The sequence below is a fragment of the Brevibacillus sp. YAE8 genome, assembly GCF_057543335.1.
In genome coordinates this window covers 513,864-570,802 of record NZ_BAAIYG010000001.1, presented here as the reverse complement: position 1 = coordinate 570,802, position 56,939 = coordinate 513,864, and the positions used below count along the sequence as shown (strand labels likewise).

The 56,939-nt window shown below is 53.0% G+C and carries 58 protein-coding genes (2 of these 58 cut by a window edge); 42 read left to right on the top strand and 16 right to left on the bottom strand.

Going from position 1 to position 56,939, the window contains the following annotated elements:
* The 18 genes from yfmF to AC27IT_RS02115 form a co-directional block, all read left to right on the top strand.
* Positions 1-107: the final stretch of an EF-P 5-aminopentanol modification-associated protein YfmF gene (gene yfmF, locus AC27IT_RS02200; RefSeq protein WP_327944738.1), read on the top strand. 1,189 nt of this gene lie to the left of the window's left edge; only the last 107 of its 1,296 coding nucleotides appear in the window; its start codon lies off the left edge, out of view; its stop codon occupies positions 105-107.
* Between the two features lie 2 nt (positions 108-109).
* Positions 110-1,402 carry an EF-P 5-aminopentanol modification-associated protein YfmH gene (gene yfmH / locus AC27IT_RS02195; protein WP_007786878.1) on the top strand — a complete coding sequence of 431 codons (1,293 nt, stop codon included), beginning with the start codon at positions 110-112 and terminating at the stop codon, positions 1,400-1,402.
* Positions 1,403-1,411: 9 nt separating this feature from the next.
* A complete protein-coding gene (gene ymfI / locus AC27IT_RS02190; protein WP_005834109.1) occupies positions 1,412-2,146 on the top strand; it encodes an elongation factor P 5-aminopentanone reductase in 735 nt (244 codons plus the stop codon).
* A 111-nt stretch (positions 2,147-2,257) separates the two neighbouring features.
* Positions 2,258-2,527, top strand: a complete 270-nt coding sequence (locus tag AC27IT_RS02185; protein ID WP_005834108.1) for a DUF3243 domain-containing protein — start codon at positions 2,258-2,260, stop codon at positions 2,525-2,527.
* Between the two features lie 108 nt (positions 2,528-2,635).
* The gene (locus AC27IT_RS02180) at positions 2,636-3,415 is read left to right on the top strand and encodes a YmfK family protein (RefSeq protein WP_005834105.1); all 780 of its coding nucleotides are present in this window, start codon (positions 2,636-2,638) and stop codon (positions 3,413-3,415) included.
* A 12-nt stretch (positions 3,416-3,427) separates the two neighbouring features.
* Positions 3,428-4,336, top strand: a complete 909-nt coding sequence (locus AC27IT_RS02175; RefSeq protein ID WP_487091559.1) for a helix-turn-helix domain-containing protein — start codon at positions 3,428-3,430, stop codon at positions 4,334-4,336.
* Positions 4,337-4,448: 112 nt separating this feature from the next.
* A complete protein-coding gene (rimO, locus tag AC27IT_RS02170; RefSeq protein ID WP_487091558.1) occupies positions 4,449-5,795 on the top strand; it encodes a 30S ribosomal protein S12 methylthiotransferase RimO in 1,347 nt (448 codons plus the stop codon).
* On the top strand, positions 5,796-6,371 hold the full coding sequence (gene pgsA, locus AC27IT_RS02165; RefSeq protein ID WP_005834099.1) for a CDP-diacylglycerol--glycerol-3-phosphate 3-phosphatidyltransferase: 576 nt from the start codon (positions 5,796-5,798) through the stop codon (positions 6,369-6,371).
* A 108-nt stretch (positions 6,372-6,479) separates the two neighbouring features.
* Positions 6,480-7,724: a competence/damage-inducible protein A gene (locus tag AC27IT_RS02160; RefSeq protein WP_487091557.1), complete on the top strand. Its 1,245-nt coding sequence runs from the start codon at positions 6,480-6,482 to the stop codon at positions 7,722-7,724.
* 7 nt (positions 7,725-7,731) lie between these two features.
* Entirely contained in the window at positions 7,732-9,321 is a 1,590-nt protein-coding gene (locus AC27IT_RS02155; protein WP_007786887.1) for a DEAD/DEAH box helicase, read from the top strand.
* 169 nt (positions 9,322-9,490) lie between these two features.
* Entirely contained in the window at positions 9,491-10,549 is a 1,059-nt protein-coding gene (gene recA / locus AC27IT_RS02150; RefSeq protein WP_025846053.1) for a recombinase RecA, read from the top strand.
* A 75-nt stretch (positions 10,550-10,624) separates the two neighbouring features.
* Complete coding sequence (locus AC27IT_RS02145) at positions 10,625-11,272, top strand: RecX family transcriptional regulator (protein ID WP_283857877.1); 648 nt, start codon at positions 10,625-10,627, stop codon at positions 11,270-11,272.
* 280 nt (positions 11,273-11,552) lie between these two features.
* Entirely contained in the window at positions 11,553-13,094 is a 1,542-nt protein-coding gene (gene rny, locus AC27IT_RS02140; RefSeq protein WP_005834089.1) for a ribonuclease Y, read from the top strand.
* A 74-nt stretch (positions 13,095-13,168) separates the two neighbouring features.
* Positions 13,169-13,963 carry a TIGR00282 family metallophosphoesterase gene (locus AC27IT_RS02135; RefSeq protein WP_005834087.1) on the top strand — a complete coding sequence of 265 codons (795 nt, stop codon included), beginning with the start codon at positions 13,169-13,171 and terminating at the stop codon, positions 13,961-13,963.
* Between the two features lie 118 nt (positions 13,964-14,081).
* Positions 14,082-14,342, top strand: a complete 261-nt coding sequence (gene spoVS / locus AC27IT_RS02130) for a stage V sporulation protein SpoVS (RefSeq protein ID WP_003385776.1) — start codon at positions 14,082-14,084, stop codon at positions 14,340-14,342.
* A 107-nt stretch (positions 14,343-14,449) separates the two neighbouring features.
* Positions 14,450-15,118, top strand: a complete 669-nt coding sequence (locus tag AC27IT_RS02125; RefSeq protein ID WP_025846049.1) for a dipeptidase — start codon at positions 14,450-14,452, stop codon at positions 15,116-15,118.
* A 193-nt stretch (positions 15,119-15,311) separates the two neighbouring features.
* Positions 15,312-17,090, top strand: coding sequence for a 2-oxoacid:acceptor oxidoreductase subunit alpha (locus AC27IT_RS02120; protein ID WP_005835612.1), 1,779 nt, complete (start codon positions 15,312-15,314; stop codon positions 17,088-17,090).
* Complete coding sequence (locus tag AC27IT_RS02115) at positions 17,062-17,928, top strand: 2-oxoacid:ferredoxin oxidoreductase subunit beta (RefSeq protein WP_005835614.1); 867 nt, start codon at positions 17,062-17,064, stop codon at positions 17,926-17,928. The genes AC27IT_RS02120 and AC27IT_RS02115 overlap by 29 nt, the downstream gene beginning before the upstream one ends.
* 46 nt (positions 17,929-17,974) lie before the next feature.
* On the opposite strand, the gene AC27IT_RS02110 is transcribed toward AC27IT_RS02115, so the two are convergent.
* Complete coding sequence (locus AC27IT_RS02110; RefSeq protein ID WP_283857876.1) at positions 17,975-19,012, bottom strand: YkvI family membrane protein; 1,038 nt, start codon at positions 19,010-19,012, stop codon at positions 17,975-17,977.
* Positions 19,013-19,065: 53 nt separating this feature from the next.
* On the opposite strand from AC27IT_RS02110, the gene AC27IT_RS02105 reads away from it, so the two are divergent.
* From AC27IT_RS02105 to AC27IT_RS02095, 3 genes are all read left to right on the top strand, one after another.
* Entirely contained in the window at positions 19,066-19,815 is a 750-nt protein-coding gene (locus AC27IT_RS02105; protein WP_005835618.1) for an MBL fold metallo-hydrolase, read from the top strand.
* A gap of 31 nt (positions 19,816-19,846) precedes the next feature.
* Positions 19,847-20,407 carry a tRNA 5-(aminomethyl)-2-thiouridylate-methyltransferase MnmM gene (gene mnmM / locus AC27IT_RS02100; RefSeq protein WP_005835620.1) on the top strand — a complete coding sequence of 187 codons (561 nt, stop codon included), beginning with the start codon at positions 19,847-19,849 and terminating at the stop codon, positions 20,405-20,407.
* A 163-nt stretch (positions 20,408-20,570) separates the two neighbouring features.
* On the top strand, positions 20,571-21,671 hold the full coding sequence (locus tag AC27IT_RS02095; RefSeq protein ID WP_005835622.1) for a YheC/YheD family endospore coat-associated protein: 1,101 nt from the start codon (positions 20,571-20,573) through the stop codon (positions 21,669-21,671).
* A gap of 243 nt (positions 21,672-21,914) precedes the next feature.
* Here the strand turns inward: AC27IT_RS02095 and cbpB are convergent, their stop codons facing one another.
* The 4 genes from cbpB to AC27IT_RS02075 form a co-directional block, all read right to left on the bottom strand.
* Positions 21,915-22,391 (bottom strand): cyclic-di-AMP-binding protein CbpB, encoded by a 477-nt coding sequence (cbpB, locus tag AC27IT_RS02090; RefSeq protein ID WP_005835623.1) that lies wholly within the window; start codon positions 22,389-22,391, stop codon positions 21,915-21,917.
* Between the two features lie 212 nt (positions 22,392-22,603).
* Complete coding sequence (locus tag AC27IT_RS02085) at positions 22,604-23,743, bottom strand: acyltransferase (RefSeq protein WP_007786904.1); 1,140 nt, start codon at positions 23,741-23,743, stop codon at positions 22,604-22,606.
* 53 nt (positions 23,744-23,796) lie between these two features.
* On the bottom strand, positions 23,797-24,639 hold the full coding sequence (locus AC27IT_RS02080) for a lipoate--protein ligase family protein (protein WP_005835627.1): 843 nt from the start codon (positions 24,637-24,639) through the stop codon (positions 23,797-23,799).
* A gap of 164 nt (positions 24,640-24,803) precedes the next feature.
* On the bottom strand, positions 24,804-26,036 hold the full coding sequence (locus AC27IT_RS02075; protein WP_005835629.1) for an S-layer homology domain-containing protein: 1,233 nt from the start codon (positions 26,034-26,036) through the stop codon (positions 24,804-24,806).
* 463 nt (positions 26,037-26,499) lie between these two features.
* On the opposite strand from AC27IT_RS02075, the gene miaB reads away from it, so the two are divergent.
* From miaB to hfq, 9 genes are all read left to right on the top strand, one after another.
* Complete coding sequence (gene miaB / locus AC27IT_RS02070; protein WP_197186876.1) at positions 26,500-28,011, top strand: tRNA (N6-isopentenyl adenosine(37)-C2)-methylthiotransferase MiaB; 1,512 nt, start codon at positions 26,500-26,502, stop codon at positions 28,009-28,011.
* 3 nt (positions 28,012-28,014) lie between these two features.
* Positions 28,015-28,458 (top strand): YlbF/YmcA family competence regulator, encoded by a 444-nt coding sequence (locus AC27IT_RS02065; RefSeq protein WP_005835634.1) that lies wholly within the window; start codon positions 28,015-28,017, stop codon positions 28,456-28,458.
* A 137-nt stretch (positions 28,459-28,595) separates the two neighbouring features.
* A complete protein-coding gene (gene cotE, locus AC27IT_RS02060; RefSeq protein ID WP_005835636.1) occupies positions 28,596-29,156 on the top strand; it encodes an outer spore coat protein CotE in 561 nt (186 codons plus the stop codon).
* A gap of 127 nt (positions 29,157-29,283) precedes the next feature.
* On the top strand, positions 29,284-30,552 hold the full coding sequence (locus tag AC27IT_RS02055; protein WP_327944743.1) for a putative amidoligase domain-containing protein: 1,269 nt from the start codon (positions 29,284-29,286) through the stop codon (positions 30,550-30,552).
* Positions 30,553-30,637: 85 nt separating this feature from the next.
* Positions 30,638-33,211 carry a DNA mismatch repair protein MutS gene (gene mutS, locus AC27IT_RS02050; RefSeq protein WP_487091556.1) on the top strand — a complete coding sequence of 858 codons (2,574 nt, stop codon included), beginning with the start codon at positions 30,638-30,640 and terminating at the stop codon, positions 33,209-33,211.
* A gap of 25 nt (positions 33,212-33,236) precedes the next feature.
* A complete protein-coding gene (mutL, locus tag AC27IT_RS02045; protein WP_487091555.1) occupies positions 33,237-35,570 on the top strand; it encodes a DNA mismatch repair endonuclease MutL in 2,334 nt (777 codons plus the stop codon).
* Between the two features lie 369 nt (positions 35,571-35,939).
* Positions 35,940-36,725, top strand: a complete 786-nt coding sequence (locus tag AC27IT_RS02040; protein ID WP_025846033.1) for a class I SAM-dependent methyltransferase — start codon at positions 35,940-35,942, stop codon at positions 36,723-36,725.
* Entirely contained in the window at positions 36,722-37,681 is a 960-nt protein-coding gene (gene miaA, locus AC27IT_RS02035; protein WP_007786918.1) for a tRNA (adenosine(37)-N6)-dimethylallyltransferase MiaA, read from the top strand. The genes AC27IT_RS02040 and miaA overlap by 4 nt, the downstream gene beginning before the upstream one ends.
* A gap of 29 nt (positions 37,682-37,710) precedes the next feature.
* Positions 37,711-37,950, top strand: a complete 240-nt coding sequence (gene hfq, locus AC27IT_RS02030) for an RNA chaperone Hfq (protein ID WP_005835647.1) — start codon at positions 37,711-37,713, stop codon at positions 37,948-37,950.
* Positions 37,951-38,090: 140 nt separating this feature from the next.
* Here the strand turns inward: hfq and AC27IT_RS02025 are convergent, their stop codons facing one another.
* The 4 genes from AC27IT_RS02025 to AC27IT_RS02010 form a co-directional block, all read right to left on the bottom strand.
* Positions 38,091-39,125, bottom strand: a complete 1,035-nt coding sequence (locus AC27IT_RS02025; RefSeq protein ID WP_487091554.1) for a vWA domain-containing protein — start codon at positions 39,123-39,125, stop codon at positions 38,091-38,093.
* A 13-nt stretch (positions 39,126-39,138) separates the two neighbouring features.
* A complete protein-coding gene (locus tag AC27IT_RS02020) occupies positions 39,139-39,462 on the bottom strand; it encodes a hypothetical protein (RefSeq protein WP_025846027.1) in 324 nt (107 codons plus the stop codon).
* Positions 39,463-39,742: 280 nt separating this feature from the next.
* Positions 39,743-40,948, bottom strand: a complete 1,206-nt coding sequence (locus AC27IT_RS02015) for an MFS transporter (RefSeq protein WP_487091553.1) — start codon at positions 40,946-40,948, stop codon at positions 39,743-39,745.
* Positions 40,949-40,950: 2 nt separating this feature from the next.
* Positions 40,951-41,430, bottom strand: coding sequence for a DUF6530 family protein (locus tag AC27IT_RS02010; protein WP_290426165.1), 480 nt, complete (start codon positions 41,428-41,430; stop codon positions 40,951-40,953).
* A 270-nt stretch (positions 41,431-41,700) separates the two neighbouring features.
* Here AC27IT_RS02010 and AC27IT_RS02005 point away from each other — a divergent pair, with 270 nt between their 5' ends.
* The gene (locus AC27IT_RS02005; RefSeq protein ID WP_007786929.1) at positions 41,701-42,057 is read left to right on the top strand and encodes a GIY-YIG nuclease family protein; all 357 of its coding nucleotides are present in this window, start codon (positions 41,701-41,703) and stop codon (positions 42,055-42,057) included.
* Between the two features lie 134 nt (positions 42,058-42,191).
* Here AC27IT_RS02005 and AC27IT_RS02000 read toward each other — a convergent pair whose 3' ends face one another.
* From AC27IT_RS02000 to AC27IT_RS01990, 3 genes are all read right to left on the bottom strand, one after another.
* Entirely contained in the window at positions 42,192-42,617 is a 426-nt protein-coding gene (locus AC27IT_RS02000) for a VOC family protein (RefSeq protein ID WP_221843347.1), read from the bottom strand.
* 158 nt (positions 42,618-42,775) lie between these two features.
* A complete protein-coding gene (locus AC27IT_RS01995) occupies positions 42,776-44,005 on the bottom strand; it encodes a multidrug effflux MFS transporter (protein ID WP_487091578.1) in 1,230 nt (409 codons plus the stop codon).
* Positions 44,006-44,056: 51 nt separating this feature from the next.
* The gene (locus AC27IT_RS01990; protein ID WP_005835655.1) at positions 44,057-44,527 is read right to left on the bottom strand and encodes a MarR family winged helix-turn-helix transcriptional regulator; all 471 of its coding nucleotides are present in this window, start codon (positions 44,525-44,527) and stop codon (positions 44,057-44,059) included.
* 251 nt (positions 44,528-44,778) lie between these two features.
* On the opposite strand from AC27IT_RS01990, the gene infC reads away from it, so the two are divergent.
* From infC to glnA, 7 genes are all read left to right on the top strand, one after another.
* The gene (gene infC / locus AC27IT_RS01985) at positions 44,779-45,222 is read left to right on the top strand and encodes a translation initiation factor IF-3 (protein ID WP_487091552.1); all 444 of its coding nucleotides are present in this window, start codon (positions 44,779-44,781) and stop codon (positions 45,220-45,222) included.
* A gap of 147 nt (positions 45,223-45,369) precedes the next feature.
* The gene (locus AC27IT_RS01980) at positions 45,370-46,128 is read left to right on the top strand and encodes a DUF4184 family protein (protein ID WP_007786934.1); all 759 of its coding nucleotides are present in this window, start codon (positions 45,370-45,372) and stop codon (positions 46,126-46,128) included.
* 173 nt (positions 46,129-46,301) lie between these two features.
* Positions 46,302-47,261 (top strand): AAA family ATPase, encoded by a 960-nt coding sequence (locus AC27IT_RS01975; RefSeq protein WP_005835660.1) that lies wholly within the window; start codon positions 46,302-46,304, stop codon positions 47,259-47,261.
* Between the two features lie 230 nt (positions 47,262-47,491).
* Positions 47,492-48,784 carry a GTPase HflX gene (gene hflX / locus AC27IT_RS01970; RefSeq protein WP_025846016.1) on the top strand — a complete coding sequence of 431 codons (1,293 nt, stop codon included), beginning with the start codon at positions 47,492-47,494 and terminating at the stop codon, positions 48,782-48,784.
* Between the two features lie 8 nt (positions 48,785-48,792).
* Positions 48,793-50,070, top strand: coding sequence for a methionine gamma-lyase family protein (locus AC27IT_RS01965; protein ID WP_007786938.1), 1,278 nt, complete (start codon positions 48,793-48,795; stop codon positions 50,068-50,070).
* A gap of 302 nt (positions 50,071-50,372) precedes the next feature.
* Complete coding sequence (locus AC27IT_RS01960; protein WP_005835664.1) at positions 50,373-50,783, top strand: MerR family transcriptional regulator; 411 nt, start codon at positions 50,373-50,375, stop codon at positions 50,781-50,783.
* A 34-nt stretch (positions 50,784-50,817) separates the two neighbouring features.
* Positions 50,818-52,152, top strand: coding sequence for a type I glutamate--ammonia ligase (glnA, locus tag AC27IT_RS01955; RefSeq protein WP_005835665.1), 1,335 nt, complete (start codon positions 50,818-50,820; stop codon positions 52,150-52,152).
* Between the two features lie 279 nt (positions 52,153-52,431).
* On the opposite strand, the gene AC27IT_RS01950 is transcribed toward glnA, so the two are convergent.
* Entirely contained in the window at positions 52,432-52,770 is a 339-nt protein-coding gene (locus tag AC27IT_RS01950; protein ID WP_238504402.1) for a hypothetical protein, read from the bottom strand.
* A 202-nt stretch (positions 52,771-52,972) separates the two neighbouring features.
* Here AC27IT_RS01950 and AC27IT_RS01945 point away from each other — a divergent pair, with 202 nt between their 5' ends.
* On the top strand, positions 52,973-53,368 hold the full coding sequence (locus AC27IT_RS01945; protein ID WP_005835668.1) for a MerR family transcriptional regulator: 396 nt from the start codon (positions 52,973-52,975) through the stop codon (positions 53,366-53,368).
* An 18-nt stretch (positions 53,369-53,386) separates the two neighbouring features.
* Complete coding sequence (locus tag AC27IT_RS01940) at positions 53,387-54,376, top strand: arsenic resistance protein (protein ID WP_026557292.1); 990 nt, start codon at positions 53,387-53,389, stop codon at positions 54,374-54,376.
* Positions 54,377-54,631: 255 nt separating this feature from the next.
* Here AC27IT_RS01940 and AC27IT_RS01935 read toward each other — a convergent pair whose 3' ends face one another.
* Complete coding sequence (locus AC27IT_RS01935) at positions 54,632-54,823, bottom strand: hypothetical protein (protein ID WP_005835813.1); 192 nt, start codon at positions 54,821-54,823, stop codon at positions 54,632-54,634.
* 122 nt (positions 54,824-54,945) lie between these two features.
* Here AC27IT_RS01935 and AC27IT_RS01930 point away from each other — a divergent pair, with 122 nt between their 5' ends.
* Both AC27IT_RS01930 and AC27IT_RS01925 read left to right on the top strand, forming a co-directional pair.
* On the top strand, positions 54,946-55,419 hold the full coding sequence (locus tag AC27IT_RS01930) for a hypothetical protein (RefSeq protein WP_005835811.1): 474 nt from the start codon (positions 54,946-54,948) through the stop codon (positions 55,417-55,419).
* Positions 55,420-55,775: 356 nt separating this feature from the next.
* On the top strand, positions 55,776-56,021 hold the full coding sequence (locus AC27IT_RS01925) for a hypothetical protein (RefSeq protein WP_198508395.1): 246 nt from the start codon (positions 55,776-55,778) through the stop codon (positions 56,019-56,021).
* Positions 56,022-56,033: 12 nt separating this feature from the next.
* On the opposite strand, the gene AC27IT_RS01920 is transcribed toward AC27IT_RS01925, so the two are convergent.
* A complete protein-coding gene (locus AC27IT_RS01920; RefSeq protein WP_005835807.1) occupies positions 56,034-56,672 on the bottom strand; it encodes a FusB/FusC family EF-G-binding protein in 639 nt (212 codons plus the stop codon).
* 171 nt (positions 56,673-56,843) lie between these two features.
* A protein-coding gene (locus AC27IT_RS01915; RefSeq protein WP_005835805.1) for a CD3324 family protein crosses the window boundary here: on the bottom strand, positions 56,844-56,939 show its end. It continues 168 nt past the right edge of the window; 96 of the gene's 264 nt are visible here — the last part of the coding sequence; its start codon lies off the right edge, out of view; its stop codon occupies positions 56,844-56,846.

Here is a 56,939-nt window from a genome sequence, read left to right as displayed (position 1 = left end):
TGCTCGCGGGAATTGAGCAGGCGAGCAACGAAGACATCAAACGGGTGGCGAATAAGGTAGCAATCGATACGATCTACTTGCTGCGCGACAAGAAGGGAGAGGCGTAATTATGCAGACGACTGTTTTTGAGCAAGTAAACGAAACCGTCTACCACGAAACATTGGACAATGGGCTGCAAGTTTTCCTGGTTCCCAAGCAAGGCTTCAGCAAGACGTACGCCGTATTTACCACGCGCTACGGCTCGATTGACAGCCACTTCAAGACGCGCAGCGGCGAAGAGATTAATGTGCCGGACGGAATCGCGCATTTTCTTGAGCACAAAATGTTTGAGAAAAAAGATCGCGACGTCATGCACGAGTTCAGCAAAAACGGAGCCTCCTGCAACGCGTTCACCAGCTTCAACCGCACCGCTTACCTTTTTTCGTGCACAGACAAGCTGGATGACAACTTGAATTTGCTGCTCGATTACGTGCAAGAGCCGTACTTCACCGATGCCAGCGTGGAAAAGGAAAAAGGAATCATCGGTCAGGAAATTACGATGTACGACGACAATCCGGACTGGAAAGTGTACATGAATCTGCTCAAGGCGATGTACCAAAAATACCCGATCAACATCGAAATCGCGGGCACGATCGAAACGATCTCGCACATCACCAAAGAATACCTCTACCAATGCTATGAAACGTTTTACCATCCGGCGAACATGCTGCTTCTGGTCGTAGGCTCGTTTGAACCGGAGGCGATCATGAAGCTGATCCGCGAGAACCAGACGAAAAAGGAATTTCCGCCAGCTCCGCAAATTACCCGGGTATTTCCCGAGGAGCCTGCCGCACCGGCTCAGGAAAAGATCGAAGCGTTTCTCACCGTCGGTCTGCCCAAGTGCATGATCGGCATCAAGGAAAAGGAAACGGGACTGACCAAAGAAGCGTTGCTGCGCAGAGATTTGACGACGAAGCTCGTATTGGACATCGCGTTTGGCACCAGCTCGGCTATTTATGAGCGGCTGTACGAGAGCGAGCTGATTACGGACAGCTTTGATTTTGACTACAGCAGCGAACAGGACTACGCCTATACGATCATCGGCGGAGATACGCCCGACCCGGATCGGCTCGTGGCGACGATCAAGGCAGAAATCGCGCAGCTCAAGCAAAAAGGGATCAGCCAGGAGGAGTTCGAGCGGGCCAAGCGGAAAAAGATCGGCCATTTCCTGCGCTCGCTCAACTCCGTGGAGTTTATCGCCAATCAGTTTACGAGCTTCAAGTTCAACGGAAACGATCTGTTCTCCGTGGTGCCAACGTTGGAGTCAATTACACGCGAAGAAGCGGAGACGCGCCTGCAGGAGCATTTTCTCGAGGAGCAAATGGCGGTATCCATCGTGCGTTCCGCTTCGCCGCAGGAGTAGAAAATGAGCATGACGGAAAAAATGCCTTGGGCATTGGTGACGGGGGCTTCCGGAGAAATCGGCCAGGCGATCGGTACTTACCTGGCGGAAGCAGGGGTGCCCCTTTACCTGCATTACAACCGCTCAGAGCACAAGCTGGACCGGCTGGTGCATCTGTGCTCTGAGCGCGCTGTCCCTTGCGTCAAGCTGCAGGCTGACTTGCGCGATCCTGGGCAGATCGCGGCGATGTTCGGGCAGATGTCAGCGCCGCCGCTTCTCGTTGTCAACAACGCCTCGGCCGATCACGTCGGGTTGTTTACCGACGTGTCTGTCGAGACGTTTGACGAGCTGGTGGCGATGAACGTTCGCTCCGCCTTTTTGGTTTGCCAGGCTGCCTTGCCTGCGATGCTGCGCGAGCGCTACGGACGAATCGTCAATGTCTCGTCGATCTGGGGACTGACTGGCGGCTCCTGCGAGGTGCTTTACTCTTTGACCAAAGGCGCGATCAACACGTTTACCAAAGCGCTCGCCAAGGAAATGGCCCCGAATGGCATCACGGTCAACGCGGTTGCTCCCGGAGCGATCCAGGGCGGGATGATGGAGCGCTTTTCCCCGGATGAAGTGGAGATGATCGCGGACGAAATCCCTGCGAACCGCCTGGGCGATCCCCGCGAGGTGGCGGCTGTCGTGCGGTTTTTGCTGTCCGCAGACGCGAGCTACGTCACAGGCCAGATCATCAGTCCAAACGGCGGCTGGTACACGTAAGTCCTGTTCCCGCTCTCGTGAATAATTTCCGAGAAATGGTGGAAGTCTACCTCTTGTGTGGGCGGTCGGTAGAAGACCGTTGCCGCAACGAAAAAAGGAGGGAATTTCCTAATGTCGATTTTGGACAACTTTCGCGACTGGAAAGAGTTTCTCGGAGAGCGAGTAGAGCAGGCGAAACAGGCTGGCATGGAAAGCCAGACACTGGAAAACGTAGCGTACCAGATTGGAGGCTATCTGGCAGAGCAGGTCGACCCGAAAAACGAACAAGAGCGTCTGTTGAAGCAGCTCTGGGATGCGGGCGATCAGCAGCAACAGCAAGCACTCGCTTCCCTCATGGTGAAGCTCGTTCAAAATTCCGATAATGTCAATCGTGGCAACTAGACGTTTAAATCCCCTATTCATGGGGATTTTTCTTTTCGCGTTTGTCGAATGATACGAACGTGATATACTACAGAAGAAGATCATTTTGGGTGGCGGAGAGGATTGTATATGGAAGCGAAAAAAGAATGGTACATGGAGTACGAAATTGCCCGCAACCGTCCGGGTCTGTTAGGGGACGTGTCTTCTATTCTGGGGATGTTGAACATTAATATCGTGACGATCAACGGCGTGGATACGATGCGACGCGGCATGCTGCTCTTGACGGACGACGATGAAAAAATGGAGGTTTTGCGCAACGTTGTGCAAAAAATGGACAACATAACCATAACGAGGTTGCGTCCCCCGACCATGCTCGACCGTCTTGCCGTTCGGCATGGCCGGTACATCGAGCGTGACAGCGAGGACAAAAAAACGTTCCGTTTTGTGCGCGACGAGCTGGGGCTTTTGGTAGACTTCATGGCCGAGATTTTGAAAAAAGAGGGCCATCAGCTAATCGGCATCCGGGGAATGCCTCGCGTGGGGAAGACGGAGTCGATGATTGCAGCAAGTGTCTCGGCGAACAAGCGCTGGACGTTCATTTCCTCAACTTTGCTGCGACAAACGGTGCGAAGCTCCTTAGCCATTGATGAAATGTCTACCGATCATGTATATTTGATAGATGGGATTGTTTCAACGCTGCGATCGACAGAGAAGCACTACACCCTGCTTCGGGAGATTATGAACTTTCCTGCCGCGAAAATCATTGAGCATCCGGATATTTTTGTGCGGGAGTCTGAGTACGAAATGTCTGATTTCCACTACATTATCGAACTTCGCCACTATCCAGATGAGGAGATTACATACGAGCTGATTAACAATCGCGGCTTTGATAATTTTGACATGAATTAAGGAGGGGCAACTGTGTCTGAGCTAGGTCAAGTCTTGCAAAGGGCCCGCGAGGAAAAAGGAATCACGCTCGACGACATCCAACGAATCACCAAGATACAGCGGCGATATTTGGAAGCCATTGAAAGAGGTCATTTTCATGTACTTCCTGGCCACTTTTATGCGCGTGCGTTCATAAAGAGCTATGCGGAAGCCGTCGGTTTGGACCCGAATCACATCCTGACGCATTTTCAGGCCGATTTGCCAGCCCAGCCGCCAACGGAGCAAGTGGAGAGATTGCGTCGCCGGAGAGTTGCTTCCGCGAATAATCCGCTGCAGGCGGGGCGTTGGGTCACCAAAACTTTGCTGGTGTTGTTCATTGCCTTGATTATCGGCGTTATTTACATCGCAGCAGTAAATAACAACGGCAATATCAGCACGCAGCCTGTACCGAGCGGAACAGTCACTCCTGGAGCGGAAATCGTCACTCCGGGCAACGGTGGTGGGGGGGCTTCCACCTCGCCGATCGCGCAGCAGCCGCAACCGCCATCTACTGTCACGCCTGCTCCTGAGCCGGGAACGACGACACCCGAGCCGGGAGAGGTCACTTCTCAGGCGACGATCACGTTCGATTCGCAGCAAGGTTCCATGTACAACTACTCCCTGCAGGGTGGAGAAAAAATCACCGTCCACCTGAAAGTGAAGGAAGACAGAAGTTGGTTCGGGGTATCGGAAGGAAAAGGCAAAAAGTACGTCGAGGAAGGCGAACTGAAAAAGGGAGCCAAGGAAGAAATCACGATTGAACTGGGGAAATCGGCGTATGTGCGTCTCGGAAAGCCGACCGTTGTCGAATTGACGGTGAACGGAGCGGTAGTCGATACGTCCAAAATGAAGTTCATGCCGTCGAACATCACCATCAAAATGAAAGAAGCAGCAGCACAGTAGGCAAGCGTAATGCTTGCCTTTCGTACTTTCGTCTCTTTTGACACTTCCTTTAGGCTTATATTATACTGGATAGGTGTAATATGGGCTGGTGTGACCAATTGGAGGAAAAAAGATGGCAGAGAAGGTAGGTACGCGAGAAAAAGTAGCGATTGTTACGCTGGGCTGTGAAAAGAATCTCGTCGATTCGGACATGATGGCCCATCTGATAGATGAAAAAGGCTATGAACTGGTTGACAATCCGGAAGAAGCAACCGTGGTCATCGTCAATACCTGTGGTTTCATCGATGCAGCCAAGGAAGAATCTGTGAACAAGATTCTGGAAATGGGTGAATTGAAGGAAACCGGCAAGCTGAAATCGCTTGTGGTGGCAGGCTGTCTCACACAACGCTACAAAGAGGATATCTTGAACGAGATTCCCGAGGTGGACGGCATTGTCGGAACAGGCGATTTTATGTCGATTACAGGGATCATTGAAGAATCGCTGGCGGGCAAACGCCCGATTTTTGTGGGCAACCCGATCTTTACGTACGAAGATGTAGTAAAGCGGAAGGTGAAGGAAGGCACGTACTCTGCATACATTAAAATTGCCGAGGGCTGCGACAACGCCTGTACCTTCTGTAGTATTCCCCTGATGCGGGGTGGCTTCCGCAGCCGGACGATTGAATCCATCGTCGAAGAGGCGCGCCACCTGGCTGCGCAGGGGATTGTGGAAGTGAGCCTGATCGCTCAAGATTCCACGAACTACGGTACAGACATTTACGATGGAAAGCTGATGTTGCCAGAGCTGTTGAACCGTTTGGCGGAAGTGGATGGAATCGAGTGGATTCGTCTGCACTACGCCTATCCGGGCTTTTTTACAGACGAGCTGATCCACACGTTTGCGACCAATCCAAAAGTGTGCAAATACGTGGACATGCCGCTGCAACACTCGGAAGACCATATCCTGAAAAGAATGCGTCGTCCGGGGCGACAAACGGATATTCGCGAGCTTGTGGCGAAAATCCGCGCGCAGGTGCCGGATGTAGCGCTGCGCACCTCGTTGATCGTAGGCTTCCCTGGAGAGACAGAAGAGGACTTCGAGCACCTTTGCGAGTTTGTGAAGGACATCCGCTTCGATCGACTGGGCGTGTTTACGTATTCGAATGAGGATGACACTCCTGCTTCCCGCTTGCCCGACCATGTCGACGAAGAGGTCAAGGAAAAGCGCGCGAACATGCTGATGGAAATTCAGCGTGAGGTTGCAGGCGATCGCAACGGTCGCTTCGTCGACCAGGAGCTGGACGTTCTCATCGAACGCTACGAGGGACGCAACGATATTTATGTAGGCCGGACGCAATACGACGCCCCGGAAATTGACGGGGAAGTATTCGTCTCAGGGTTCAAAGGCAAATTAGGCTCTATCGTAAAAGTGAAGATCACACACTCCTATGAATACGATTTGGCCGGGGAGGTAGTCTAGGTGAATCTCGCCAACCGCATCACCCTCGCCAGGATTTTCCTGGTGCCGGTAGTCATGTTTTTTCTGCTGGTGCGTTACAACATCGGGACATTTTCCATTGGCAGCCTGACGATGACGTATAACGAGCTGATTGCGGCTTTGGTGTTTATCCTAGCAGCCAGTACGGACGGACTCGACGGTTACATCGCTCGCAAACGCAAGATCGTGACGAATCTGGGAAAATTTTTGGACCCGCTTGCAGACAAATTGCTGATCTCCGCAGCGCTGATTTCCCTCGTGGAGATGCAGCGTCTGGAAGCGTGGATCGCGATTGTCATCATCAGCAGGGAATTTGCTGTAACAGGTTTGCGCCTGGTCGCTGCGGCAGAAGGTCAGGTAATTGCTGCCAGCGCATTGGGTAAACTGAAGACATGGGTTCAGATTGTGGCGATTACCGCTGTCATGATCCGCAACTTCCCCTTTGAATTTTTCGGGATTCCGTTTGACGAAGTCGCCACGTGGGCTATGGTCGTTATCACGCTTTATTCCGGGTACGACTACTTTGCGAAAAATCGCAACGTCATCCAATACTCGTAGCTACGGGTATTGGTCTCTTTTTTCACAAGACTCTTCTCTATAGCCGCTATCGGTGATAAACTGTTTGGTTAGAGGCTTTTCTACTCTCAAAGAGAATGGATGAGGAAAATGAGAGCGGAGATTATCGCAGTAGGTACCGAGCTTTTGCTAGGCCAAATTGCCAACACAAATGCCCAGCTTCTGTCGCAGAAACTGGCGGAAATTGGCGTGGGAGTCTATTTCCATACGGTTGTGGGAGATAACTCAGAGCGATTGCGGCAGGTCATTGCGCTCGCATCCGGCCGATCCGATCTCGTCATTTTGACAGGGGGGCTTGGACCGACCCAGGATGACCTGACAAAAGAAACGGTGGCAGCACACGTGGGCGTCGGGCTGGAAACGAACCAGGAAGCCATGGAAAGAATTGAACAATTCTTTTTGCAACGTGGGATTGTCATGACGGAGAACAATCGGAAGCAGGCGCTGGTGCTCTCAGGCAGCCATGTCTTTTCCAACGACTTCGGGATGGCGCCTGGGATGGCGATCCGTCATGACAGTTGTACGTTCGTGCTGCTCCCTGGACCGCCGAGCGAGCTGTACCCGATGGTGGATCGCTACGTGATGCCGTACTTGACAGACCTGTTGCCAGAGAAGCAAGTATTCCATTCCCATGTGCTGCGCTTCTACGGAATCGGGGAATCCGCTCTGGAGGAGCGGCTGCTGGATTTGATTGAAAAGCAGGACAACCCGACGATCGCGCCGTATGCCAAGGAGTTTGAAGTGACGCTCAGGCTCACGGCGAGAGCGGCTACGGCAGAAGAAGGGGAAGCGCTGATTTTGCCGGTGGAAGAAGAAATTCGCAAGCGTGTTGGCGAGTATGTGTACGGGATGGGAGAAGATTCGTCCCTGCATGCCGTCTTGGTGAGCGAGCTGAAAAAGCGAAACGAAACGATCGCATGTGCGGAAAGCTGTACAGGCGGCACGGTCGCTTCGCTGATTACGTCCGTTCCCGGCAGCTCGTCTGTTTTTCAAGGCGGCGTAGTCTGTTATACAAACGATGTGAAAAACCGGCTGCTTGACGTGCCCGAAGAGGTTTTGAATACGGACGGTGCGGTCAGTCGGCAAACGGCGCAGTTGCTTGCAGAAAATGTGCGAGCCAAGCTGGGAGCCACATACGGCGTGTCCGTGACGGGTGTGGCTGGACCCGACCCTTCGGAGGGCAAGCCTGTTGGCCTTGTCTACGTCGGAATTGCGGGTGAAGGGATGCCCACAGTAGTAAAAGAACTGCGCCTGGCTGGCAGAAGACAGGCGATTGTTGGGCGTGCCGCCAAATTTGCGCTATTTTATGCGCTGCAAATGCAAAAAGAAAGGTGACGTTTTCATGACGATGTTTTCTGATTTTCCTTTACATAAATCCATTTTGCAGGCGATCCACGATATGGGCTTCGAAGAGCCATCGCCGATCCAGGCCGCTTGCATTCCGAAAGTGCTGGCTGGGGGAGACCTGATCGGTCAAGCACAGACGGGAACGGGTAAGACCGCAGCTTTCGGGATTCCGCTCGTGGAGAAAATTACGCCAGCCAACCGCGTACAGGCTATCGTGCTGACTCCGACGCGCGAGCTTGCCATCCAGGTTGCCGGAGAGCTGCTGCGCATCTCCAAATACAACAAAGTACGCACGCTGCCGATCTACGGCGGACAGTCGATCGGCCACCAGATTCGCGCCCTGCGCCAAGGCGTGCAGATCGTAGTCGGGACGCCCGGCCGCGTCATGGACCACCTGCGCCGCAAAACATTGAAGCTCGATCATGTACATACGCTCGTTCTGGATGAAGCGGACGAAATGCTGGACATGGGCTTCATCGAAGATATCGAAACGATCATCACACATATGCCGGAAGAGCGTCAGACTCTGCTTTTCTCCGCAACGATGCCGCCTGAAATCAAGCGCCTGGCGACCCGCTACATGAAGCAGCCGCAAACGATCGCGGTCAGCCGCGAAGAAGTGACAGCGCCATTGATCGAACAAGTGTATTACAAAGTGTTTGACCGGAACAAAGTAGAGAGCCTGTGTCGCATTCTCGACAGCGAGGACGTGGAGCTTGGCATCATCTTCTGCCGCACCAAGCGCGGGGTGGATGAGCTGTCCGAAGTGCTGCAATCTCGCGGGTATTTGGCGGACGGCTTGCACGGCGATCTTTCCCAGGCGCAGCGCGACAAGGTGATGAATGCCTTCCGCGAAGGCTCCATCGAGTTTTTGATCGCCACCGACGTAGCGGCGCGCGGGATCGACGTAGGAAACGTATCCCACGTCATCAACTACGACATTCCGCAAGACTCCGAGAGCTACGTGCACCGGATCGGGCGTACAGGCCGCGCCGGACGCAAAGGAATCGCCATGACTTTGGTGACTCCGCGTGAAGTTAGACAGATGATGTTCATCCAGAAGCAGACAAAAGCACAAGTGCTGTCCCGCAACGTTCCGTCGCTGGAGGAAGTGGCTGAACGCAAGCAGGAGCAGCTCCGCGAGCAGTTGACCAGCCTGCTGGAAAGCGATGCGATTGCGGATATGTACCAAAAAGTAGCGGAAACGCTCGTGGGCCAATACCCGGCTGAGAAGGTTGCGGCTGCGGCACTGCACCTGGCTTTCCATACCGAAGCAGGGCAAATTCAGGAGACCGAAGCGTACAACTTCGGAGAGACGGGTGCGGCAAAAGGCATGGTGCGTTTCTTCCTGAACGTAGGCCGCAACGCGAACATGAAGCCGCAAGATTTGGTTCGCGAAATTTCCGAGTCGGTCGGCATCCCGGGCAAAGCGGTGGGCCGCATCGACATTTTCGAAAACTTCACGTTTGTGGAAGTGCCGGAAGAAGTGGCGGCGTTCGTCTACGAATCGCTCCGCCAAACCCGGATCAACGGCAAGCGCATCAACCTGGAGCCGGCGAAGCCGCGCGGTGCGAAGCGCTCCTAACTTCGCTACAGGTGAAAAACAGACAGCCATTTCGCTGGAAACTTCCAGGAAATGGCTGTTTTTTGCGATGCGAATATTTGTTCGTAAAAAACACTTGGCAAACGGTTCTGTCTCGATGTATGATGAAGACAAGCAAAAGAGATGCGAATAGTGAAAGGGTGTGTACCATTTGTCAGATCGTCGCGCAGCTTTGGAGAGTGCATTGCGTCAAATAGAAAAGCAATTTGGAAAAGGTTCCATCATGAAGTTGGGAGAAGTGTCCAACGTTCAGATTTCTACCGTTTCCAGTGGAGCGTTAGCTTTGGATATCGCATTGGGTGTGGGTGGATTCCCGCGCGGCCGGATCGTCGAGATTTACGGTCCAGAGTCTTCCGGTAAAACAACCGTAGCACTGCATGCCATCGCAGAAGTGCAAAGACAAGGCGGACAAGCAGCTTTCATCGATGCCGAGCACGCGCTGGACCCTGTCTATGCAGCGAAGCTGGGCGTGAACATTGACGAGCTGCTGCTCTCCCAGCCGGATACCGGGGAGCAAGCATTGGAAATTGCCGAGGCGCTCGTACGCTCCGGTGCAGTCGATATCATTGTCGTGGACTCGGTAGCGGCGCTCGTTCCGAAGGCAGAGATTGAAGGCGAAATGGGAGACTCCCACGTAGGTCTGCAAGCCCGCCTCATGTCGCAAGCCCTGCGCAAGCTGTCCGGTGCGATCAACAAGTCCAAGACGATTGCGATCTTCATCAACCAGTTGCGTGAAAAAGTAGGCGTGATGTTCGGGAACCCGGAAACAACTCCTGGTGGACGCGCCCTGAAGTTCTACGCGAGCGTGCGCCTCGATGTCCGCAAAGCCGAAGCGATCAAAGTCGGCAACGACATCATGGGTAGCAAGACCAAGATCAAAGTCGTGAAAAACAAAGTAGCGCCACCGTTCAAGGTCGCTGAAGTGGACATCATGTACGGGGAAGGGATCTCCAAAGAGGGCAGCATCCTCGATATCGGTTCCGAAATCGACGTCGTGCAAAAAAGCGGTGCGTGGTACTCCTTCAACGAGGAGCGCCTCGGCCAAGGACGGGAAAACTCGAAAGTCTTCCTCAAGGAAAACCCGCATATTGCAGCGCAGATCGAGGCAAAAGTTCGCGAGTACTTCAGCCTCAACCCTGGTTCCGTTCCAGAGGCAGAGCCGGTGATCGATCCGGAGCAAGAGGAAGAGCCAGCATTTGACCTCGATTAATGAGCGAAAAGTCAACAGCCTGTCGATGAGACAGGCTGTTTTGTGTGAAAAACGACTGGAGAGGAGCGAGAGCGCATGAATAGCGGCCAAATTACTGCCGTTCACCGCGATAACAAGCAGAGGCAGCGCTACCATATAGATTTGGACGGGGAGTATGCGTTTACGGTACATGAAGACATACTGGTAAAGTACAACCTGTTTAAAGGCACGGAGGTAGACGAGGCATTTTACAGCGAGGTGCTGGTCGCAGAAGAAAAGCACAAGGCGTATTTGGGTGCGTTGAAGTATTTGGGGATGCGTCCGCGCACGCGCAGTCAACTGCATGCGTACTTGCTGGAAAAGGGCTTCGAGATCCGCGTCGCCGACGAGATTTGCCAGCGCTGCGAGGAGCAAGGGTACATAGACGACGAAGCGTTTGCCAAGCAATGGGTGGAGGAGAGGCTGCGCCTGAAGCCGCGAAGCTCCTATATGCTGCGGATGGAGCTGGCACAGCGCGGAGTGGACAAGTCGATTGCAGAAGATGCCGTGCAGGGCGTTTCCAGAGAGGCTGAACTGGAAGCGGCGCGCGCTTTGGTAGAGAAGAAAGCGCGGCGCATCGAAGGAGCGCCAAATCCTGACGAGGAGAGAAAGCTGTTAGCCATGCTGATGCGCAAAGGATTCTCGCATTCCATCATCCAACAGATTCGGGGAGAATTGCGCCAGAGAAGGGTTGGAGAGGATTGACTCTATTTGCATGTTCTTGACAATTCTTGTTCACAAATAATAAAATAGGTTTGTATTTACTTGGTGTATCATAACTTTTTGCGCTTTGCTCACTCGTTGCCTGTGGAACAACTGAACAACCGTGCGACAGCAGTACGGATTCAGCGGACCGAGTAAAATCGGTCCTGTTTTTTAGCGAATGTTCAAATGTGAGAGCAAAACGAAAGCGGCACTCCATGAAAAACGAATGCTTGGAAAGCGGGGAGATGTCTTACAATAAGGAGGTGAAACGAAAAAGCCTATGGATCCTATACTAACAGTTGTCATCGTGCTCGTCGCCCTGCTCATCGGCTTGGGTGCTGGCTACTTCATTCGTAAATCGATTGCGGAAGCAAAAATCTCCAGTGCGGAGGAAGCTGCACGCCAGATCGTCGAGGAAGCGAAACGGGACGCCGAAGCCGTAAAAAAGGAAAAGGTGCTGGAAGCCAAGGATGAAGTGTTCAAGCTTCGTTCCGAAGCAGAAACCGAGTTGCGTGAGAGACGCAACGAGATCCAGCGTCAGGAACGGCGTATTCTTCAAAAAGAGGAGACGCTGGACCGCAAGATGGAACAGTTGGAGCGCAAGGAAGAAGAGTTGTCTGAGCGCGACCGTACCATCGCAGAACTGCAAAGCAAGGTAGAGCACTTATATAAAGAACAAGTTTCCGAGCTGGAACGCATTTCCGGACTGACGCAGGATGAAGCGAAAAATATCATTCTGACCGATGTGGAAAATACCGTTCGCCACGAAATGGCTGTGATGATTAAAGAAATAGAGACACAAGCCAAAGAAGAGGCGGACAAACGCGCTCGTGAAATTATTACCACCTCCATTCAACGCTGTGCAGCCGATCACGTCGCAGAAACCACCGTTTCTGTCGTGACGTTGCCAAACGATGAGATGAAGGGCCGGATTATCGGACGGGAAGGCCGAAACATTCGCGCGCTTGAGACGTTAACCGGTATCGATCTGATTATCGACGACACGCCAGAAGCCGTCATCCTGTCTGGCTTTGATCCGGTCCGCCGGGAAATCGCCAAAACAGCGCTTGATAAGCTCGTAGCGGATGGCCGTATCCACCCTGCCCGTATTGAGGAAATGGTGGAAAAAGCACGCCGTGAAGTAGACGAGCGCATCCGCGAATACGGGGAACAAGCAACATTTGAAACCGGAGTACACGGCCTGCATCCAGACCTGATTAAGATTTTGGGACGCCTGCGTTACCGTACCAGCTATGGTCAGAACGTGCTCAAACACTCCATGGAAGTGGCTCATCTCGCTGGCTTGATGGCTGCCGAGCTGAAAGAAGACGTGAAGCTGGCCAAACGTGCAGGTTTGCTGCATGACATCGGAAAAGCGATCGACCACGAAGTGGAAGGTTCCCACGTCGAGATCGGTGTGGAACTGGCCAAGAAATACAACGAGCATCAAGTGGTTGTCAACAGTATTGCTTCTCATCACGGTGATACCGAACCAACTTCCGTCATTGCTATGCTCGTGGGAGCTGCAGATGCTCTGTCTGCTGCACGCCCAGGCGCACGCCGTGAGACATTGGAAACTTATATCAGACGTTTGGAGAAACTCGAAGAAATCTCTGAGTCGTTCGATGGCGTCGAAAAGTCTTATGCGATTCAAGCAGGACGCGAAATTCGCGTGATGGTTCAACCTGACAAGATTGATGATGCGGAAGCTACCCGTCTGGCACGGGAGATTACGAAACGAATTGAAAATGAACTGGACTACCCTGGTCACATCAAAGTGACAGTCATTCGTGAAACAAGGGCGGTCGAGTATGCAAAGTAAAGTGGCTGACGGCCACTTTACTTTTTTTCTAATCACGCAATAGTTGTGTATACTAGCAATGAGGTGAATGGTAGATGAAGCTTTTGTTTATCGGAGACATTATGGGATCGCCCGGCAGAGACATCGTCAAGACGTACCTGCCGCTTTTGAAAAGAAAATACAAGCCTACGTTCATTGTCGCTAACGGCGAAAATGCGGCGCATGGCCGAGGCATTACCGAGAAGATCGCCAAAGAGCTGTTCGAGATCGGTGTTCAGGCGATTACGCTCGGAAACCATACGTGGGACCAGCGCGAGATTTTCGATTTTATTGACGAGGAGCCGCGGATGATCCGCCCGGCGAACTTTCCTGCGGGCGCGCCCGGAAAAGGCATTACGTACATCAAGCAGTCGGAAGGAGAGCTTGCAGTCATTAACCTGATGGGCAGGACGTTTCTCCCGCCGCTCGACTGCCCTTTCCAGATGGCAGACAAACTGGTCGAGCAGGCACGCAAGCGCACGAAGCTGATTTTTGTCGACTTCCACGCCGAAGCTACTTCGGAGAAACAGGCGATGGCCTGGTATCTCGACGGACGCGTCACGGCTGTAGTCGGTACGCACACGCACGTGCAGACCGCGGATGAACGCGTTTTGCCGCAAGGGACAGGATTTTTGTGCGATGTAGGGATGTGCGGTCCGAGCAATGGCATCCTCGGGATGGAGCGCGAGGCGGTCATCCGCAAATTTTTGACCCAACTGCCTGTCCGCTTCGAAGTGGCGCCAGATCCTGCGCAGTTGAACGCCGTCCTGATTACGCTCGACAAGGCAACCGGGCAAGCGAAGAAATTGGAGCGAATCAGAATTGACGTAGACCATCCCTTTATGGAATAATGAACGTAAGATTAGAATTTTTTGAATCTTTCTAGCGAGTTAGCAGGAATTTTTAGGGGTTATGCGAATATCATTCTAATGATGACAGGATTCCTATCAGACGGGAGGTTCAAAAAGGATGGAAGTATTAAAAGTTTCAGCAAAGTCTAACCCCAATTCCGTTGCTGGTGCCCTTGCCGGCGTTCTCCGTGAACGCGGTGCAGCCGAAATCCAAGCCATTGGCGCTGGGGCGCTTAATCAAGCTGTGAAGGCCGTAGCAATCGCACGAGGGTTTGTAGCGCCGAGTGGAGTTGACCTCATTTGTATTCCAGCCTTTACGGACATCGTGATTGATGGAGAAGAGCGTACTGCAATCAAACTAATCGTAGAACCCAGATAATAAAACTGCAAACGTATCGCCTGCCTGTTTGTTCGAAGAATGAACAGGTTTTTTCGTGTCCAAAAAAGCGGCTACAGACAAGTAGGAAGAAAAAGGGGAGAGCATGCATGAAAATATTCGACGCGCATTGCGATGTGTTGGGCAAGCTGTGGAAAGAACCGGAGCGTGACTTCTATAAAGAAGACGATTTTTTGCAAGCGGGTTTTCCTGCCCTCGCAAAAGGGAATGTGGATATACAGGTGCTTGCCTGTTTTGTGCCTGTTCACGTGCCGTATGGCCGCCGTTTTCATACGATACTAGAAATGATCGATATCTTTTATGAAAAGGTGGCGAGTGAACAATTCCGCCCGATTTACACAATGGCTGATTTGGACGAGCGCGTATTAAAGGGGGAGAAAGGGGCTATTCTGTTTGTAGAAGGGGCACATGCTCTGGAGGAAAGCCTCGTACAGCTTCGCACGTGGTATCGTCTCGGCGTCCGCGGCATGACGTTGACCTGGAATCATGGCAACTGCGTGGCGGATGGCAGCGGCGAACCGAATCCGGGCGGACTTACTGCTTTTGGTCGACAAGTAATAGAAGAGATGAATCGGCTGGGGATGGTCATCGACGTTTCCCATTTGGCGGACCCGGGGTTTTGGGACGTGATGGACCTGTCATCAGCAGCGGCGTATTCCCAGTTACTAGAAGCGCTGCTCAGACATTACAAAGAGGCGGAAGTATTGAAATTTGTGCAAGGAAATTGGTTGCGTGTTTTCGGAAACGTGCTACAATAATACATGAGGATATTAATGTACCAAGTTCAACATTAAAATTCAGGTCAAAAGTAAGTTGAGTAAAAGCACTTGCAATTTGACAGGGACAGGACTACAATTGTTACTGTCTATGCACAGAATTGTCACATCTTATCAATCTTTTTTCAGGTAAGATGGGCAGCTTGCTCACAGTCACTGAAAGGGTGGAATCTGAATGATTAGTCAACTTTCCTGGAAAGTTGGAGGACAGCAAGGGGAGGGCATCGAGAGTACTGGTGAGATTTTCTCGATGGCGATGAACCGGATGGGTTACCATCTGTACAGCTACCGCCACTTCTCTTCCCGTATCAAGGGTGGACACACGAACAACAAAATTCGCGTGAGTACAACGCCAATGCGTGCGATCTCCGACGATCTGGACATTCTCGTAGCGTTTGACCAGGAGACAATCGATTTTAACGCGCATGAGCTTCGCGAAGGTGGCATCATCATTGCTGATGCTAAATTCAATCCAAAGTTGCCGGACGGGTTGAAGCCAGTTCGCTTCTTCACTGTACCACTAACTGAGATCGCTGATGAACTGGGAACTTCCCTGATGAAAAACATGGTGTCGATTGGTGCGTCCAGTGCAATCCTCGGCATTCCAGTGGAAAGTTACCGAGCAATCGTTGAAGATATGTTCCTCCGCAAAGGCGAAAAAGTAGTAGAAAAGAACATGGAAGCGATTCGTCGCGGATTTGATTTTGTAAATGAACTGACTGGCGGCCAACTGCCTGAGTTCCAAATGGAAAAGGCTGACCCGCAAAAACAACTGTTCCTGATCGGTAACGATGCGATCGCTCTGGGTGCTGTAGCAGCAGGTTGCCGCTTCATGCCGGCATACCCGATCACACCGGCTTCCGAAGTAATGGAATACTTGATTAAAAAACTGCCAAAACTCGGCGGAACCGTTATCCAAACAGAAGACGAAATCGCCGCTATTACAATGGCAATCGGCGCTAACTTCGCAGGTGCTCGTTCCTTGACTGCTTCTGCAGGTCCTGGTCTGTCCCTGATGATGGAAGCAATCGGTCTGGCTGGTATTACAGAAACACCAGTTGTGATCGTAAACACCCAGCGTGGTGGCCCATCCACAGGTATGCCGACCAAAATCGAGCAATCCGACGTGAATGCGATGATCTACGGTACACACGGTGACATTCCAAAAGTCGTAATCACGCCAAGCACAGTAGAAGAGTGCTTCTACGATGCTGTTGAAGCGTTTAACATTGCGGAAGAATACCAACTGCCAGTTATTCTCATGACGGACCTGACTCTGTCTTTGGGCAAACAAACCGTTACTCCATTTGACTACAGCAAAGTAGAAATCCGCCGCGGGAAGCTGCTCGCTGGACAAGAATTGCCAGAAAAAGAGCAAAACGACCTGTTCAAACGTTATGAAGTAACCGAAGACGGCGTTTCTCCACGCGTCATTCCTGGTCAAAAATACGGTTTGCACCACGTAACAGGGGTAGAGCACGATCAAACCGGTCGTCCTTCCGAGAATGCTGCTAACCGTATCCAACAAATGGATAAACGTATGCGTAAGCTGGATGGCGTTTTGAAAACGTTCAAAAACCCTGTAACAGTCGATGCTCCTCATGCTGACGCGGATGTTCTGGTAGTGGGGATCAACTCCACCATCGGTACGATTCAAGAAGCAAAAGGCCGTCTGGAAAAAGAGGGAATCAAGGTCAACCATGCACAAATCCGTTTGCTGCATCCATTCCCGACCGAACAAATCAAAGCACTTGTGGACAAAGCGAAAAAAGTGATTGTTGTTGAGCATAACATCCAAGCACAAGTTACAAACCTCATCAAACAACACGTGGGAAGCGCTGAAAAAATCCAATCTGTGCTGAAATATGACGGTAACCCATTCCTGCCGAAGGAAATCTATGCTGAAGTGAAGGAGCTGGTAAAACATGGCGACTATGAAAGAGTTTCGAAATAACGTAAAGCCTAACTGGTGCCCAGGCTGTGGAGACTTCTCCATCCAGGCGGCGATTCAACGCGCCGCAGCGAACGTAGGTCTGGAACCTGAAAATCTGGCGGTTATTTCTGGTATCGGGTGTTCCGGACGTATTTCCGGCTACATCAACTGCTATGGTTTCCACGGTATTCACGGACGTGCCCTGCCAATCGCACAAGGTGTGAAAATGGCAAACCGCGAGCTGACTGTTATCGCGGCTGGCGGCGACGGGGATGGATTTGCGATCGGTATGGGTCACACCGTTCACGCAATCCGTCGCAACATGAACATCACCTACATCGTGATGGATAACCAAATTTACGGTCTGACAAAAGGTCAAACCTCTCCGCGTTCCGCGACTGGTTTCGTGACCAAGTCTACGCCGCAAGGCTCCATCGAGTCCTCCATCACTCCAGTGGAACTGGCGCTGTCTGTTGGTGCAACCTTCGTTGCCCAATCGTTCTCCAGCGACCTGAAAGGCTTGACTGAGCTGATCGAAAAAGGAATCAAACACGAAGGCTTCTCCCTGATTAACGTGTTCAGCCCTTGTGTAACCTACAACAAAGTAAACACTTACGACTGGTTCAAAGAGAACATCGTGCCAGTAGACACGATTGAAGGCTACGATCCTCATGACCGCATCAAAGCGATGTCTACTTCGATGCAGTACAAAGGTTTGATTACCGGTCTGATCTATCAAAATACCGAGCAAAAACCTTACGAGGCGCTCGTAAAAGGCTTCAAAGAAGAAGGCTTGGCGAACCAAGACATCCGTCTGTCCCAAGAAGACTTCGACAAACTGGTTGCAGAATTTGCATAAGGTTTCGATGAAAAAACCTCTCCATCTGCGGAGAGGTTTTTTTGTACTACCAGGCGCGGTCACGCCACTGTCTGTAGACGAGCATCACCAGGAACAACACGACGAGCTGGCCAAACAGCGGGTACAAAAAGCGCAGCAGCGAGCTGAAGCCGATAAAGCTGACCAGGTAGCAGATGACGAGGATGCCGAGAATGATCGTGGCTCCGCGCAGTCGCGTCACCTGGCGAATTTGCTGCGCCAAGCCGAACACATTGGCTACGAGCGTCGAGAAAATTTCCGCGTACACCAGCAAGGAGAACAAAAACGGGATTCCCCTTCCCAGCCCTTGCAGCAGGGCGATCATCGGCATTTCCGCCTCCTGAATACCCGGCATTTTTACCGTCAACGAAGAAAAAGCCAGCAGCAAGAGCAGCCCGATTCCCAGCCCGCCGATGATTCCCCCGACGATCAGCGGCTTTTCGCTTGTGCTGTGCCGGCCGATCGGCACAAGAACCGCTTGTGTCAGCGTCACATTTAAGGCAACATAGTAAAGAGGGGAGCTGAGCCAGGCCCACGGCCGCAACGCTTCTATCGTGACGCCTGTATCCAGCCATGGTTTCGAGTACAGAAACACGAGCAGGGTAAAGGCAATGAGCAGGGGCACAAAAATGCTGTTCACTTGATGAATGGCAAACAGCCCTTTGCGCGTGACGAAAAAAATGAGAAACATGCTCAGCCAAATGCCGATTTGCGGGGACAAATGAAAAGACTCCCAGAAAATAGCGCCGGTAGCCGCTAGCATCACGGACGTCGTTCCTAGCATAACGGTTAGCAGCAGCGTATTAAAAACGGTGCCAAAAGGGTGCCCGAACAAATACGTGCTGACCTCTTGATAGGAATTGGCCTGGATCCGGTAGGAGATGAGCATTACCCGAATACCAGCCCACATGAATAAACTTGTCGCAATCACAATGCCAATCAAGCCATGTGTCCCGTATTGCACAAAGAACTCGACGATTTCTCTGCCTGATGCAAAGCCGGCTCCTACGACTGTTCCGATATACGTAAAAGCGATTTGCCATGAGGCTCTCCATGTTCCTTGCATCTCAGACCTCCTGTCCCACCTTATTCCATCCTATGAGCGGGAGTGAACCGAATATGCGCGTAACCGTGCTTGGCTATCAATCTCCATATCCAGGCCCTGGAGGAGCGACACCGGGGTACTTGATCGAGACGAACGAAGTGAAGCTGCTCGTAGATTGCGGCAGCGGCGTGCTTTCCCAGCTCGGTGTCTATTTGCCTATTTACGAGCTGGATGCCCTGCTTTTGTCTCATTATCATCACGACCATGTGGCAGATGTGGGGGTGCTCCAGTATGGACTGATGGTGCATCAGTTGTTCGGGCAACGGCCTGCTGACCAGCCGCTTCCCATCTACGCGCCAGCGTTGCAAAAGCAGCAGACGAAAACGTTGACCTACCGGAATGCGACCCGCTTTTTCCCGGTCGAGGAGCAAAGCCAGCTCGCCATCGGGGATGTGCACGTTTCCTTCCTGCGCACGGATCACGGTGACGGGGACCCTTGCTACGCCATGCGCCTTGTGGCAAACGGGAAAACGATTGTCTACGGCGCCGACAGTGGGCCAGGGACAAACTGGCGAGGCTTTGCCGATCGGGCAGACTTGTTTATATGTGAAGGGACTTATTTGGACCATAATCGCCCAGCGAAGCCGAACGGGCATTTGTCCGTCCGCCAGGCAGCAGAGCTGGCGCAGGCGCACGATTGCCGGTCGCTTCTGGTCACCCATCTGTTCCACGGGTACGAAGAGAGCGAGGTACTAGGTCAGGCGGAGGCGTTTGTGGCAGGTCCGGTGTATGCGGCCCGCATCGGTTTGCAAATCGAGCTGTAGCAGCATGGATAGAAAGAGAGGAGAGAACGCTATGTTTCCAAATGTATTGGAAGTAGCACGAAAACTGATTCGTGAGCGCGTACAACAAGGCGAGACGGTGATCGACGCCACGATGGGCAACGGCAATGACACGCTGTTTCTCGCCCAGCTCGTTCAGGAGACGGGAAAGGTCATCGCCTTCGACATTCAGCCGCAGGCGATCGCCAAAACGAAAGATCGGCTGGAGCGAGAAGGCTTGGCAGACCGCGTAGAGCTGAAGCTGGCGAGCCACGAGGAAATTGAGAGCCTGAACGTGCAAGCCGCCGCGATCATGTTCAACCTGGGCTATTTGCCCGGAGGCGACAAAGAGATTACGACCCAGGCCAGCAGCACAATCCGCGCCATCGAGTCCGGCCTGCGCGTACTGCGGCCAGGAGGGATCATGACGGTAATGATCTACTGGGGCCATGCCGCAGGCGAAGTAGAAAAGGAGGCCGTGGAGGCTTTTTGCCACGAGCTTAGCCAGTTGGAGTTTCTCGTGTTGAAATACCAGTACATCAACCAGCAAAACCAGGCGCCGTTTCTTTTGGCGATCGAGCGCCGGGCCCAGTAGCGCATGTCCCCCTTTCCCGGGCAAGCGCATATTCCGACAGGCTGCGTAAGCCTATGCAAAATTTTGTCAGCAGGCACAATAGGCTTGGCGGCTGCAAAATAGGCACGCCCTTGCCGTTTTTGGCACATACCCTATGTTGAGGAATGGAGCAAGGGGGATCTTTGTGGACAGAATCGGCATTATGTTAGATTGGGCCATTATGCAGAAAGGGATCAAAGGAGACAAGTCGTACGAGCGCCTGCCGTATTATGTGGAAATCGGCAAAGAGCTGGGGCTGGAGCCTGTCTTTTTTCATCCAAGGCATGTCCTTGCAGGCGAGGAACGGGTGCAAGGCTATTTTTGGAATGGCAGCAGGCTCGTTTCCCGACTGGTCCCGATCCCGCGGGTCATCCACAACCGCGTCCTGACCGGGGACCAAAAAGCCCGCGCTGTCATTTCCCGGCTCAGCAAAAAGAAGACAGTCTTCAACGGTTTGGTCGTGCGCGACAAGCGAAAGGTGCACCAGATGCTGTGGAAGAACGAGCACATTCGCAAATACTTGCCCCACACCGTTCCCTATTCAGGTGAACAGCTTCGCCAGTTTCTCGATAAATACCAGGTGGTCTATGTCAAGCCGTCGATCGGTTCTGTGGGCATCGGTGTGGCAAGAATCGAACGCCACGGGAGCGACTACCACTTTATCGCCTCGAAAAAGCGCAAAGTGATGTCGCGTCCGGCGCTGCTGGCCGCCGTCCGGCGATGGGTCGGCAACAAACGCTTTCTCATCCAACGAGGCATCCCGCTGGCCCGCTACGGCGGAAAAACGTTTGACATTCGCGTGTCCGTGCAAAAAAATCGGGAGCGGGACTGGACGGTCAGCGGAATGGTCGCCAAAGTCGCCAACAGCAAAAACAAACTGAGCAACCTTTCGCGCGGCGGCAGGGCAGTGCCTTTCACAGAAGCGGTGGCAACGTTGTTCACGCCTGAGCAGCAAGCGGAGACGATCCAGCGCATCAGCGAAGCGGCTGTCGCCATTGCAAAGCAGTACGGCCGCCATTTTTCCTCGCTGGCGGATCTCGGGATGGACATGGGCATCGACGAGAAAGGCAACCCGTACTTAATCGAGGTCAATGTGCGGGACCAGCGGTATTCTTTTTTCAAGGCAGGGGAAAAGGCGATGTTCAAACAGACGTATCGCCATCCGTTGGAATACGCCTTGACCTTGCTGGAGGAGCAAAAGCTGCGCAAAAAACACGCGGCCCAATTTTTGCGGCTGCACGGATAACGACTGAAAAGCAGACGGTTGCCAAAGCGACGTCTGCTTTTTGCATTCTGAAGCAGGAGCTGTGGATTGACGAATAGAGATCGAAGTGATACAGCACGGCTATGTGCTCACTGACGAAGGAAAACAGCGGGGATGGCAGGAAAGCGACCTGAAGCACGATCATCGCAACGAGTAAGCTTGAGAGCGGAGAGTCGAAAAGAAAAGGACGGTGGCGCGGGCCTCCGTCTTTTTTTGCATGCGGTATTACGCTTTTTCTTGTTGGGGCTGTTGGTTCTCGGCCAATGGATAGGGCAGGTTGCGAAAATGGCGATAAGCCAAGGCCAAAATGGATTTGCGCGTCAAAATTCCTTGGAAGTAATGGTCGGCATCTGCAATACAGACAAACGGGTGGTTAATGGACACTTCCAACGCCTTCAAAAATTCATCCGTATCGTGCAGGCGCGGCACTTTTGTGTCCATGACATCGTCGACGACGTACTCGGAGATTTTTTCCAGTTCAAAGCGTTCAAGTCCTAGCGATTTGTTGATAATCATGTTCGTGCTAATCAACCCGTGCAAACGGTATTGGTGGTCCAGCACCGGGACGGCCGAGTAACCGGATTTGATGAGAACGAGCAGGGCGTGCTCAAGCGAATTTCCTAATTGCACATGAGCAACTTTTGTGGACGCGATTATGAGCTCTTTGATCGGAGTATGTAACAATGGGATATCCTGATTCATCAGATCGACCACCTTTTCTGTCGTCTACGGCAGCTACACGCCGCCAGTGATCCTCTTCTATGATACCGTAAGAAAGAGGCCAGCGGTAGATGTGAACGAAAAAAGCCCGGCAGTTTGCCGGGCAAAGAATCGAGGTGTGGAACAATTGTCCCTAGTTCTAGTATGCAAGAACGGCTTCTTTTTTACATTAGGAGTTTGGAGGAAAGCAGGCGCTACGCCTTGTAAACCTCCGTTTTGTAGACCGGCTTGGACTTCGGTTTGCCTTTGCCTCCCGTCCAGTACGAGAACAGCGTGTGTTCGTACAAGAAAATACAGAGCGGCGGCGTAATCACGAACATGGCGAGCATGATGAGCGGCGTGGACCAATCCAGCCGGAAAATGACGTAGCTCTCCAGCAAAAACAGGATCAGCGGGTGGACGATGTAGATCGCCATGTTTTGCCGGGCCATGCGCGATAGCCATTGGCCGAGCTTGGGCAGCTTCCCGAGGTAGCGGGAAAGCGAGTAGAAGCTCACCAGGAAGCTCGCCGTGTAGAGCAAGTAGAGCGGTTTGAAAATGTTCAGGCTGTCGTAATACGAGACGGTGCCGTTCAAGTACTCGTAGGCAATCCAGGCAGCGGTCGCCAGCGTCACGATACAGGCTGGCACTTGCAAACGCCAGGTCCACGCGCGCCATTTTTCCAGGTTCAAGCCGGCATACGCCCCGAGAGCAAACGTAAAGATGTACATGTGCACGTAGTTTTGCCCGGCTACATAGGTGTGTTCGACGAAGGCAAAAACAGGAGACGCCGTCCAGTCGATTTCCCAAAGCGGGTTGATAAACAAGTACTTGTACAGGACGTACAGGCTGATCTGTCCGACGAACAGCACCACCAGGACGCGAAAGCTTAACAATCGCTCAAACCACGGTTTGAACAGGCAAAACAACAAATTCAACTGCAGGTAGAGCGGAATGTAGTACAGATGGTAAAACGCGCTGCCCGTAAACAGGCTTTCGAAAAACGGCGCCGCCAAAACGACAGGATCGACGGTTTGCAGCTTGAATCCGGTAAAGATCGCGGTCCAGATGACGTAGGGCAAAACGATGGTGCGCCAGCGCTTTTTCCAGAAGGCAGCCCAGTCCAACTCCCGCTTTTGGTACCAGTAAAACAGCAGCAGCCCCGTGGCAAAAATAAACAGGGAGCGCCCAAAGCGCAGCAAGATGAGCAGGACGGCCTCCACTTCGCCGTTCCACGGGTAGTCCTGTTGATTTTCAATGAAAAAACCGAGAATGTGAATCGCAAGTACGGTCAGTGCTCCAAAAACAAAAAGGGCATTCAGATCCTGAAACGTCCCCTTTCGATCGCTATTCATAAATCCTCCCAAAGTCTCACCGGCTGCACCACCTGTCAAACAGATGGAACCATTTACTTGGGCAAACGCCATTGCGGTGTAGCCAGTTCTTTTGCGGTAAAGGAGAAAAGCTGCAAACGGTTAGCCAGATGGTGCTCTGACTCCGCCAGCAACTCATCCTGTACAGAAAAAGGAACGGGGAGTGCGGGCCACTGGGAGCGAATCGCAGCGAACAGCCGCGCCTTTACGTCGTCGACCGTCGTAGGCTGTCCCGTCAGCCCAGCAATGCTTCCGACTGTCGAGCCAACGATGGTCGGGATCGGCTTGTGGGCTTCCATCTCGTCAAGCCCGGCGATCGCGTAAAAGCGCTCCATCCACTCCCCGCGCGGCCTTTCCTCTATATTAATGCAAATCTGCAAAATGGACCCGTAGCGGGTACGACGCTGCGCCATGCCGCCGATTTTTTTGCCGTGCAGCGAAAAATCGTACTCTCCGGCACAGTAGGAGCCGACAACTTCTCCAAACTCCAGCACGCCATAATCGCGAAGTCCGACCCGCAGCATTTCGGCCACAAAGGAAAAAAACGAATCAATCGAAATCGTCGTGTCTGGCAAAAGCCAGGCGACATTGAGAACACCGGCATCCAGCGGGACACAGGCGCCGCCGGACGAACGCAGCACACATCCGAAGCCATCCTGGCCAAACTGGCGCAAAGCCTCTTCCAAATGGGGCAGCCTCGCGTCTCTGCGGCCCAAATACAGGGCCTGATCGTACACCCACAGGTGGATGACCGGCACGGCCGATTCGGCCTGCATACCGGCTGCCAATGCTTCGTCGCGAGCCAAAGGTTCGAGCGGTTGGCCCCGATAGACGCCCGAATCCATCCAGTGGAAAGGCTGATTGACAGAAAATGACATAAAAAAGGCTCCTTCACAGGACAAGAGTAGCTACCATTATACAACTGAACTGCGTACATTTCTAGGTTTTTGCCTGCCTTTTTTCTGGATGGGAAAAGCTTGCAGGCGAGTGCGGAGAAAAAAACACCCGACATGCAAGCTCGTGCGCGCCGGGTGTAGGAACATTATTTGACTTCTTTCAGGCTGAAATTGTCCAGATAGGTCATTTTGCGAGGCGCTTCTTTGGTTGCGTCCTCCTGGATGTACAGGCCGAGCTTCGTTCCTTCCTGCTTGACCTGTTGCTGGCCGAACAAATATTGATCGTTGACGTAGATCGAAACGGTGTTGCCTTTGACAGCTACCTTCAGTTTGTTGCTCGCTTTCAGCTTGTAGGAGCCGGATGCGATGATTTCGATGTCGTCTTTTTCAACATCGGTAACTTTGCCGAGAACGACGCGGTCTTTTTGCACGAAGACGACATTGGCTTTGCCGTCTTTGCCGTTGAAGTACAGACCTGCGAGGCCGTCTGTACCGGAGACGTTGACATCGACGCTCAACTCGTAATTTTCCGGTTTGGCCGACTCGTTCCAGATGAGCGGCAGGAAGTAATGATCGACATCATCGTCAATGGAGACAGCCGTTACTTGCTTGTTAAGGACGCCCCAGCTACCTGTAGCCTTTTTCGTATCCCAGTTTTTCAGGTCAGCGGCGGAAAAAGCGTCGCTGATGCTGATTGGCTCAGGCTTTGGCGGTTCCGGATTCGGGAAGACGACTTTTGTCTCGTCATCTTTGCGCTCCAGAATGGCGCGGTACAGCAAGGAAGCAGCTTCCGCACGGGTGATCGGGTCCTGCGGACGGAAATAGTTGTTGTAGCCTTTCATCAGGTCCGTTTGCAGCGCGATGGCGATGTACGGACGCAGAGCTGGCGAAATTTCGCCTTGGTCGCGGAACTTTTTGAGCTGATCGAGATCGGCTTTGTGTTTTTTGTCGTAGCCAAGCAGGCGAACGAGTGCGACCGCAATATCTTCGCGGACTGCAGGCTGATCCGGTTTGTACGTGTAGGTCGAGCCGGATTTGTAGCCAGTCAGGTACGGCTTGGCGTATTCGACGTAATAAAATGCCCAGTGGGAGCGCGGAACATCTTTGAACGTCTGGGTGACAGAGCTTTTCTGGATGTCCACATCGGCTGCCGCAATCATGATTTTGGCAAACTCTGCGCGGGTCACCTGGTTGTTCGGACGGAATGTGCGGTTGTCGTATCCTTTGATGATCCCTTTTTCAGCCATTTCTGTAATTTCCTTGTAGGCCCAATGGCTACGCGGAACGTCTGAGAACGACGGAGTCGAAGCGGCACTGACAAAAGGGATGGCAGTCAGGAACATCAACACCGATAAAAATAAGGCGAATGCTCGTTTCATGCTGACCTCCTCAATATGGCTCGTGGTTTTGGTAGCTGCTTCTTACGACGACGTCTGGGTTTGGAATGTTGCACAGGACAAGGCGAAAAGGGCAAAATAGGAAAAAAGACGGAGGTTGTCTGCAAAAACGTTAGGGAGCCAGTCGCGCGTAAATGGGGAAAAAGGCGGGGAGAGCGCAGGCAAAAGGGACGAGGGCATGCTGACAGCCGCGACGATTTTTCGCGGTCCGACAGGCAGCCGTTTCGCTATCCCGCTATCCCGGCTTCGGCACGGCGGTCAGCTTTTCGTGCAGGGCATGGCGAAAGCCGATCCGTCCCGGTCTGGCAGCCGCGAGAAAATCGTGCAGTCATGGCCGTTTCGTACATTTTTTGCCTCATTATGCATTAGCTTTTGTATCCTCCAAAATGCTATAATTGTTTATTGGTGACTCATTAAACGAAATTACTAGCTGAGGTGATACATGATGACGGAATCGAAAGTGGCGACTCCGGACTTAAAATCCGCCAAGTCTCCGAAAACAACGGCGGACTATGCGAAATACTTTCAGCCGCCATCCTTGAAGGATGCGAAAAAGCGGGGAAAAGAAGAAGTGCAGGTGCACTACGATTTCGCGATTCCGGAAGACATGCGCGAGATCGGAAAAGGTAAGCGTTATCACGTCCGCACGTACGGCTGCCAGATGAATGAGCACGACTCCGAGACGATCGCCGGCATTTTGCAGCAGATGGGCTACACCTCGACAGACGAGGTAGAAGCGGCCGATGTCATTTTGTTCAACACTTGTGCGATCCGTGAAAATGCGGAGGACAAAGTGTTTGGCGAACTCGGCCACATGAAGCGGCTGAAAAACAACAACCCGAACCTGATTCTTGGCGTCTGCGGCTGTATGTCGCAGGAGGAGAAGGTCGTCAACAAAATTTTGAAAAGCTACCAGCAGGTGGACCTGATTTTTGGTACGCACAACATTCACCGCCTGCCGCAGTTGATGCGCGATGCGATGTTCAGCAAGGAAATGGTGATCGAGGTCTGGTCCAAGGAAGGCGACATCGTCGAGAACATGCCGAAGCTGCGCGAAGGCAACACCAAGGCATGGGTCAACATCATGTACGGCTGCGACAAGTTCTGTACGTATTGCATCGTGCCCTATACGCGCGGCAAAGAGCGGAGCCGCCGTCCGGAAGACGTCATCGCCGAGGTGCGCGATCTCGCCCGCCAAGGCTTCAAGGAAATCATGCTGCTCGGTCAAAACGTCAACGCGTACGGAAAAGACTTTGACGACATCGAGTACGGCTTTGGCGATCTGTTGGACGAGATCCGCAAAATCGACATTCCGCGCATTCGCTTTACGACGAGCCATCCGCGCGACTTCGACGATCATCTGATTGAGGTGCTGGCAAAAGGCGGCAACCTGGTGGAGCAAATCCATTTGCCCGTTCAGTCCGGCTCCACGGAAATTTTGAAGCGCATGGCCCGCAAATACACGCGGGAGCACTATCTGGAGCTGGTGCGCAAGATCAAGGCCGCGATTCCGAATGTCTCTCTTTCTACAGATATTATTGTAGGCTTCCCGGGCGAAACCGACGAGCAGTTTGAAGAGACGATTTCCCTGGTCGAAGAGGTCCGGTACGACTCGGCGTATACTTTCATTTATTCCCCACGGGAAGGGACGCCGGCCGCCGTCATGGAAGACAACGTGCCGATGGAAGTGAAAAAAGCGCGCCTCTACCGCTTGAATGAAGTGCTGGCCCGCATCGGTCTGGAGCAAAACAAAAAGCTGCAAGATCAGGTGCTGGAAGTGCTGGTCGAGGGCGAATCGAAAAACAACCCGGATGTACTCGCAGGACGCACGCGGACGAACAAGCTCGTTCACTTTACCGCAGATAAGTCGTTGATCGGCGAGTATGTCCACGTCAAAATTACAGATGCCAAAACGTGGACGCTTCACGGCGAACTCGTTACCAAAGTCGAGGTGTAGAATATGGAACAAACAAACTTGTACACACAAAAAGAGATTCTGGACAAAGCGCGCGAGCTGGCTGCGATGATTTCGCGCACCAATGAAGTCGATTTTTTCAAACGCGCGGAACTGCAAATCAAGCACAATGAGCGCGTCCAAGACTTGATTGATAAATTGAAGCAAAAGCAAAAGCAGATGGTCATGTTTGAATCCATCAATAAGCCGGAACTGGTGAAAAAAGTCGAAGAAGAGTACAACAAGCTGCACGAGGAGCTGGACTCGATTCCGATCGTAACGGAGTTCAAGCAATCCCAGGTGGATGTGAACGATCTTTTGCAAATGGTGACGAATGTCATCACGAACACCGTATCCGAGCGTATTATTTTGGATACAGGCGGAAATCCGCTGACAGGCGAAACCGGCGGCGGGCCGGAAAAGAAACATAGCGGCGGCTGCTGCTCGTAAGGCAGGCGGCAGACGCGAAAGACGCTGACGCGATGGAGTTTTCCAAACAAGATACCCAATTTCAGGTGGGTGTTTGCACCCTAGCCGAATGCCCTGCATACAAATGTACAGAAACGTTGTATGGAGGAGGTAACGAAATGTCGGGTACAGACAAAGATCTACAGTGCCGGGAACTCATCGCGAAAGCTGTCTGCGGTAAAGGCCATAAATTCTCTACTACCACCCACACCATCATACCGTCGCAAACTCCTTCGACGATCCTCGGATGCTGGATTATAAACACGAACTTCCAGGCAGAGAAAGTCGGAGACGCGGTTGAAGTATCTGGTACGTATGACGTCAACCTGTGGTTCTCGTTTGCAAATAACACGCAAACCGAAGTCAAGCGGGAAACTGTCAAGTTCTCCGTACTCGTTCCGCTTACGTTCTTCGACAAAAACTGCAGAGGCGATCTGGAAATTGTCGCTCGCGCCGTGGAACAGCCGAAGTGCGTAAAAGCCGAGTTGAGTGCTGGAGGCACCATCACAGTCAGGGTTGAAAGCGAATTTGCCGTAGAAATCATCGGAGAAACCAAAGTCTGCGTAGTCGTCTGCAACAACTGCGATGACAAAGACTTCCACATGATTGGTGACTATGAAGAAAACAGCGACGAATTTGACGACTTTGATTCAGCCACCATGCTCGACGAGCTTGACTAAAGAGGAGAGACTCATCTCCTCTTTTTTCTTTTTTTCGCGGCGAAAAACCGGCAAGCGTCTACGCTCTCACTCTTCCCTGGGCGCAAACATAAGATATCGAAGAATACAGCATGGGAGTGTGGAGAGCATGATACGAGAAGGGTTGCAGGAGAGCGCCGCATCGCAGCCAATGACAGCCAACGCCAAAGAAGCGGTCGCTTTTTTGCACCGCCCCGAGGTCGGACGCTGGTTGCTGAAGCTGAGCGGGCTGCCTGTGGCTACGGGACGAACAGCGCCTCCCGGATGGCGAACCTACAAGCTTTGTCTCTATCAGGACCTGGTGCTGGACGTGGTGCGGAGCATGGAGCATCCGCAATGGCTGTTGCATCGTCTGGAGGAGCCTGACTACGAGCCGATTCCGTTTCCGTCCACCGATCCGGAGGTGCAGATGGTCAAAGCGCTGGCTGTCCGCAGCTTGTATGCTGTCGGAGCGGAAGCGGGGCAAGTCACGATCATAGCGGCATCTGCTCACCGGGCGAAGGTGGTTTCCGTGGCGCCGGATTGGCCGGCAGAGAAGGCGGATCGCTACATGCAGTGCGCGCGCGACTGGTGGCAGGAGCGCATGCGCAAGCAGCCGCAGGAGCTGAACAAACTGGGCGCCGACCCGGAGTTTTCGCTGCGCAGGGCAACGGGGGAAATGGCGCTCGCCTCTGATTTTTTGAAAATTAACGGGACGGTCGGCTGCGATACGACACGCTACCGGGAAGACCTGGCGCTGCATCAGCATCCGGTAGCCGAGCTTCGCCCTGCCCCGTCGGAAGACCCCGATGAGCTGTTTCTTCATATTTATGAAGCATTGATTTTCGCCATGAAAAAAATCGCCAACAAAGAGATCGAGTGGCTGGCGGGCGGGATGCCGTTTCCTGGCTATCCGATTGGCGGGCACATTCACTTTAGCGGAGTGTCGCCTACTTTTTCCTTGAGGCGGAAGCTGGACGCCTATCTCGCGTTGCCGCTCGTGCTGATCGAGGACGTCGGCTGCGTGTTGCGACGGCAACGCTACGGCTTTTTGGGCGACGTGCGGGAAAAGGCGTACGGTTTCGAGTATCGGACATTACCCAGTTGGCTCGTGCATCCGGTCGTGGCGCGGGGAATATTGCATTTAGCCAGACTGGTCATCACGAGCCACGCCCAACTGAAAGCGACACCGCATTTGCAGTTGCCGCTGGTCAAAGCGTACTACCGCGGGGACAAGGAAACGCTGGAACCGTACGTCAGACAGGTGCGCAACGAGTTGCGGGAACTGCCGGGCTATTCGCTTTCGCGGGTTCATCTGGAAGCGTATTTTTCCTGCCTGTTGCGCGGGGACGTGTGGCTCTCTGACTTGGATCTGAAGAGCGCGTGGAACTTGCATTGAATTTTTCAACTGGAATCGAACATCAACATCGTGGCGCGATCATGGTATAATAGCGTCGAGATTGGAAGGCTAGGAGAAGAAAAAAATGGCGCAATATACCCCGATGATTCAGCAGTATCTGGCTATCAAAAAAGAGTACCCGGATACTTTCTTATTTTTCCGCTTAGGCGACTTTTACGAACTGTTTTTTGACGATGCTATCCTCGCGTCCCGCGAGCTGGAGATTACGCTCACAGGGCGCGACGGTGGCGGGGATGAACGCATCCCGATGTGCGGCGTCCCGCACCATTCGGCAGATGGCTACATCGCCGAGCTGTTGAAAAAAGGACACAAAGTAGCGGTGTGCGAGCAGGTGGAGGACCCGAAAGAAGCAAAAGGGGTCGTTCGCCGCGAAGTGACCCGCGTCATTACGCCCGGCACGATGATGGAGGGCAAATGGCTCACGGACAAGGAAAACAACTACATGGCGGCCTTGGCAGCCCTCGACGGCCGCATAGGGATCGCAGCCTGCGACATGAGTACAGGGGAAATGTACGTCACCTCCCTGCTCGGACAGACGGAGGCCGCGCTCGATGAGGCATTGCAATACCGTCCGAAAGAACTGGTGTTCTTCGGCTTTGATTCCTTGCCGAAAACGTCTTTGCCGTCAACGGTCGTGGAAAGCCAGCAACTGGATGCGTTTGCGGTGGACAGCCAGTACCCGGAAGCGGGAAAAGAGCTGGACGTCGCTATGCGCGCAGCCGTCAATGCGCTGCTCTACTACATCGGGACGACGCAAAAGCGCAGTCTCGCGCATATGCGGCTGTTGAAACGTTACGACAGCAAGCAATATTTGCAAATGGACGGCTTTTCCAGACGAAACCTGGAACTGACGGAGACGATCCGCGACAAGACGAAAAAAGGCTCCTTGCTGTGGCTGTTGGATCGGACGCAAACCGCCATGGGCGGACGGCTGTTGCGCAGATGGATCGAGCGGCCGCTGCTCGGACGTGCAGAGCTGGATGCCCGCCTGGATGCCGTCGAAGCGCTCAAGAGCGATTTGCTGCTGCGCTCCGATCTGCGGACTTGCCTGGACAACGTGTACGACCTGGAGCGGCTGGCTGGCCGCATCTCGTACGGAAACGCCAATGCCCGCGACCTGATCCAGTTGCGTTTGTCGCTGGAAGCAGTGCCGGAGCTGAAACGGCACTTGAGCCAGACGAATGCCCCGGTGTTGCAGGAGTTGGCCCAGGGCATGGATGAATGCGCGGACCTGGTCAGCTTTTTGCAGGCGGCGCTCGTCGACGATCCGCCGATCTCCGTGCGCGAAGGCGGGATGATTCGCACCGGCTACGATGAGTATTTGGACAAGCTGCATTCCGCAAGCCGCGACGGGAAGACGTGGATTGCCCAGCTCGAGCAGAGCGAGCGGGAAGCGACAGGCATCCGTTCGCTGAAAGTCGGTTTCAACAAAGTGTTTGGCTACTATATCGAAGTGTCGAAATCGAACATCGCCAACGTGCCTGCGGGACGCTACGAGCGCAAGCAGACGCTCGCCAATGCCGAGCGCTACATCACGCCTGAACTGAAGGAACGCGAGGCGCTCATCCTCGAAGCGGAAGAAAAGATGATCGAGCTCGAGTACCAGTTGTTCACGGCTGTGCGCAGCGAGATCGCCGGACATATTCCGCGATTGCAAAGCCTTGCCGAGCGAATCGCTTCTGTAGACGTGCTCCAGGCGTTTGCTACGGTCAGTGACGAGCGCGGCTTCGTGCGTCCACAGCTCGCAGACGACGGCGAATACGTCATCGTCGACGGACGCCACCCTGTCGTGGAAGCCGTGCTGGAGCGGGAGAAGTACGTAGCCAATGACGTGCGGATGAACCAGGACAGTCGCCAGGTTCTGCTCATCACTGGACCGAACATGGCGGGGAAAAGCACCTACATGCGCCAGATCGCACTGATTACCGTCATGGCGCAAATCGGCTGCTTCGTGCCTGCAAAAGAAGCGAAGCTGTCGATTGTGGACCAGATTTTTACGCGAATTGGCGCTGCCGACGACCTCGTTGGCGGACACAGTACGTTCATGGTGGAAATGCTGGAAACAAGGCACGCGCTGCAAAAGGCGACTGCCAAAAGTTTGATCTTGCTCGACGAGATCGGGCGCGGGACGTCCACGTACGACGGGATGGCACTGGCGCAGGCGGTCATCGAGTACATTTGCCAGCGAATCAAAGCCAAGACGCTGTTTTCCACGCACTATCACGAGCTGACGGGGCTGGCTGACACGATGAAGGGCGTCGTCAATGTGAACGCCCGCTGCGAGGAGCGGGACGGCAAGCTCTTGTTCCTGCACAAGATTGAGGAAGGCCGGGCAGATAAAAGCTACGGCATCCACGTGGCGGAATTGGCGGAAATGCCTGTCTGGGTCATTGAGCGCGCCCGCAGCATTTTGGCGGGCTTGGAGGCGGGCAGCCAAGCGACAGCCGACATGCAAATGTCGCTGGAAACGCTATGGTCGGCCCCGGTTGCCACCGTGCGCGAGGAGCCCGTATCGCTGTTGTCGCCGGAGGAAGAGGAGATTTTGCGCGATTTGCGCGAGCTGGATTTGAACGCGACGACCCCGATGGATGCAATGATGAAGCTGTATGCATGGAAGCAGCAACTGAAAAAACGATAGGACGATAGGCAGAGGGGAGGAGCTCATGGGAAACATTCGAGTGCTCGATGAGCAGCTCGCCAATATGATTGCGGCAGGCGAAGTGGTGGAGCGTCCGGCTTCTGTCGTGAAGGAGCTGGTGGAAAACGCGATTGACGCTAGCGCCACCTCGATTGAGATTCATGTGGAGGAAGGCGGCCTGGAGCTGATCCGCATCGTCGACAACGGACACGGGATGGATCGGGACGATTGCCTGCTCGCTTTGGAACGGCATGCGACGAGCAAAATCAGCACCCCGCGGGACTTGTTCCGGATTCGCACGCTCGGCTTTCGCGGCGAGGCACTGCCGAGTATCGCGGCTGTCTCGCGGATGGAGCTGACCAGCAACCGTTCGAGCCGCGAGATCGGCACCCGGCTGCTGGTGGAAGGCGGCGAGGTCAGAGAGGTGGCGGATGCGGCGGCGGTGCAGGGGACGGAGATTTGCGTCCGCAGCCTGTTTTTCAATACACCTGCCCGGTTGAAGTACATGAAGTCGATCGCCACAGAGGTCGGCCACATTTCCGACTACGTCAACCGACTGGCGCTGACGCATCCCGGCATTTCTTTTACGTTGACCCACAACGGCAAGACGCTTTTGCAAACGACGGGCGACGGCAAGCTGCTGCACGTCATGGCGGCCATCTACGGCGTGCAGGTAGCCAAACTGCTCCTGCCGATTTCGGGAGAGACGCTCGATTTTCGCTGGGACGGCTTTTTGTCCAAGACAGAGGTGACGCGGGCGAACCGTTCCTATTTATCGACGCTGGTGAACGGCCGCTACGTTCGCAGCTACTCGCTCAATAACGCGATCATGCGCGGCTACCACACGCTGCTGCCGATTGGACGCTTTCCGATCGTCGCGCTGCAAATTGAAATGGACCCGACGCTGGTGGACGTCAACGTGCATCCCGCCAAGCTGGAGGCGCGCTTCAGCAAGGAAGACGAACTGTGCAGCGCGATCGAGCAGTCGGTGAAAACGACGTTGCGCCAAGGCTTGGGGATCGTACGGCCGATGGCGACCCAGCCAAAAGCGAAAATCTCCACGCAAGTCGTGCAGCCGCAGTTTGACCTGACATTTACGAAGCCAGCCATTGAGAAAAGCTCGCTGTTGGAGGCTAGTCCGAGGTTGCAGGAATGGATGGCGAAGCAGGAGAGCAACAAGGCGCAGGCGGGGCAGCCAGCGGGCATGGCAAACGCGGCAAGTCCTGCAAACCCTCTCTCTCCTGCCGGCCTGTCTTTCCAGGAGACGGAAAAGAAAACGGTACACGAGGCCGCTTCGCCCTATCCGCGTCCAGAGCAAGCTTTGCAAACTGGTGTTGGGGGCGGGGAGGCAGCAGGGCATACGGGGACACAAGCTGCGGCAGCGACGGGGAGCGCGTCTGCGGGTGTCGGCGAAGGGAACGAACATGGTCAATATCGCGAGCAAGACTATGCCCAAGCCCTAGACCAAGCCCAGGCTCAAGCTGGGACTGGGACGAATGCCCAGACTCTAGCTGCAGCCGAAACCCACGCACAGCCCGAAGCGGTTCAGCAACAGCCGCAGCTCCAGTCTCAGCGCTTCCAGCCGCTCAACCGAGCCGAGGAAACGGAGCCAGTCGCGCAGCCGATAAACGCACAGGCAGGGACAGCGGAACCGCAGACGGGCGCAGCATGGGCCCAAGCTGACGTCACCCGGCTTGACGAGCCAAGCGAACAGCAAGGCCAGGCGGCAACTCCAGCAGCACCAGCCAACGAAGAAACTACTACGTCGGCTGTTCCCGTCATGTACCCGGTCGGACAGGTGCACGGAACGTACATTGTGGCGCAAAACGATACGGGGATGTATTTGGTCGATCAGCACGCGGCGCAGGAGCGGATTTTTTATGAATACTTCATGGCCAAGCTGACCGAGGAAGGCGTCGCGAGCCAAATGATGCTGTTCCCGCATACCGTCGAGGTGACGGCAGCAGAGGCAGCGCGGCTGGAAAAACGGTTGCCGCTGTTGCAGTCGTTTGGCCTGGAGGTCGAAGCTTTCGGCGGGCGAACGTTTATCGTGCGCGCGCACCCGCACTGGTTCCCGGAAGGAGCCGAGCTGGAAGTTATCGAGGAGCTGATCCAGTTTGTGCTGGAAGCAGGCGAGCACGGACAGGCTAGTGTCGTCCAGATGCGGGAAAAAGCCGCGATCATGATGTCGTGCAAAGCTTCGATCAAAGCCAACCGCTATTTGACGCACGCAGAGATGGAAAGCCTGCTGAACCAACTGCGCGAGACGAGCAGTCCTTTTACATGCCCGCACGGCAGACCGATCGTCATTCACTTCAGCGGCTACGATCTGGAGAAAATGTTCAAGCGCGTCATGTAGGCAAGCGCACAGACGCGAAGCAAACACCCCCCTTAGATGCTCTAGGGGGTCTTTCTGACTGAATCGGAAAGCATAAACGGCAAGAACAAACAACCCGATTCAGCAAGAATAACCTTCCGCTAAAACGCGTTCGCTCATCCTTGAGATGGCCGCGATAAAGGTTTTGTTATGGCTTGTCGGCAGACCGCTTTGTTTTCTCCTTGTAAAAAAATTCACAAGCCCGTAACTGGCGGAAGAAAACGTGATATGATAGCAGGTGATCGGACATAAGTTTGGCACAGATTCTATTTGACCGCCAAATTAATCCTGCTTACAATAAAAGAGTTTCCGTCCAACAGGACGCAGACACACGGAAAGGAAAGCGGATACGTGATCGTAACGACGGGACTTGAGCCTGCTGAGGACACCTTGCGCCATGCGCTGGCATTGGCCGATGCGTTTGGCGTACCTGTAGTGAGACGCGGTGACTTTTCCCTCAGCCAGCTACGAAAACGGCATGGCGACGACGAAGTATTGGTCGTCTCTGCGCAAGGAGCGCGCCTGGAGGTGCCGGGGAAAAAGCCGTTCTTTTTTCACCCGAACACTGCGGCTTTTCGTATAAAGCGGCTGATGCGCGGCGATACTGATACTATGCTTGTTGCTTGCCAAATTCAACCAGGGGATGAAGTGTTGGATGCCACGCTCGGACTAGGGGCGGATGCGATTGTGTTTTCCCATGCGACAGGAGCAGAGGGGAAAGTGGTCGGCATCGAATCTGAACGAGTGCTTGCTATCATGGTCGAAGATGGACTCAAGCACTGGGCGTCTGACTCGGAACAACTGGAGAGAGCCATGCGTCGTATTGAAGTGCGGTGCGAAAACCATCTGGAAGTCTTGCAGGGATTGCCGAGCCGCTCTTTCGACGTCGTTTACTTCGATCCCATGTTTGAAATGACGGTTCACAGCTCGCAAGGAATCGCAGGAGTGCGCGAGTTTGCCAACCCGCAACCACTGACGGAGCAGGCCATTTCAGAAGCGCTCCGCGTAGCGAGAAGACGCGTGGTTATGAAGGAAGGAAAAACAGGCAAAATCTACGAGCGTTTTGGCTTCGTTCCATTTCGCTCCCGCGGCCAACAGGTCGTGTACAGCTACAAAGAGACAGGTGGAGGGGAGTGACCTTGCAGCAGAAAGAAAAGCTAGTCGTCATCATCGGCCCGACAGCAGTCGGCAAGACCCAACTGAGTCTGGATTTGGCCCAGCAGTTCAACGGCGAGATCATTTCCGGGGATTCCATGCAAGTCTACCGCGGCATGGACATCGGGACGGCCAAGGCAGAGCCTGCCGAGCTGGCGCTGGTGCCGCATCATCTCATTGATATCAAAAATCCGGACGAAGAATATTCTGTCGCCTTGTTCCAGGAAAGCGCCACCCGGCTGATTACGGAGATCAACCAACGGGAACGCCTTCCTTTTATCGTAGGCGGTACGGGTCTCTACATAGAATCGGTTACCCATCGGTTTCAATTTTCGCAAGCCGCCCAAGATCCGGAGCTGCGCGAACGGCTGCAGCGTCTGGCAGATGCGGAAGGCGTGGAAGCGCTGCACGCAAGGCTCGCTGACGTTGACCCGATTACAGCACAGCGCTTGCACCCGAACGATGTAAAACGGGTAATTCGCGCCTTGGAAATATACGAAAGCACGGGCTACAAAATGTCGGACTTTCAACTGCGGGCGCAGCACTCTCCGTACGATCTCGTCATGATCGGACTCACGATGGAGCGTGCCGTGCTGTACGAACGGATCAATCGCCGCGTCGAACTGATGATCGAAGCGGGGCTGGTCGAGGAAGTGCGCGGGCTTTTGGACAAAGGCTACGACGCTTCCATGGTGTCGATGCAAGGGCTGGGGTACAAGGAGTTGATCCCTTACCTGTACGGCGAAATTACGCTGGAAAAGGCGATCAACGACATCCAGCAGCGGACGCGGCATTTTGCCAAACGGCAGTTGTCCTGGTTCCGCCGCATCCCGGAAGTGCAGTGGTTTGACATGACCGATCCGGCTGGTCAAGCGAAGTCCGTGGAAACTATCAAGCAGATATTGGCAGGAAAGTTTCAACAATTGCCGAATATATAACATACAAGTCCTTTTAGGGGGTAGTGTACATGAAACAGACGATCAACATTCAAGATACGTTCTTGAATCATTTGCGGAAAGAAAACATCGCGGTTACCATTTACCTTGTGAACGGATTTCAATTGCGCGGGTATATTAAAGCGTTCGATAATTTCACGATTGTGATTGATAGCGAAGGCAAGCAACAATTAGTATACAAGCATGCGATCTCCACTTTCACTCCGCAACGCCCTGTATCGCTCATGTCTTCGGAAAACAACCAGCAATAAATCGCAAAACGCTCTGCCCACCAGCCAGGACTCTTGAAGAAGTCCTGGTTTTTTCTTTTAGAAACCAAAAGGAAAAGGCGCCACAAAAGGCTTTCAGCGTCTGCACGGAAAGCCTTTGCGGCAAACCTGTTTATGAAAAGCTACAGATAGCGGGCGATCATCCGCACAAGCTTGGCAGGGAACTCGTGAAGGTTGGTCATATCCAAAAAACGTTCCTTGCCGTAGATGCCGCTAATCACCTCCTTGTCCTGGCCGATTGCGGCGGCAAGAAAGGCAACTCCTTTTCGTTCGTATTCCTGGATCGTTTGCTTCATGTCGGCAACGGCATAGCTTCCGGTATAGTCGTCCATCGCTTTCGGCTGCCCGTCGCTGATGCTGATGAGCAGCTTGGTCTGCTGTGGGCAAGCGGCCAGCCGTTCCGCCATAATTCGCAGAGCCATTCCATCGCGATTATTGCTTCTGGCGCGAATTTGCATCAGTCGGAAACGGTCGCTCGCGTCCGGTTTGTCCAGGTCTACATAGGCGAAGATGGACATTTGCTCCAAGCGGGAAACATCCGCGGTATCGCCAAAGATCAAAACAGGAATCTGGCAGAGCTGGCAAAATTCATACACCGCGATGACGGCCCGCTTGGCTGCTTCCAATCGCCCGAAGGCAGACATGGAGGCGGATTCGTCTACCCGTAGGCCCACTACCAGCGAAGGGGATTCAGAAGGCGGGCGCTTTTTGGCAAAATATTTGTAATCCCTGTAAGCGACGCTGTCTGCCTGAAACTTGCTGCCATAGTAACGATTCCGCGAAAAGTCGGAAGCCAGCTCATGCTCCAGGTAGGGCAATGTTTTTCTGGCAAGCTGTTGCACGATCGGCATCAGTTCTTTGCTCAGACGGACGTATTCCTGTTGGTCCTCCTGATCGTAGTCCGGACGGTGCACAATCAGCTTTACTTTTTTATGGATGGAATCAGCAACGACTTCTCTTGCCGCTTGATTCAGCTTTTTACGGAAGTCGCGTTCCTTTTGTTTTTCATCCTCCTGCAAAGGCGCTGGATTGGCCTGATGATAGCGGGGAGCTCCCGAAGTGGAGGTTTTTGTATGGGCAAAATCATCCGCCATATAGGAAGAGCCGTTGTCGTCGCTGTCGGCTGATTTTTTCAGGGCGATTCCTTTTTCAGCCAAGCCGTTGTCCCTGTCAAAAGCCGTGTCGTCTATTTCTCCCGAAGTCTTGATTTCGATAGCATCCGGAGATTCTCGTTTTTTTTAGCTCCAGAGAGACTGCTTCTAAGCTGGCGAATAATCCTTGCTGGATAAGTGCTTCTTCCAGAAGCCGAATTTCTTCCGAGTCGGTCGTTATTTTGTAAATGATCTTGTGGTAAAGCGATTGTTTTGCGGAAGCTCCGCTGGCGATGGCATCTGCCCAGTAGAAGAAGGAGCGCATTCCCGCCACGCCTTTGATCGCGTTAGCCCGTGCGGTTTTGTCCAAAAGCAGAATCACATCCGCCAATACGGCCAGCATCTTCTCGTCATGAAAACCGGGCTGCCATCCAGTTCCAGGGCAGAGTTTAACGCCATTAACACCGCAGCGTCACGAATAACGTTCGGTTCCTGAATTTCCAATAAATATCCCTTTTGATAGGCCCTGACGATTTCGGAAGGGTAAAAGCGGTACTCGACAGTTTCCCCCACGGTTTGTTCCGCTGCAAGCTTCAATAAATGCTTCATTATCCGTCAACTGTCTGTCCGGTGACAAATGATAGAGACTGTTTTCCGTCATTTTCTTTTCCTCCGAATCGTAGTTATGTGGTGCGATTCTCGCCCCTGCGCTTCTTCTCCACGACGAGGGGGAGCAGCAGAGCCGCACCGACGAAAATGAATCCTCCGCTTGCGGCATAGACCGCGCCAAGGGAGAACATCTCTTTGAGATAGCCGGACACGGACATACCGATGACCATCATCCCCATGAAAACAGGCGTGATCGTGCCCGATACGCGGCCGATCAAGGCGCCTTCCGTGTTGCGGACGAGCAATGTCTGGATTCCGCTCTGAATGCATGGGAAAAAGAAGCCGCTGATTACCAAGAGAACGAGCGTCAGCCCAATCGCGGTCGAACTCCCCAAGCCAATCGTACATACGGCCGTGACAAGCAGGCCGACCAAGAGCAAAAGCTGAGGTTGCACCTTTTTGGCGAAACCGATAAGGACAGCTCCGCCAATCAGCATGGCTGCTCCGTTGGTCATGACAAGCCATTGCAGAAAGGATTGCTCCTGTCGCAAGTTTTCCAGCACGAGGAAAATCTGGAGCGGCTGTGTCAGTCCAGATGCCAACCCGACGGCTGAAAAAGTCAGGCAGAGTGTTCGCAACGATTGATTGGCGCCGATATAGCGCAGTCCGGCCAGTAACTCTGCGATAAAGCCGCCGGCCTCATCCGGCTTTTCTTCCGCCGAGTCGCGAGGCAGTGTCATCAAAATGAGCGAAGAGCCCAGAAACAGGACAGCAGTCAGCAGGAGAGAGACAGTCATGCCAAACTGCAAGTAAATAAACGTGCCGATGACCGGGCCTAAAACCATAAACATCGCGACTAACGTTTGCGACAGTGCCATTACGCTCTGCAGTTGCGCTGCCGGAACGTGCCGTTTGTACAGTTTCATGGCGGAAGGCTGCGAAAATTGGGACAAGCTGGCCGACACAAACATTCCGATGAACAGGGCAATCCACCCGCCGTTTATCAGCACGAGCAGCACCGCACCCACGGACAGGGCAGACAGTAGATCGCTCCAGACCATCGTCCGCTTTGGCTGCCAGCGATCGGCAAAAGTTCCGCCAATCAGCCCAAACAAAAAGATCGGAGCGAACTCTGCGACCGAGATCAGCGATACGTAAACAGGATTGTTGTTCGTCCATTCGCTTACGAACAGCAGAACGGCAAAATTCCGGACCCAGATGCCCAACTGCAACAGCACGCGGGAAAGGATAATCGTTCGTACATAAGGATTCCTGAACAATGTCAATACCCCATATCTTTTAATAGTCTCGCTAATGCGCGCAGACGTTCGCCTATCAGTTCATCGTCTTCGCTCAACACGCGGCTGAATTGCTTGATATCGTCATGAAGCGTGTCATTGTCCGTGCAGATCGCCACGTTCAACGCATCGCCTTGCAGAGCAATCCTGTCGATAACGGGCTTTTGCGGGTCGTAAAAATGCTCGTATCTGTATGCCTCGCGAAAATGGTTCAACGTGCGGCAAACGAGCAGCGACAGATCGAGAATGCGATGGAGCGGGAGTTCCTCCGATTCCGTCGACCAGGCTTCGCCTGTGGATTTCCATGCTTTGGCAGCGATGGCGACTTTGCCGGTGTCGTTTTTCGCAGCCAAGCCAAGCGAAAGCGCTTTGACATCCGTATTTCTGGCAGAACGGCCGTCAACCCGATCGTAGTTTTCTGACACGACGACAGGCTTGTGTTGTGAAGTAGTTGGTAGTTTCATTTTCTTTCCCTCTTTCCTTTTCGAAATTACTGCAAAGTGTAGCGGAGATTTCATCGCGAAGCAACAGTTTTTGTTAGGATTGACAAACATTTTTGTTTTGTGTTTATTATTATACAAACCAAACCGCAAAATGTTTGTTGTTTTTTCTTCCCGGTTTCCTGGACCGTCTCCTTTGTCGAGACGGAAGCCAGGCGAAGCTTATTTTCGAAAATCGCACAGGAAGTCGAATACAGGCTACAGGTGTAGCGGCGCGAAAAGAGAGGAGAAACTATGAAGCGAAAAGATGAACTGAAACAGACGTTTAAAGAAGCGAAGACAGAGGCAGGGGTGTATCAAATTAAAAACACCCGAAATCAAAAAGTGTGGATTTGCAGCACCCGCAATCTGAAAACGATGAACGGAAAGCTGTTCACGCTTAAACTCGGTTCCCATATGAACAAACAGCTTCAAAGCGAGTGGGACGAGTACGGAGAAGAGGCGTTCGTCTGTGAAGTGCTGGAGGTTTTGAAGAAGAAGGAAGAGGGATACTTTGACGAAAAGGAGGAGCTTGAGAAAATGGAGCAAAAATGGCTCGACAAGCTTCAGCCGTACGGAGAACGCGGATATCACCAGAAGAAAAAGCAGTAGCAGCAGGGGCGCGGTGCCTCCGTAGCTAACCGAGATTGCTCGCCAAAATAAACGAGGGCCAGTCTACACACGTTTTCGCGCGTTTCGACTGGCCCTCTGGTCTGGCCCTTTACAATCTACAAGCTAAGGAGCAGTTATTGCTTGTCTTCAGTAAAAATCTGGAAGGTAATGCCGAACTTGTCGCGCACACTGCCATAGGCAGGGCTGAAAAATGTCTCTTGCAGAGGCATATGTACTTGCCCGTCCTCTTGGAGTGTGGCGTAGATGCGCTCCGCATCAGCTTTGTCCCCTATGGAAATGCAAATGGTCACCTGATCGCCTACTTGGTGAGGCTGTCCTGGGAACGTATCGGAAAGCATCAGATGGCTCTCGCCAATTTTGAGGGTGGCATGTCCCACGAGATTTTTCGCTTCCGCAGGCAAAGGGTACTCAGGGTTTTCCGGCATTTCGCCAAAGGTCTGCTTGTACAGCACTTCGGCACCCAGTGCTTGTTCGTAAAAGGCGATTGCTTCACTTGCTGTTCCGTTCAGGACGAGATAAGGGATCAAACGCAAAGTCATTGAGGAATCATCTCCTTGGGATATGGGCTTGTTTATGGAGGGAGCAAAAGCAGCGGCTTCTCCATATCCAGATTGTACCATAAAGAACGTTTGTTCGTAAATAGGGGGTTAAAAAACCGAGGACTGGCAAAGCGTCCTCGTCTGGCAGGAAAAGCTTTTTATGCCGCCGTCTTCCTGCGAATCATCAGGAGGTAGCAGAGGATGGCGCCGAGTGTAGCGAGCGCGATGACGATCCCCATCGGAACGGCTGTGCCTTCTCCGCCAATCCCGACCAACGGCGCGACGATTCCGCCGCTGATGAAGGAGAGCAGACCTTGCAGGGCAGAAGCGCTGCCTGCGGCCTTGCTCTGGTTTTGCATCGCCAGCGAAAAGCCTGTCGCACCGACGATCCCGACGCTCGATACGACGAAGAACAGCGGAACGAGGACAGCGACCAGCCCGGCCTGGAGCAAGATCATAGCGAGCAGGGCAACACCGCCGACTGCGGCCAGTGAGATGCCGGTGACGAACAGTTTCGTTTCCTTGACTTTTCCTGCGAGCCTTCCGGTAATTTGACTGGCAATAATAATTCCGAGCCCGTTCATGGCGAAAATCATGCTGAAGCCTTGCGGAGAGACGCCAAAAATTTTCTGGAAGACAAACGGCGAGCCTGCAATGTAGGCGAACATCGCGGCTGTGACCAAGCCTTGCGACAAGGCGTAGCCCATGAATACCCGGTCTTTCAGCAGTCCGCCAAACGTTTTCAGCGTGTTGCCAATCCCGGCTTTGGAGCGGCGATGGACGGGCAACGTCTCAGGCAGGCCAAGCACGACGACAAGCAGCATGATGGCACCGATCAGCCCGAGCGCGACAAAGACGCCGTGCCAGGTAGTAAATTCCAGCAGTTGACCGCCGACAATCGGCGCGGCAATCGGCGCGATCCCGTTGATGAGCATTAGCAGGGCAAAAAATTTGGTCAGCTCGGTCCCGGAATACAGGTCGCGAACAGTCGCGCGGGCGATGACAATCCCCGCCGAGCCGGCCAGCCCCTGAACAAAACGAAGAAAGACAAACGTGTAAATCGAAGGCGCAACCGCACATAAAAAAGAAGACAAGGCATACAAAATCAGTCCGATCAAAAGCGGCATTCTCCGCCCGCGCACGTCGCTGATCGGTCCGGCAAAAAGCTGACCGACCGAAAGCCCGATCAGGCAAGCGGTGAGGCTGAGCTGGGCCAGTGAGGTGCTCGTATGCAGGTCATCTGCGAGCAGCGGCAAAGCCGGCAAGTACATGTCCAGCGACAGCGGGCCGAATGCCGAGAGGGAGCCTAAAATGGTCGCGATCCACAGACGGCGCGACTTGCTGCCGGCAAGTGACGAGGAATCCAGTTCTTTGGCTACACAGTTCAAAGGAATGTTCAAACCTTTCTCTTGTGGAATGGGGAGAGCGACAACGCCTGGCTACTCGTTTGGTTCAGCAGATGGCTCCGTATTTTCCAGGTAAAAGGTTTGCAGGTTGTTGTGCATTCTTTCCAACATGCCTTGCAAGACGATTTTTTCTTCGTCTGTAAAGCACTCGAAGCATTTCAGTTCGAGAATGCGCAGCGCTTCCTTGACGGCTTTTGTCGCCAGCCGCCCTTTGTCGGTGAGGAAAACCCGGGAGATGCGCTGGTCGCGCTCGTCGGCGCGCCGTTCAACCAGCCCGCATTTTTCCATGCGATTAATCATGACCGTAAGCGTTGCGGGTTTTACCTGGATACGTCGGGCCAGCTCCTTTTGCATCAAGCCGTCTGTTTTGGCGAGACGCATCAGGAGAATCGGCTGCCCTGGGTAGACGTCGTAGTTTTGAATGAGATATTCAACGTTTTTCTTATGAAGCTTCATCACATGGCCCATCGCATGTGTCAAAGCAGTAGAATAATCAAATTCCACCAAAGTACCCCCGTTTTGTTAGCTGGCTAACTAAAAATTAATGTAAATGATTCTCAATCCACAGTCAATACTGATCTATTATACAAAAACGAAGCACGTTCGTCATGAGGGAGTAAAAGAATGTTGTCTCCGAAGGAAGGAGAGAAAGTAGCGGTTGTAGAAACTAACCATTCCGAAACAGGAAAGGACAAGGTGACAACGCGATGATTTAGAATGAAAAAATAAAAGCGGCGGAAGTCAGCCTGACTGGCGTGAACGGAGAGGACCTCGGGATCGTCGACACGAAAGTCGCGCTGCAAATGGCGAAGGAGCAGGGCGTCGACCTCGTTTGCCTTTCGCTCGCCGCAAGCCCGCCGCCGTGCCAGTTGGTTGGCCGCACGAACTATAAAGAGCAGCTCAACCGCGAAAAGGCCAAGCAGCGCAAAGAGGAAAAAGGCAGAAAAGTAAAGGAGCTTCGCTTGAGCGCCTATATCGAAGAGCACGACTACGATACGAAAAAACGGCAAGCGGAAAAAATTCTCGCGGCAGGGGACGCGGTGCAATTGACCGTGCGCCTGGAGAAAAAAGAAAGCCAGGAAGCGAAAAAATTGATCGAGCAACTCGTAAAAGAGCTTGCGCATTGCGGCGTGCAGGAAAAAGGCATTCAAGTAAGCGGCAAGCAAGTGGTCGCTGTCCTGCTTCCGAAGGAGCAATAGCTGTACGGGAAGGCCCGGCTCGTAGTGACAGATGGTATTGTCGCTTCGGCCGGGCTTTTTTTCGCAAGTGTAGCCATTGGCTTGCTTGCCGCGTCTTTTTCTAATAGAAAAGACAAGCAACCACCAAACAGAAAAGCGAGTGATTTCATGCCGTTTACCTTTTCGCACCCGGCGATCGTCCTGCCGCTGCGCAGACTGGGCTGGGTATCCTTTCCGGCTCTCGTCTTTGGCAGCATGGCGCCGGATTTTGAATATTTTTTGCGCATGCAGCCGTACAGCGTCTACAGCCACACGCTGCTTGGCCTGTTTTGCGTTGATCTTCCGCTCGTGATCGTCCTGTATGTTTTGTACCGCTACATCGTCGAAAAAGGACTGCTCGCCGTTTTGCCGCTGTGGGCGGCAAAAGGCTTGGCGAGCGGGCGGCCGCAGACACGAAGCCGCAGGCGGACGTGGGTATCGCTGGTAGTGTTCGCTTACTCCGCGCTGCTCGGAAGCTACAGCCATATCGCCTGGGATGCTTTTACCCACGACGGAGGCAGCATGGTCGAACGGTTCGCTTTTTTGCAACAGCGCATCCCGCTCCTTTTTCTCGACGTGCCTGTCTACAAGCTGCTACAGCACGGCAGCACGCTGCTGGGCGGGCTTGCCATCGCGTTTGTGCTCTGGCGCACCGGACGCAAGAACGATCACGTCGAGATCAAACAGGCCACGCTGTACGGAAAAGGGCTGTTCTGGCTAGGAGTGGCTGTAATCGGACTGGGCGTCGTCGTTTGGCATGCCTTTTTCGTGAAAGGGGTGTCTCCCCTGATTCATCCGTTGCAGCAGGTCGTTCCTTTTCTGTCCGGAAGCCTGCTCGGGATTTGTCTGCTTGCTCCGCTGGCGAATCGGCCAGGTTTGAAAAAATAGGGCAGGTTTGCCTAGCTTCTGAGTATATTAATGTATGGCTGAAAAAGCATGTATTCGCACTGGCCCAAACTGGATGACACTTTTGAACATAAAGCATGGCTGCGCATCTGTAAGGACTGACAGGCAGGGACGAACGAACGTTTAGAGTGATGCACAAAGGCAGGTGACCGAACATGAGACATTCGGAAAGCAGTCTCTCCATTGATCCCAGCTCTGCTTCCACCTCTTCCAACTCAAACAGGATTCAAGTCGTTTTCAAACGCAACGATTTATCCATCAAGAAGCCCGAAACGCTGCCCGAATACGTAAATGCATCCGCACCCAGCGAATTGGCCTCCTTGTTTGATGAGCTTGAAAATTTGATCGGTCTGCAAGAAGCGAAGAAGACCATGTATGAGATTTACGCGCTGATAAAAATCAACAAGGAACGGGAAAAGCATCACCTGAAAATTGAAAAGCAAGTGTTTCATATGGTGTTCAAAGGCAACCCGGGCACGGGCAAGACGACGGTTGCCCGTTTGTTCGGCAAAATGTTCCGCGAAATGGGCATCTTGAGCAAAGGCCATCTGATCGAAGTGGAGCGGGCCGATCTGGTCGGTGAATTTATCGGCCATACGGCGCAAAAAACGCGGGAACTGGTCAAAAAGGCACTCGGCGGCATTTTGTTTATCGACGAGGCGTATTCGTTGGCCAGAGGGGGCGAAAAAGACTTCGGCAAGGAGGCGGTTGACTGCCTGACGAAAGCGCTGGAAGACTCGAACAAAGATTTCATTTGTATTATTGCCGGGTACAACGACGAAATGGAGCAGTTTCTGGAGCTGAACCCCGGCTTGCCTTCCCGTTTTCCGGTTCACATCAACTTTTCCGATTATAGTGTGGAAGAACTTTTGGACATCGCCACTCTGATGACCCGCGAAAAGGATTTTGAGCTGACGAGAGAAGCGAAAGAAAAAATCCGCCGTCTGCTGACCGGAATCGTGAATGACCCGTTCCAGCAAAATTTCAGCAACGCTCGGTTCGTGCGCAATTGCATCGAGAAAGCGATCCGGGTGCAGGCGGTCCGGCTGATGAAAGCAAACGAGCTGACGCGGGAAGAGCTGCAGCGGCTAAGAGCCGAGGACTTTCAAGTGTGACTTCTCCACGATCCATCCGATCCCTCCGCTGCGGGGGATTTTTTTTACAGATAAGAATTCTAGAAGCTTCTTATCCAGTATAAGGGCAACTAAAGCTGCACCAAAGGCTTGGCGCAGCCAAGTTTTCTAACCCTGCGCTTTGTTCTGTAGCGAATAGGGGCGGGGTGCATCGCGACCGTAACGAAATGGGCAAAATGTGGTATGATAGGGAGAAGAAAGGGCGTGAATCGGTGAACGAACTTATCAAAACAAAAGAAACTGCGATCTTGGTCGGGTGCTACCTGGATGGCCGTGATGAGGAACGGACGCGTCTCTCCATGGAAGAACTGCACGAGCTGGCTGAAACGGCTGGCGTCGAAGTGCTCGATGTCGTGACGCAAAACAGAGATCGAATCGACTCTGCCTGGTATTTGGGGACGGGCAAGATTGATGAAATTGCCGAAAAGGCGCATGAGCTGGATGTGGACGTCATCATTTTCAACGATGAGCTGTCCCCGAGTCAGACGCGCAATCTGGACAAAATTTTTGATTGCAAGGTCATTGACCGGACCCAGCTCATTCTCGATATTTTCGCGGGGCGAGCGCAGTCGCGCGAAGGGAAGATTCAGGTCGAGCTGGCCCAGTACAACTATTTGCTGCCGCGTCTTGCGGGCCAGGGCAAGCAGCTTTCCCGGCTCGGGGGCGGAATCGGGACGCGCGGTCCGGGTGAATCCAAGCTGGAAAGCGATCGCCGCCACATTCGCAAGCGGATCAGCGAGCTGAAGCAGCAGTTGGACGACACGGTCCGGACGAGACAGCTCCATCGGGAACGCCGCAAGAAAAACAACGTGTTCCAGATTGCGCTGGTCGGCTATACGAACGCGGGCAAGTCGACGATCCTCAACCAGTTGACACAGGCCAACACGTTGCAGGAAGATAAGCTGTTTGCCACGCTGGACCCGACGACCCGCCAGCTCGTGCTGCCGAGCGGCCTGGAAGTGCTGCTGACGGATACAGTCGGCTTCATTCAAGATTTGCCGACGAGCCTTGTCGCCGCTTTTCGCTCCACACTGGAGGGCGTGAAGGAAGCCGACCTGATTTTGCATGTCGTCGACAGCCACCACCCGGATTTGCGCGTGCACATGGAAGTCGTGGACAAAATTTTGCGCGAGCTGAAAGCAGAAGAAATCCCGCAGCTCGTCGTATTCAACAAGGCGGACTTGCTGACCGAAGGCGCCTACCTGCCGCATGCAGACGAATCCATTCTCGTCTCTGCCATTCGCGAAGAAGATCAGCAACGGCTTTTGGCGAGGATCGAACAATTTGTGCTTTCCTCTTATAATGAAATGAAGTTGCGCGTCCCGGTCGAGCGCGGGGACATTTTGTCGCTCTTGCACCGCGAAGGCGTGGAGATGGAGCAGCAATTTAGCGAAGAGGAAGAATCGTACCTGGTCACCGTGCGCGTGAACCGGGACAATCCGATCTACGGCAAGATCGCTCCTTTTCTCCTGGACAAACCAGAGACTGTTGAAGAGAGTTGGTAAGATAGCAGATGTTTCAATACTTTTCCCACGGAGAAAAGCTTCGTCCGCTCGTACTGGAAGTAGAAGCGACGATCTCCGAAAGACATCGTCAAATTTCCGCGCTCGTGGACACCAATCAGTTGAAGGTGCTGCGGTCTTTTCAAAAGCATGAAGTAAACGAGTTTCACTTTTCACCGTCAACCGGCTACGGCTACGACGATTCCGGGCGGGCTACGCTGGAATCAATCTACGCAGACGTTTTTGGCGGAGAGGCGGCACTGGTTCGGCCGCACATTATTTCCGGCACGCACGCGATTGCCATTTCCTTGTTCGGCATGTTGCGTCCTGGCGACGACTTGCTCTACATCACGGGCAAACCGTACGACACCTTGGAGGAGGTCGTGGGGGTGCGCGGTGAAGGGCAAGGCTCGCTCAAAGACTACGGCATCGGGTACAGCTTCGTGCCGCTGACGCCTGAGGGCGAGATTGATTTTCTCGCGGTAGCGCAAGCGATCACGCCGAATACAAAAGTAATCGGCATCCAGCGTTCGCGCGGCTACGCGGATCGTCCGTCCTTCACGATCGCCAAAATCCGGGAAATGATTCGCGCTGTCAAAGAAATGAAGCCGGATGTGATCGTCTTTGTCGACAACTGCTACGGCGAATTTACGGAAGAGCAGGAGCCGCTGCACGTGGGCGCGGACATCATGGCCGGCTCCCTGATTAAAAACCCGGGCGGCGGGCTGGTCAAAACGGGCGGCTACATCGTCGGCCGGGAAGACCTCGTCAAGCTTGCTTCGTACCGGATGGCAGCGCCAGGCATCGGTGCGGAGGGCGGAGCTTCGCTGTACTCGCTGCTGGAAATGTACCAAGGCTTTTTCCTGGCGCCGCACGTCGTCGGCGAAGCGCTCAAAGGCGCGGTGTTTTCATCGGCTCTCTTGGAGCGCCTCGGCTTTCAGACAAACCCGCTCTGGCACGAGCCGCGGACAGACTTGATTCAGTCTGTCGCCTTTGGCAGTGCCGAGCGACTGATTGCCTTTTGCCAAGGGATTCAAAAGGCAGCCCCGGTCGACTCACACGTGACGCCGTATCCGAGCGAAATGCCCGGCTACGCAGACCCGGTCATCATGGCTGCGGGGACGTTCATTCAAGGGGCGAGCATCGAGTTTTCCGCAGATGGCCCGATTCGTCCCCCGTACCTCGGCTTCGTGCAGGGCGGTTTGACGTATTCGCACGTCAAAGTGGGGATTTTAACGGCATTGAACGGCATGCTGGAAAAAGGCTTGCTCGACCTGCCTGAAAAGTAAACCGGGCACAAGCGACGGCGCGGTCATAGACGAGACGGCATTCTCTACGCAGGGGATGCCGTTTTTTTGCGGCTGACACGCCGGAGAGCGGGTAGCTCCCCGCAGGAAGCAAGCGGCTCAATGTCCTCATGAGGCGGTTTTAAGCGAAAGCGCCGGGGTTCGAGTGCCTGGCAGCGCGGGACAAACGTGGATTTTTACCAATGCGGGTCACTTTCTGCGTGATATTTTCTAACATCCGTTGACAGTGTTTATGCTTTTGCATAAAATAAGGCATAAGGATAACGATAGAGGAGGGACAAGTCATGAGTGATGACCTTCGCCGGAATATGGCCCTCTTTCCCATTGGGATCGTCATGAAGCTGACCGATCTCACTGCGAGACAGATTCGCTACTACGAGCAAAATGACCTGATTCAACCGGCTCGCACGGAAGGGAAGCAGCGGCTTTTCTCCTTCAATGATGTAGACCGACTGTTGGAGATCAAGGAACTGATCGAAAAAGGACTCAACATTGCCGGCATCAAGCAAGTGCTGAAGCTGCAAGAACCGGTCACCGAGCCGACGGAGATTACGCAAACGTCCGAAGGCAAGCGCAAGGACATGTCTGACAAGGAACTGCACCAGTTGCTCAGACAACAGATCATGTATCGCAATGCTGCCCGCCCAGGCGAGGACGCATTGATTCGTGGAGAGCTATCCCGCTTCTTCCACTGATATAAAGTTGTGAGAGAGACAGGAGGAGAGAAATGTGAGCAAGTACACAAGAGAAGACATTATGCGATTGGCCCAGGAAGAGGACGTGAGATACATCCGTCTGCAGTTTACTGACCTGCTGGGGATTATCAAAAACGTGGAGATTCCTCTGTCCCAACTGCCAAAAGCGTTGGACAACAAAATGATGTTTGACGGTTCTTCTATCGAAGGGTTTGTTCGTATCGAGGAATCGGATATGTACCTGGTACCGGACCTGGACACCTGGGTTGTATTCCCGTGGGGCAACGAGCATGGGAAAGTTGCACGTCTGATCTGTGATATCTATATGCCGGATGGCTCTCCGTTCGAGGGTGACCCTCGCTATATTTTGAAGCGCGCGTTGAAAGAAGCAGAAGAAATGGGCTTCTCTGCGTTCAACGTGGGACCAGAACCTGAATTCTTCCTGTTCAAGCTCAACGAAAAAGGCGATCCTACGCTCGATCTGAACGACCAAGGCGGCTACTTCGACTTCGCTCCGCTCGACACCGGCGAAAACTGCCGTCGCGACATCGTATTGACCCTGGAAAAAATGGGCTTTGAAATCGAAGCTTCCCACCACGAAGTAGCGCCAGGCCAACACGAAATCGACTTCAAATACGCGAACGCGCTGCAAGCAGCAGACCAGATTTTGACTTTCAAGCTGGTTGTAAAAACGATCGCGCAAAAACACGGCCTGCATGCAACCTTCATGCCAAAACCGCTCTACGGTGTGGCAGGCTCCGGTATGCACGCGAACCAATCCCTGTTCCGCGGCAACGAAAATGCGTTCTACGACGAGACAGACGAAATGGGCCTGAGCCAAACAGCGAAGCATTACCTCGCAGGTATTTTGCAGCACGCTCGCGGCTTCACAGCGATCACCAATCCGCTCGTGAACTCGTACAAACGTCTGGTACCTGGCTATGAAGCACCTTGCTACGTGGCATGGTCGGCGAAAAACCGCTCTCCATTGATCCGTATCCCAGCCTCCCGCGGCATGGGAACCCGTATCGAAGTGCGCAGCCCAGACCCGGCAACAAACCCGTACCTCGCTTTGGCTGTCATGCTGAAAGCCGGCCTGGACGGCATCAAAAACAAAGTGACTGTACCACCAGCGATCGACCGCAACATCTACGTGATGACCGAAGAAGAGCGCGAAGCAAACGGCATCGTCAACCTGCCAGCTACGCTCAAGGAAGCGATCGAGTGCCTGAAAGCCGATCCAGTAATCTGCGAAGCCCTGGGCGAGCACGCGCTGGTACACTTCATCGAAGCAAAAGAAATCGAGTGGGATATGTTCCGCACACGCGTCCACGACTGGGAGCGCGAGCAGTACATGAGCACTTACTAAAATGGAAAAATCCCCTTGCGCCTGCTGGTGCGAGGGGGTTTTTGCTTTTGTGGGCAGCTTTCGAAATTCACGTCGATGTATTGCTTTTGCCCACAATTCGCCCACAAATTTTCTAGTTGTAGATTGTTAATATGTGTTTTTCAAATTTGTCCATCCTATCTGTTTTAATTTTTTGGAAATGTGGACGAACATATCCGGCAGGTTGGGATATCACACCAGCACCTGCAAACGGACCAGGCGAGACTGGGAAAGTATGCTCCACTAATCGTGGAGCTTTTTTTATTTGCATGTTATTCGTTTCATTTCCGCCTCCATTTCATTGCGTAAGAATGCTTTCGCTTCTTCGTTTCCGGTAAGCTCCAGCAAAATCGGGTTCTCTTCGCTGCTTGCAATGACCGTAAACGTTAAAAACGGGCAGCATTTTCGCTCCAGCCGCACCCATTCCTGCACAAGCCGTAACGTATCTTGATCCCCCGGAAATTGATACTGAACCCCTTTTTCAAGCTCCGCAATGCTAATCCTTCTCGAATCAAGCTCTTCCCAAATGCTTTTGTACTCCACTCGCTCCGCTTCCGTAAAGACTGTGTGGCAACAAGCGATAGGCATTTTTGGGCTCATTTTGTCTTCCCCTTTCACGTTTCAGCAAGAATGCCTGATTTTCTACAAGCTGAACGCCCAGAGCTACCGCACCACTGACTGGAAAAGCACAAGCACAGAGCGTATGCAACTAGCAACTCATTTCATTTACAGCACCTTCCGCAAAGAGATATAATCGAATCGTAAAACTTAAAGTTAACTTTAAGTCAAGGGGGGAGTTGTTATGTCTGGACTTAGCATTGGGCAACTTGCGGCAAGGGCAGGGGTAAACGCATCGACGCTGCGTTACTATGAATCCGTTGGCTTGCTTCCTGCTCCGGAACGTCAAAATGGGCAACGCCGGTATGATGAACAACTACTCGAACGTATCAGTTTTATCAAGATCGCGCAGCAAACAGGCTTTAGCATCCAGGAAATCGCGATTTTGCTAGAAGGTTTTGAAACCAGTGGACCACTGTCTGAGCGCTGGGAACAAATGGCGAAGCAGAAACGCTCCCAACTTGAGGAAAGAAAAAAACAGCTTGATTGGATGATACAAATATTAGACAGCGGGCTAAGCTGCAAATGCCTTACGTGGTTGGAATGCCTGAAAAAAATAGAAACTACGGGTTCGCGATAGGAAAGGGCTGGGCGAGAAATGATTTCAAGAGAACAATTAGAAAAGAATCAAGTGTGGCTTTATGCGTTCGTGCTCGTGATTGCTGCTGGATTCGGGTTGTTATGGCCAGAATCAGGCGAGAGCCTTGATCGTACGATTTCGTTCGTGCTTGCCATCTTGATGTATGGAATGTTTGCCCAAATCCCTTTTTTTCGTTTAAAAGAGGCACTCTCGAATCGAAAGTTTATGTATGCGCTCCTTCTTGTCAACTACATAGCCGTACCAGTCCTTGTCTGGGGGTTAACGCGGTTTCTTCCGGCCGATCCAGCAATCTTGTTAGGGGTATTTCTTGTTTTGCTTACCCCCTGCATTGACTATGTGATTGTCTTCACCCATCTTGGGCGTGGGAACGAGAAACTCGTGTTGGTTTCAACCCCGATCCTTTTTGTCACCCAAATGCTTTTTTTGCCCGTTTATCTATGGCTTTTTATGGGCGAGAAAGCAGCAGAAATCGTGAGTGTCGGGCCATTTCTCGAAGCGTTTTTCGGGCTTATTGTCGTCCCGCTGATTCTTGCTCTACTTACGCAATGGTGGTCAACAAGACAACCACGGGGAGAACGGTTTCTTGATGCAACAGCATGGCTGCCTGTGCCTTTTATGGCGCTAACGCTTTTTGTTGTCGTTGCCTCGCAAATTGCCAAACTGTATAGCTCTTTTGATTCGATCATCCAAGTGATTCCTGTCTATGCAGCATATATGGCGATTACACCGATTATTGCGCGGATTGTTTCCCATCTATTCCGTTTGGATACCGGAGCAGGGCGAGCTTTGATTTTTAGTGCAGGCACGCGTAACTCTCTGGTCGTTCTTCCGTTTGCACTGGCGCTGCCGGAACCGCTAAACGGAGTGGCGTCGGCAGTGATCGTGACGCAAACCATTGTAGAGCTCATTGGGGAGCTAGTATATATTCGGCTGGTTCCAAAGGTGCTTTTGCGAGGGGCGGAGGGAATTGCGGAGAAACAAAAGTGATTCGTTTACATAAATGAGTTAGTAGAACATTTTTTATTGGGGTTTTAACGAGGCTGATCCGCTCCTGCAACCAAGAGTGGGAGTGGATCAGAAGGAACTGGCGATTTCCTGCTTTCCGGACTAGCTAAAAAGAGAGAAAGCAGAAGCTACCATGAAAACAGCACTCAAGCTGCTTATAATGAAAATAGTCCCTCTTGTTCTTTTTGACCAGAACGGATTGAGCCAGGAGGGAATCCGAGCATTGTTGGCGAGGAACTATTTCTGGCGCTTTTTCACGAACAGCACAGCGCTGGCAGCGACGACGCCTGCGAGGTAAATAATTGCGTACGATATGGCGCGCAAATAAGACAACTCTGAAGGAGTTCCGTTATAAATGGCGGTAGTAGCCGAGACGAGGATGATGCCGATGACGTAAACGGCCAGCCCGATCAAAATGCTTTTTCCCATGTCAATCTCTCCTTTGTGGCCTAGCTAGTGAGAGCATAACATGAATAAGGATTATTTTCTATTTTTTGTAAAGGGTACAAAATCAAAAAGATAACATTGTTTCTTATAGGAAAGGAACCTTTATGAACCCGCAACTAAAACAACTCCTGCTCCACTTCGACGACGCAGCCGAATGGTATGCCCCGAAAGACTTCGATTACCGAAAAGAAATGCAGCAAGTAAAAATGGTAAAAGCCCGCTTGGAAGCTGAAACAGACAACCGTTTCGAACTGGACGACTGCGTACAGGACGCCTCGTTTTTCGCAGAGATGTACATCCTGGAAAAAAGCCAACACGATGCGAAAGCGAGCGGGGGAAGCTATGCGATGTGCTACGAGCTGGCGATCCGCTTTTCGGCCTTTGGACGGTTCGTGACGATCCATGGCGCTTTTGACGAGACGGGAAAGCAACCAGACCTGAACCGCATCATCGCCACGCTGCAGGAGAACGGCTACCGCTACATCCCCGCAGACGAGCTGAACACCTTGTACGATGGGAAAAATCAAGCGATGATCGGCGAATACACCTGGTGGAACCGATTTTTCGACTACTTGTAACAGCCGCATCCTTCTTTTGCCCGCCGCTTTGGACGAACCATTTTTGTCTAGCGGGGCTTAACCTATCCGATCCACGTACATTCAGTTCGCCCGGCATGCCGAAACAATCGTTATCTCGCTTCCGACCGGCCTATCTGGCTGTACCATGCTCAAGCCAATGGAAGCTGAGAGGGCAGTTCCCCCGCCTAAACAGCGAGTGGCGGAACAGTTTGGATGTACTCGCCACGCTGGCAAAATAAGAGAAACGCTAGCAACTCCCGTGAAAAAGATTAACCTCACCTAACTTTGGTTAGGAGACAGCAAATAGAGAAGCAAAGTATAGTAAAGGTACCCGAAAGGAAAATCCTCACTTTCCGTTGATGGACGCCATTGTCGATGAAAATCGCCCTCCTGATGGCGTGGCCTTTGTGGAAGCTCCATTTCTCCGCGCAGTTTTCGCAAAGGCAGCGGGCTTCATCAAAGATTCGGTCAAAAGAACGAATGCATCCTCTCGCCCGTTTGCCGTCAACTGCCCCTTGAGTTGCTTGAGGGGTATTTTTTATGAAAACGGCTCCTTGTTCGCTAAGCTTGAACAAGGAGCCGCCACTGTTTTTCGCGCATGATCGTGTTTCTGCTCATTTGACCATCGTAGCCAGAAAATCATGCAGTTTTTCCAGCGAACGAATATTTTGATTGCAAGTGACGCTGTCCTGACACAAATAGTTTCCTTTTTTCAAATACGTGCCGTCGCCAGCGCCCCGCGCTTCCAGGACGAACATGCCGATGTCGGTAATTTTGTTGCAGATCGCACAAATCCCTTTTTTGGGCAGGGGAGTAAAAACGCCGTGAATGCCGATCAGCTTGTCAGGGTAGTAGGCGATCATGTACTTTTTGTCTGCCCCGCTGTCGAACCAGCTTACATACGACGTTTCGGCATACGGGATTTCCGCTGTCGCAGGCGGCTTGAGCTTCTTGACCTTCGGGAACATTTTTTTGATCGCTTGCTCGGTCAAAGCGGGAAACGGGATGATATACGGCGAGAGCCGCAGCAAAAACTGTTTGGCTTCGTTCTTTTCCTTGATGGCTGCGAGTGGCGCAAGCAGTTGCTTTTGTTCCTCTGTCATGCCGGGGAAGAGCTGGAACACGGATTCCTGGGCGATTTCTTTGCGGGCCCGGATGACATTAGGGTCTGTGCTGCTTGTGTATGCGTTCAACAAGGTTTGCACCTGTGCTTTGATGAAGTGATAGTGGTGGGGTGAAATAAATGGTTGCATCTTTCTGGTTCCTCCTTGCAGCGTACTCCGTCGGGCGTGAGGAGTCGTGATGGTGTTTGTACCTTCTACTGTAAAAGGAGCGGAGTGCGCTGCAAAGGGAAAAAACGATTGTAAAAAGAACTCGGCATAGGAAAAGCACTGACCGTCTCGTGGACGCGCCAGTGCTTTTGTCTATTTGGCATACACAATCTTTTTGATCGTTTCCGTCGAGAGAAAGTACTGCTCGGCCAGCTCCTGGATGGAGGCGCCTTCGCGAAAAGCGTTGCG

What these genes read in the sequence shown, in the direction of transcription:
- yfmH (WP_007786878.1), top strand. Translation starts at nt 110, where the DNA reads ATGCAGACGACTGTTTTTGAGCAAGTAAACGAAACCGTCTACCACGAA.
- ymfI (WP_005834109.1), top strand. Translation starts at nt 1,412, where the DNA reads ATGACGGAAAAAATGCCTTGGGCATTGGTGACGGGGGCTTCCGGAGAA.
- AC27IT_RS02185 (WP_005834108.1), top strand. Translation starts at nt 2,258, where the DNA reads ATGTCGATTTTGGACAACTTTCGCGACTGGAAAGAGTTTCTCGGAGAG.
- AC27IT_RS02180 (WP_005834105.1), top strand. Translation starts at nt 2,636, where the DNA reads ATGGAAGCGAAAAAAGAATGGTACATGGAGTACGAAATTGCCCGCAAC.
- rimO (WP_487091558.1), top strand. Translation starts at nt 4,449, where the DNA reads ATGGCAGAGAAGGTAGGTACGCGAGAAAAAGTAGCGATTGTTACGCTG.
- AC27IT_RS02160 (WP_487091557.1), top strand. Translation starts at nt 6,480, where the DNA reads ATGAGAGCGGAGATTATCGCAGTAGGTACCGAGCTTTTGCTAGGCCAA.
- AC27IT_RS02155 (WP_007786887.1), top strand. Translation starts at nt 7,732, where the DNA reads ATGACGATGTTTTCTGATTTTCCTTTACATAAATCCATTTTGCAGGCG.
- AC27IT_RS02145 (WP_283857877.1), top strand. Translation starts at nt 10,625, where the DNA reads ATGAATAGCGGCCAAATTACTGCCGTTCACCGCGATAACAAGCAGAGG.
- rny (WP_005834089.1), top strand. Translation starts at nt 11,553, where the DNA reads ATGGATCCTATACTAACAGTTGTCATCGTGCTCGTCGCCCTGCTCATC.
- AC27IT_RS02135 (WP_005834087.1), top strand. Translation starts at nt 13,169, where the DNA reads ATGAAGCTTTTGTTTATCGGAGACATTATGGGATCGCCCGGCAGAGAC.
- spoVS (WP_003385776.1), top strand. Translation starts at nt 14,082, where the DNA reads ATGGAAGTATTAAAAGTTTCAGCAAAGTCTAACCCCAATTCCGTTGCT.
- AC27IT_RS02125 (WP_025846049.1), top strand. Translation starts at nt 14,450, where the DNA reads ATGAAAATATTCGACGCGCATTGCGATGTGTTGGGCAAGCTGTGGAAA.
- AC27IT_RS02120 (WP_005835612.1), top strand. Translation starts at nt 15,312, where the DNA reads ATGATTAGTCAACTTTCCTGGAAAGTTGGAGGACAGCAAGGGGAGGGC.
- AC27IT_RS02115 (WP_005835614.1), top strand. Translation starts at nt 17,062, where the DNA reads ATGGCGACTATGAAAGAGTTTCGAAATAACGTAAAGCCTAACTGGTGC.
- AC27IT_RS02110 (WP_283857876.1), bottom strand. Translation starts at nt 19,012, where the DNA reads ATGCAAGGAACATGGAGAGCCTCATGGCAAATCGCTTTTACGTATATC.
- AC27IT_RS02105 (WP_005835618.1), top strand. Translation starts at nt 19,066, where the DNA reads ATGCGCGTAACCGTGCTTGGCTATCAATCTCCATATCCAGGCCCTGGA.
- mnmM (WP_005835620.1), top strand. Translation starts at nt 19,847, where the DNA reads ATGTTTCCAAATGTATTGGAAGTAGCACGAAAACTGATTCGTGAGCGC.
- cbpB (WP_005835623.1), bottom strand. Translation starts at nt 22,391, where the DNA reads ATGAATCAGGATATCCCATTGTTACATACTCCGATCAAAGAGCTCATA.
- AC27IT_RS02085 (WP_007786904.1), bottom strand. Translation starts at nt 23,743, where the DNA reads ATGAATAGCGATCGAAAGGGGACGTTTCAGGATCTGAATGCCCTTTTT.
- AC27IT_RS02080 (WP_005835627.1), bottom strand. Translation starts at nt 24,639, where the DNA reads ATGTCATTTTCTGTCAATCAGCCTTTCCACTGGATGGATTCGGGCGTC.
- AC27IT_RS02075 (WP_005835629.1), bottom strand. Translation starts at nt 26,036, where the DNA reads ATGAAACGAGCATTCGCCTTATTTTTATCGGTGTTGATGTTCCTGACT.
- miaB (WP_197186876.1), top strand. Translation starts at nt 26,500, where the DNA reads ATGACGGAATCGAAAGTGGCGACTCCGGACTTAAAATCCGCCAAGTCT.
- AC27IT_RS02065 (WP_005835634.1), top strand. Translation starts at nt 28,015, where the DNA reads ATGGAACAAACAAACTTGTACACACAAAAAGAGATTCTGGACAAAGCG.
- cotE (WP_005835636.1), top strand. Translation starts at nt 28,596, where the DNA reads ATGTCGGGTACAGACAAAGATCTACAGTGCCGGGAACTCATCGCGAAA.
- AC27IT_RS02055 (WP_327944743.1), top strand. Translation starts at nt 29,284, where the DNA reads ATGATACGAGAAGGGTTGCAGGAGAGCGCCGCATCGCAGCCAATGACA.
- mutS (WP_487091556.1), top strand. Translation starts at nt 30,638, where the DNA reads ATGGCGCAATATACCCCGATGATTCAGCAGTATCTGGCTATCAAAAAA.
- mutL (WP_487091555.1), top strand. Translation starts at nt 33,237, where the DNA reads ATGGGAAACATTCGAGTGCTCGATGAGCAGCTCGCCAATATGATTGCG.
- hfq (WP_005835647.1), top strand. Translation starts at nt 37,711, where the DNA reads ATGAAACAGACGATCAACATTCAAGATACGTTCTTGAATCATTTGCGG.
- AC27IT_RS02020 (WP_025846027.1), bottom strand. Translation starts at nt 39,462, where the DNA reads ATGCTGGCCGTATTGGCGGATGTGATTCTGCTTTTGGACAAAACCGCA.
- AC27IT_RS02010 (WP_290426165.1), bottom strand. Translation starts at nt 41,430, where the DNA reads ATGAAACTACCAACTACTTCACAACACAAGCCTGTCGTCGTGTCAGAA.
- AC27IT_RS02005 (WP_007786929.1), top strand. Translation starts at nt 41,701, where the DNA reads ATGAAGCGAAAAGATGAACTGAAACAGACGTTTAAAGAAGCGAAGACA.
- AC27IT_RS02000 (WP_221843347.1), bottom strand. Translation starts at nt 42,617, where the DNA reads ATGACTTTGCGTTTGATCCCTTATCTCGTCCTGAACGGAACAGCAAGT.
- AC27IT_RS01980 (WP_007786934.1), top strand. Translation starts at nt 45,370, where the DNA reads ATGCCGTTTACCTTTTCGCACCCGGCGATCGTCCTGCCGCTGCGCAGA.
- AC27IT_RS01975 (WP_005835660.1), top strand. Translation starts at nt 46,302, where the DNA reads ATGAGACATTCGGAAAGCAGTCTCTCCATTGATCCCAGCTCTGCTTCC.
- AC27IT_RS01965 (WP_007786938.1), top strand. Translation starts at nt 48,793, where the DNA reads ATGTTTCAATACTTTTCCCACGGAGAAAAGCTTCGTCCGCTCGTACTG.
- AC27IT_RS01960 (WP_005835664.1), top strand. Translation starts at nt 50,373, where the DNA reads ATGAGTGATGACCTTCGCCGGAATATGGCCCTCTTTCCCATTGGGATC.
- AC27IT_RS01950 (WP_238504402.1), bottom strand. Translation starts at nt 52,770, where the DNA reads ATGAGCCCAAAAATGCCTATCGCTTGTTGCCACACAGTCTTTACGGAA.
- AC27IT_RS01945 (WP_005835668.1), top strand. Translation starts at nt 52,973, where the DNA reads ATGTCTGGACTTAGCATTGGGCAACTTGCGGCAAGGGCAGGGGTAAAC.
- AC27IT_RS01940 (WP_026557292.1), top strand. Translation starts at nt 53,387, where the DNA reads ATGATTTCAAGAGAACAATTAGAAAAGAATCAAGTGTGGCTTTATGCG.
- AC27IT_RS01935 (WP_005835813.1), bottom strand. Translation starts at nt 54,823, where the DNA reads ATGGGAAAAAGCATTTTGATCGGGCTGGCCGTTTACGTCATCGGCATC.
- AC27IT_RS01930 (WP_005835811.1), top strand. Translation starts at nt 54,946, where the DNA reads ATGAACCCGCAACTAAAACAACTCCTGCTCCACTTCGACGACGCAGCC.
- AC27IT_RS01920 (WP_005835807.1), bottom strand. Translation starts at nt 56,672, where the DNA reads ATGCAACCATTTATTTCACCCCACCACTATCACTTCATCAAAGCACAG.